This is a genomic window from Hymenobacter seoulensis (assembly GCF_054780535.1).
The window spans coordinates 1,611,837-1,667,750 of sequence record NZ_BAAGWD010000001.1 but is presented as its reverse complement, the minus strand read 5'-3'; the positions used below and the strand labels follow the sequence as shown (position 1 = coordinate 1,667,750).

Below are 55,914 nucleotides of genomic sequence, written 5' to 3'. Positions count from 1 at the left end.
GCTCATCCTGCTGGCGGGTAAGGTCGCGGACGATAATAGGATCGGCGGGCGGGGAAGCGGGGCGGTGGTAGGCCATGTACTAGGGTGGTGGTGAAGGCAAAGGGTGTACTGTGGCGTGCACCGCCGGGTTGTGCTGGCGGGCGGTAACAACCCGCGCCGGCTAGGCACGTTATTTCAGCAACACACTTTCTGCACTATGTCTACGAAGCCTGAGCAACCTGCCGATACGGGGAGCGGCGCCTTTTTTGAGCGCCGCTACTGGGTAGACGTGCAGCACCCCCGCCAGTCGGCCGATGGGCTGCTTTATCATATAAAGAGCCATCTGCCGGAGTACTCGCCCGATCTGCTTGCTGACTTTGAAAAGTCCCGGGGGCAGCCCGGCGGCCTGAACCTTGGTGATGAGTACCGCATCAAAATACTAGGCCCCTGGAACGGCGAAGTGCGCGTAACCGACCTGGGCGAAAACTTCTTTGAGCTTTCTACCTTGGAAAACCACCCCGAGGCCGGCCGAATCTGCTTTACGCTGGCTCCTCATCCCTCCCTGCCCCATACCTTGCGCTTTGAGATACACTCCCGGGCCCGCTCGCGCGACGGCCTCGTGGCACTCACCTACGACACCCTCGGGATAGGCCGGCGGGTGCAGCAAAAAACCTGGGAAACGTTTTGCCAGCGGGTGGCCGATCAAAGCGGCGGCCTCCAGCTAGGGCCCGTGCAGGTCGAAACCGTCAAGCAGGATTCTTCCGGAACTGAAATAACCCACGATGTCTGAGCGGCCTTCCTTGTCTGCGCGCGAAAAGAAACGGCTGGAGGCCTATGCCCAAGCCGGCTACAATTTCGACTTAGACCAAACGCATACCTACACCGCTGATAACGGCTGGCAGGTAGACGACTACGAAACAGAACTACCCCTGGAGGCACCTGGCCCGCCCGATGCGCGCGGCTCCTGGGCCGCTGCCCGCGAAGTACTCCGGAACTACACCTTCCCGCCGCCCAACCTGATAACAGGTATTTTCCTGGCAGAGCAGCCCCTGGAGCAGCGCGTGATGGTGTTGCGCGGCCGTTTTTTGTTTTTCACCTTCTGGTTTGGCGTCCGGATTGGGGGCGTAACGGATGAGGTGCAAACCCTACCTAGTGGCGAACAGGAACAGGTGTGGGGGTACAATTACCGCACCCTGGAAGGCCACTTTGAGCGGGGGCAGATTGACTTTTCCATCCATAAAAGCCTCAAAACGGGGCGCGTGCGGTTTCATATTCACGCCTTTTCGCAAACTGGTCGCATTGCTAATCCTTTTTATTGGATTGGGTTCAAGCTGTTCGGCCGGATGCTGCAAAAGCGGTTTGCCCATCAGTCAATGAAGCGGCTGCGGGAGCAGGTAGAGGAAATGCTGCGCAAAGGCTGGCAAACCCCCGACACCGCCAAGGCCCCGCCCATTGAAAGCGCCGCTTCAAATACCAGTGCCCAGACTCAACTGAACAAAGCCACCTAGTACCTGGGCCGTAGCGCCCTGTCTCTGCCAACGGGTTACTAGGGGCAGTTAAGCTGCAAACCGCTACCCGTCTGTGTATGCTGCTTCACACGGAACAGCATGCACAGACGGGTAGCGGTTTACTTATTATATAGTATGCTAGATTTTCCTCCATGTTGAACGGCAAGCCGAGGGGCTGCTAGTAGGCTAGCTTAGCGGCCGAAGTCGTCCTGCACGCGCACGATGTCGGCTTCGTCGGAGGGCTGGTGGGCGTCGGTGTGTTGCCAGATTTCGGCAATAGTGCCCCAGTCCTCCAGGCCCACGAGGCGGTGGCGCTCACCCTGCTGCAAGGTAATCTGGTCGCCGGGGCCATAGGTTTTTAGCTCGCCTTCTTCATCCGTTGGGCTGGTTATCACGCCTACCGTGCCGCTAACCACGCGCCAGATTTCGGCGCGGCGGTGGTGGTACTGCCAGGAGAGGCGCTGGTGCGGGGCAACCAGCAGAATTTTAGGGCTCAGTTTGCCCGAAATCCTCAGCCCCTCCACTGACAAGCCGTCGAAGTAGAGGTCGGCAAATTCCTGCGCTTGCGTTTCGTCCAGCACAAAAAAGCCACCCCAGGGGCGTGTGTCATCCTGGCTCTCGATACGGAACCCTTGCTCCTGGAGCTGCTGCTGAGTTTGCCGGAACAGCTGCTGCTTAGATAATTCAGCGCTCATAAGTAGTTGATATGAATGAAGAAAATAAGGTCAGAAGAAAAAGCTAAACCGGTTGGGGGCATGCCCACCTGGCGTGTTGCCTGCCCCAACCGGTTTGAGTCCCAGTGCTACCTAGGCGCCTACAGCTCTTGTGTTTGGTGCCTAGGCCTACGCTACGGCTGCACGGCGGCTGCCCCGCAGCCCGTACCACATAATGTAGAGGTAGCACGCAGCGGGCACCAGTAGAGCCAGGCGTAGGGTGCTGTGGTCGGCGATGACGCCGAACAGCAGCGGAATCACGGCCCCGCCCACGATGGCCGTGCACAGCAGCCCCGAGGCTTGCTCCGTATGACGACCTAGTCCGGCCACGGCCAGCGTGAAGATGGTCGGGTACATCAAAGAGTTCATCAGGCCCACGGCCAGCAGGCTCCACATGGCCACCGCGCCGGTGGTGTTAATCGAAATCAGCACCAGAACAATGGCGCCCACCGCATTAAAGGCCAGGAGTTTGCCGGGTGAAATCTTGCCCAGCAGGTACGCGCCCGCAAAGCGGCCCACCATCGCCGCAAACCAGTAGTTGGCTACCTGACTGCCGGCTTGCTCTTCGTTTAAGCCCATCACGTCGGGCAGGCCGAGGTAGTTTACAATGTGTGAGCCAATGGCCACTTCGGCCCCTACGTAGGCGAAAATGCCCACTACCCCGAACACCAGATGCCGGTAGTTCCAGGCGCTGCCCGCGCCGCTGCCCGTCGTAACGGTGTCTTCGGCTGTGTGCGCAATCTGGGGCAGGTTCACGCGGCTGAGCAGCAGGCTGATCACTAGCAACACGGTGCCAATAACCAGGTACGGAGTCTGCACGGCTGTTACATCCAGGCTGGCGGCGGTGGTCTCATTCACAACTTTAGGCAATTGACTCAGAATGAGTACGGCCCCTATTTTTGGGGCGAGGTAGGTGCCCAGCGAGTTGAAGGCCTGCGTTAGCGTCAGACGTGCGGAGGCCGACTCCGGCGGGCCCAGAATGGCCACGTAGGGGTTGGCGGCCACCTGCAGAATGGTGATGCCGGAAGCCAGTACAAAAAGTGCCCCCAAAAACAGACCATAGGCCCGTTGGGCAGCGGCCGGGTAAAACAAGTAGGCCCCGATAGCGGCCACGCCAAAGCCGATCAGCATGCCCCGCTTGTAGCCCACCTTGGCCACCAGCTTGCCGGCCGGAATGCTCACCAGAAAGTAGGCCCCGAAAAAGCAAAAGTTAATCAGGTTGGCTTGGGTATAGGAGAGCTGAAAAACAACCTTCAGATACGGAATCAGGATATCGTTGAGACAGGTGATAAAGCCCCAGAGAAAGAACAGGGTAGTGACGGCCGCCAACGCGGAGGTGTAGCGCTGCGGAGTGCCGGGGCCGGCAACTTGGGGAGTAGATAAGGTGGGAGAGGGGGACGCCATAAAAGGACTGTTGAATGAAGAATGGGCAGGACTAATGAACCAGCTCAGTTGCTGCCTGAACCCGTGGCAGAACCGGTGGTGGAAGTTGATGAGTTGGTGCCAGTATAGCGAACCCGCTTGCTCTGGTCACTAACGCGTAGCGTAAAGTAACCATCTTCCAGCCGAATTTGCCCATCCGTGTCAGGATAACTCCAATCAGCCTATGGCTTGCTGGTGAAAGTAAGCTCACGTCTTTCACCCAGGTGAAATTCTACTACTCAGAAGCCTTCAGCCGCTTTACGGGGCGCGTAATCCGAGCTAGCTCATCGTTCAGAAATCCCTACACAACTTCCGTACTAGCCTTATATGAGCCCACTAGTGCTCCGCGCCAAATGGCAGCAACGTTGCAGGGCAGGTTGCTATATTTGAACGTGGTGTAGCTCTGGCCCTGGCAAAACCTCGTGGGTATGGCCGCTTCATAGATGGTACCGCGGATAAAGGCGGGTAGAGCTTTCCGATTAGGGCTTGTCTAGTCCGAGACCTGGAGGTGCTGCATAAATGATAGGCTTCGTTAAACAGCGCCGGCCGTTTTGCTTTCAGTGGCTGGTGCCAGCGTTGCTGGGCCTGCAAAGCGCAGTAAGGTGTAGCCCAGCGCGCCAGCACACAACGACGCCACCAAGATGGCCAACTTAGCTACATCAGCCCCCACGGATTCTTCGCCCAAGGCTAGCAGCGTGATGAAAATGGACATGGTAAAGCCAATGCCGGCCAGAATGCCCGCGCCCCACAGCTGCTTCCAGCTGACGCCGGGCGGCAGCGTTATCCAGCCCAGCCGAATCACTACCCACGCCAGCCCGCCAATACCCAGCGGCTTGCCAATAAGTAAGCCTGCCAAAATTCCCAAGGCCAATGGCGAACTGAGCTGCCGGAATACGGCCGGCTCCAGCACTAAGCTGGTATTGGCAAACGCGAACAGCGGTATGATACCAAACGCTACGGCCGTGTGCAGCTGCTGCTCCAAGCGCTGGGCCGGGGAGCTGCTGCGCAGATAAAGCGCCTCCAACTCTTCACTGATAATCCGAGGATCGGCCGCATCCGTGTGTACTTCCGTGCGTATCAGGGCCAGTCGCTCATCAATCAGGTGCAGCAGCGCCTGCCGGGTGAACGGTATGCGGAACGGAATAGCCGCGGCCAGCAACACGCCGGCCAGCGTGGCATGTACCCCCGACTTCAGCATGAAAAACCACAGTACGGCACCCAGCGGTAGGTACGCCCACAAGCTCCGGACCAGAAGCATATTGAAAAGCAGCAGCACACCCCAAGTGCCCAGTGCCAACAAGAGGTAGTTTAGGTGTAGCTGCTCGGTGTAAAACCCGGCAATGACGAGCACTGCCCCTAGGTCATCTACAATGGCCAAGGCCGTTAGGAAAACCTTCAGGGCTAGCGGCACACGCGGACCTAGCAGCTGCAGCACGGCCAGCGCAAAGGCAATGTCCGTAGCCATTGGAATGCCCCAGCCTCCGGCCGTAGGTGTTCCGTGGTTGAAAAAAGTAAAGAGCAGCGCCGGCACTACCATGCCTCCTAGGGCTCCTACAATGGGCAAGGCCGCCTGCCGCACCGAGGAAAGCTCACCCTCCAGCACCTCCCGCTTAATTTCCAGGCCCACAATCAGGAAAAACACGGTCATCAGCCCGTCGTTGATCCAGTGCAGCAAGCTATGGTCAAGAACTAAGTTATGGATTGATATCCGGATGTGCTGGTTCCAGATAGCAGGGAAATGCTGAGCCGGGCCCCAGTCGGAGTTGGCCAGCACCAGGGCCAGCACGGCACTGATCAGCAGCACAATACCGGCCGCGGCCTCCCGCCGAAAGAACTCAGTAAACGGACGAATCAGGGGTTTAACAAGGGTAGGTAGCACCATAGGTTGAGAGTAGTACGAGCAACTCAAGTGGAGCGCTCCATCGTCAGGCCCACATCAGCCACCCCGCAAACGGCGGTGGCTGATGTGGGCCTGAAGGTACTAGTCTACGGAATTTGATGAGCAGCAGTAGCAAGTTTCGCCACTTGTTATTTCGCCGGACGGGCTAACAGCAGCCCTAGAGAACTTTCTGACCGTTAGGCTCTAAGTTCAGGTTGGTACGAGACCTAGGCCATGGTGGGCAGTACCAATACCGGCACGGGGCTATGGCGCAGCAGTTGCGCCGTCACGCTGCGGTGAAACAGGCTACCCAGGAAGGTGTGCGGCCGGGCCAGCACTACAAGTAGCTGGGTCTGCAGGTCAGTGGCAGCCTGCAGAATGCCTTCGGCCGGGTCGTCGTGGGGTATGTGGTGGAAGCAGGTGGCGGGCAACGGCCCGAACATGGCGGTGCGGTGTACCGCTTCCAGCCCTATGGTGTTCTGGCCGGAAGCAGGCCCATCGGGGGTAACGTGTACTACCGTTGTATCGGGCTGCAGCGCCGTCAGCAAGTCAGTCAGGGCCAGGGAAGGGGCCGTAAGCCAGAAGCTGTGGTCATCTACGGCCACGGCAATGCGGCTGGGTAATTCAGTTTCTGTCCAGCTTTCGGGCACCAGCAGCAACGGATAATGTGCCGCCTGCAAAATTGGTGCCGCCTGATGGCGAATCAGACGGTCAAGCAGTGTATCGGATTTTTCGCGGCCCAGCACCAGCAGCAGCGGATGATAGCGCTGCACTACATCGGTTACGGCATCCGGCAACATATTAGCCGTAAGCTCAACCTCGGTAGGCAGCGGCATCTGCTCGGCGCGCTGCAGTAGGTCGGCTTGTATCTGCTTACGGGTGCTCATCACCAGCGGAACGTTCATGGCCATTACCGTCGGCTCCAATACTGGGTCTTGGTACACATGCAGTAATACCAAGCGGCCTTCGGTTTTGGTGGCCAACCGAATGGTGTAGCGGATGGCCGCTTCCGCCGCAGTCGTAAAATCGGTCAGGACAACAAAGGAAGGTTGCATGGGTATAGGTGTTGTGTTGCTAAGACAAGATGCTGATTACTGATAGGTTGAAGCCGTTGATGGGGCTAGCAAACGTGGTGTTCCTATAGGGCTGCGTGGCATGGCTGTAGAGGGCACTTGGGCTCTTCCGTTACCCTAGTGCTGGCAGCAGCAGTACCGGAATGGCACTTTCGCCGATAAGCTGAGCCGTAACGCTGTGATGAAACAGGCCACCCAGCAACGTATGCTGCCGCGCCACCACCACTAGCATATCAACCCCCAGCTCAGCGGCCGCCTGCTGAATTCCGGCGGCCGGCTCAGTGCTGCGCACGATATGCACCGAGTCCGGTCCCATTTTTTCGCCTAACCCGCTGGTGCGGATGGTACGCAGAATCTGCTCGGGGGCGTGTTCCGGAACATCTGGTTTGGCTACGTAAATCACTTGGAGCGAGGCGTGTAGTGCGTGCTGCAGCTGCGGTACTATCTGCTGGCTGTCATAAAGTGAAAAGGGCTCGCCATCAACGGCCAGGGCTAGGCGGCGCGGCGGAAAGGCATCCCACCCAACCGGAGGCACTATCAGCAGCGGGTAAGGCACGTGGCGGAGCAGGTCAGTGGCGGCGCTGGCTACTACCTCTATGGGCGCGGTAGAGGAGCGGCCCAGTACCAGCAATTGCGGCTGATGATGATGTACGGAATCTTCTACTGCTTCCGGCAGAAAGCGCGCTGAGATTTCTACCTGTGTTGGAACCGGTTGATCCTCTGCCAGATGATTTAGGGCTTGGTATACCTGCTGTTCGCTGCGTTGCGCGTACTGCTGCGGAGAAAGCAGCGCATCATGCCGAACATGCAGCAGTACAAGGTGGGCGTGCAATGGCACTGCTAGGCCCGCCGCATAGGATAAGGCCCGGTTTGAAACGGCAAAAAAATCAGTAAGAACAACCAGCGCAGGAGTCATAGTAGCGAGATAAGAAGGTTAGAATGAGCCAGCGTAAGCGCCCGTGGCGTCGCCGTTCTGCGCTAGGCCCTTAGCTTCCGTCACGGTGTCATCAAGCGGTTGGTACTCCTTGGGCAGGTAGTTCGGGGCAACCGGATCCTGGCGCGGCCGGATGCGGCCGCGCAACGTGGCTTCAGATTCAGAGCCTATGGTGGATGGTACTGGATAGCGCGACCGGGCTTTATAAGCAGTTTCGTGGTTCATGATGCACGGCTTATTAGGTGTAATGCAGAGGATGCGAAGGGCAGAAACCTACCCTGCCAGGGAAATTCAGTCGGCAAGCCGCTAGGAGAGAAGGGCAGGGTAAGTAGTATGCGGCCAATAGGCGGCTCTCAGCCAAGGAGCGGGCTGCAATAGCCAAGCTGAGAGCGAAGCGTACTCAGGCGGTTGCGGTGCGGCTTTGGTGCCATCCAAGGGCAACTAACGCCAGCAGCAACAACGAAAACCAGAAAGTGGGCGTGACCATGGCAGGAAGCAGTTAAAAGTGGATGCTTCACCAAATGCAGGTGACTATATACAATAGTAAATATCAGATAAAGTCATTTGGTTCACTATGATGACCATCAGGTAGTTACCTGACTTTGGTCATCTTTTCGGCCTAGTAATCTGCCTGGTATATAAATACGCTTGCCGTCAATCTGGCGCCGCTGCCAGCCAGTAGTGGCCCTTCTGCTGATGCCCCACTAGCCCCCAACCATTCACAAACCCCAACTCTAGAGGCAAAACCGAAGGTCCGGTATGTGAAATCCCAACGCCGGCTGGCGCGACTCTGCCCACTAGCCCCTCGCAAAAACACAACCGCCAGCGCTGCCCAAGGTGCAGGTTTCCTAAACATTCCGCCTCTGAAAACGTTGTCTTGGTTCCGTTCTGAATTAATCAGTTCTATCCAACCAACCCTCTTCATGTCAGAAGCAAAAGGCTATGCAGCTCCGGCTGCGCATGCTCCCCTCGTTCCCTTCGATTTTCAACGCCGCGACGTCGGTCCGCACGATGTTCGTATCGAGATTCTTTTCTGTGGCGTGTGCCACTCCGATGTGCATCAGGTGCGCAATGAGTGGGGCGGCTCTATTTTCCCCATGGTGCCTGGCCACGAAATTGTGGGTCGCGTTACCGAAGTAGGCACCCACGTAACCGGTTTTAAGGCCGGCGACTTGGCGGGTGTTGGCTGTATGGTTGACTCTTGCCAGCACTGCCCCGACTGCAACGACGGCCTAGAGCAGTACTGCGACGAAGGGTTTGTGGGCACCTACGGCTCCAAAGACCGCGACGGTACCATCACGCACGGTGGCTATTCCAACCAGATTGTGGTAACGGAAAAGTTTGTGCTGCACGTGTCGGAAAAGCTTGATTTGGCCCGAGTAGCCCCGCTGCTGTGCGCCGGCATTACCACCTGGTCGCCGCTGCGCCAGTGGAACGCCAAGGCTGGCGACCGGGTAGCCGTAATGGGCCTGGGTGGCCTGGGCCATATGGCCGTAAAATTTGCGGCCGCTATGGGCTGCGAAGTAACCGTGCTCAGCACCTCGCCCAGCAAAGAAGCCGATGCCAAAGCCCTGGGTGCCCACAAGTTTGTGGTAACCAAGGAGAAAGAGGCCATGAAGTCGGTTTCCAACTACTTTGATCTGATTATCAACACGGTGTCGGCCCCGATGGACTTGGCGCCTTACATCAACACCCTGCGCCGCGACGGTACCATGGTACTGCTAGGCGTGCCGCCGGAAGCGCCACAACTGCACGCGTTTAATCTTATTGCCAAGCGCCGCCGCATTGCTGGCTCGCTGATTGGGGGCATCAAGGAAACGCAGGAAATGCTGGATTTCTGCGCCGAGCACAACGTCATGAGCGACATTGAGGTGATTCGGATGGACTACATCAACGAAGCCTATGAGCGCATGATGAAGTCGGATGTGAAGTACCGCTTCGTGCTGGATCTGGCCACGATATAAATAGCAGCACTATATTGAAAAAGCCCGGTCTCCTGTGTAGGAGCCGGGCTTTTTGCTTTGCAGTAGGTGACGGTTACTCCTCCAACACAGGGTAGCGAAACGAGCCCTCCAGCGTCAGGCGCTTGCCGCCGCGGCCCGATTCGCAGACCTGGCAACGGTAGGTCCCCATCAGCCAGTGCCGCGCTGCATTTACGCCCGTAATGGTCACGGAGCCCGGGTTATCGGGGCAGGACTTGGAGTAGGCGGCGGTGTTGCCGTAGCGGTAGGAGGCGTCGCGGTTGCGCCCGCTCAGTATTTCCTGGAAGCTGTAGGTGCCAGCCTGAATCGGAAACCGGTCGATGATGATGGTGAGGCCTTCGCCGTCGGGGTCATCGGCTCGCACAATGTTGAGGCGCAGGGCTCGGTCGGCCCCTAGAAAAAAGCGGGAGCTAGTGGTGTCCGTTGCTACCGCTTGCCCATTGATACGCAACGTGAGCAGCCGGGCCGATTCGGGCACGGAAGGGGTTGCCAGCGGAGCTGACCCTAGCAACGGCAGCAACAGGAGAGGTAGAAAGCGTTTCATCGGAGCGGAAAGAGGCAACAATCAGCCCAGAAGATAGAAAAAGCCCGGTTAAAAGAGAAAACCGTGTTACAGCTGCCGCCCCGGATACTCACGCAAAGCCACCTCCAGGCAGTCCATGGCTTGCGTAATAACTTCCTGGTTCACCACGTACGCTAGCCGCATCTGCTGGCGCCCTAGCTCCGCCGTGGCATAAAACCCCGCCGCCGGCGACACCATCAGTGTCTGGCCCTGGTACTGAAATTCCTCCAGCAGCCACTGGGCAAAGCGTTCGGCATCGTCTACGGGCAAATGGCACAGCACATAAAAAGCGCCGCGGGGCAGGGGGCAGCGCACGCCCGGCATGGCCCGCAAACGGCTTACCATCAGGTCGCGACGGGCCTGGTACTCGGCCTTGGTATGGTCGAAGTAGTCTTCGGGCAGGTCGGCGGCGGCTTCGGCCAATAGTTGACCTAGTCCGGGCGGGCATACGCGCAACTGAGCCAGCTTGAATATTACGTCGCGCAAGGTTTTGTTCTTGGTTACTAGCGCGCCAATGCGGGCTCCGCAGGCGCTGTAGCGCTTCGAAATGGTATCGAGCAGCACGATGTGGTCATCAGCTCCTTGCAAATGCAGGGAGCTGGTGTACGCGTCGTCATAACAGAACTCACGGTACGCCTCATCGGAAAGCAGAAACAGATTGTGCCGCAGACACAGGTCCTTCAGTTGCTCCAGCTCCTGCCGGCTGTACACGTAGCCGGTGGGGTTGTTGGGGCTGCAGATCAGGATGGCCTTGGTACGCGGGGTTATTTTCTGCTCAAACTCCGCAATAGGGGGTAAGGCAAAATCCTCTTCCAGATGCGAGGCCACGGGCACTACGTGCGTGCCAGTAGAAATGGCAAACGCTGTGTAGGGGCCATAAAACGGCTCGGGTACAATGAACTCGTCGCCGGGGTTCAGGCACGCCAGCAAAGCAAAGGAAATCGACTCGCTGCCGCCCGTTGTCACCAATATTTCCTCGGCCGTAACATCTAGGCCCAAGCGTTGGTAGTAGTCGGCTAGTTTCTGGCGGTAACTTAAGTAACCTGCCGTGGGGCCATACTCCAGTACCCGGATATCGGCCTGCTGCACAGCGGCCAGCATAGCCGGCGGCGTCTCAATATCAGGCTGCCCAATATTGAGCGGATGCACCGTAATACCGCGCTGACGAGCAGCATCGGCATACGGGGTGAGTCGACGGTAAGGAGAGGGCGGCAAGGCCACACCACGCTGCGAAGGTTGAAGCATGGGCTTAAAGTTACGTCACGAGCCTAAAATCAGCCACTATATTCTAAACTTCCGAGCGGCGGCCAGCCGTACTAGCTACGTGAGGGCATCAGAGCTAACGTGGCTTCTGCGCAAACTCCAGCACCTGATTTCAGTTTTCACTCTATGCAAACTCCTGCTTCCCACCTGCCTGAAGTATGGCTGCGCGGCCCACTTCCGAATATTTCTCCGTTGCTGCAGCCCCTCGCCTTCGCCATCCTACAGGCGCGGGAAGAAGTTACAGCAGCTCTTAAGGCTTTTCCAGACGCACTGCTTTCTGCCCGTCCGGCTGGGGTGGCTTCCGTCGGCTTTCACCTGCGCCACCTGGCCGGAGTACTAGACCGCATGCAAACCTACGCCCGCCATGAGCCCCTGAATGAAGGGCAGTTTCAGTTCCTGGCCCAGGAAAAAGACGGCCCTACTACCCCCGATACCACCGCAAACCTGGTGCAGCAGTTCTCCGATGCTGTAGAGACCATGCTTACTGCCCTGCACACTACTCCAGAGGCTACATTACCGGAGTTTCGGCCGGTTGGGCGCGCTGGGCTACCTAGTACCGTAATGGGCTTGTTGGTTCATGCCGCTGAGCATACTACGCGCCATGTGGGCCAGTTGCTGGTTACGGCAAGGGTAGTGCAGGCTGAGGCAGGCAGATAGCAGTATACAGAGTTATATAAAATAAAAAGTCCCACCGGCAGCTGCCAGTGGGACTTTTCTACAATTTAAACTTCTAGGAAGCTTAGCCTACGATAGCTACGCGCTTGAAGTCCGAAATGGTCAGGCCTTTCTGCGTCTTGTCGAGCAGCTGGGAGATGGTAACCGAGCTGTCCTTTACGAACTCCTGGTTGAGCAGGGTGTTCTCTTTGTAGAACTTGTTCAGCTTGCCCTGAGCAATTTTCTCCAGCATAGCTTCTGGCTTGCCTTCAGCGCGCGCCTGCTCTTTGCCGATTTCAATTTCACGCTCGATGGTAGCAGCGTCAACGCCGTCTTTGTCGAGAGCAACTGGGCGCATCGCTACAATTTGCATTGCTACGTCGCGGCCTACAGTGGTTACATCGGCACCGCCTACGTTCTTCATAGCCACCAGAACGCCCTTCTTGTTATCCGAGTGGATGTAAGAAGCAACTTTCTCGGCCGTTACGTTTTCGTACGCAACTACGTCCAGCTTCTCGCCAATTTTGCCCATCAGGTCCGTGATGTGCTCCTGCAGCGAGCGGCCGTCTTCCTGAGCTGAAGCCAGCAGCTCTTCTTTCGAAGAAGCGTTGCTTTTCACAGCCGTAGCCAGGATTTGCTGCGCCAGGTTTTTGAAGTCTTCTACTTTGGCAACGGGCTCAGTTTCGCAAGCCAGCGCAACCAGTTTGCCGTTGGTGCCATCTTCGCTTACAGCCGCGAGTACTACGCCTTCGGCAGTAGCATTCTCAGCACGCTTGTCGGCAATTTTCTGGCCCTGCTTACGCAGAATGTCACGAGCAGCCTCGAAGTCACCATCGGCTTCGGTCAGTGCTTTTTTGCAATCCATCATGCCCGCACCAGTCATGGTGCGCAGCTTGTTCACGTCTGCGGCGGTAATTGCTGCCATTGTTGTGAGTTATATGAGGTTGAGAGGGTTTTCTGTTTTTTTAGGTGCCAAGAATAAGAGCCGTAGCACCTTCCCGGGCAACTATAGAAAAAGGGAACACCGGAGCCGAGTGCTTCGCATGTTCCCTTTTCCTTAGAGGGCAGCTAGCCTATTCGTCGGCAGCTTGCTTCTCCTGGATGCCTTCTTCTTCGGCTTGCTTCTTGTCGGCATCTTCCTTGTCGACTTTCCGCTCCGACAGGCCGTCTTCGATAGCCTTACCCATTACGCTCACGATGAGCTGGATAGACTTCGAGGCGTCGTCGTTCGCCGGGATTGGGAACTGAACCAGCTCGGGGTTTGAGTTCGTATCGCAGATAGCAAATACCGGAATGCCCAATTTCTGAGCTTCTTTCACGGCAATGTGCTCGCGCTTTACGTCAATCACGAACAAAGCAGCGGGCAGGCGGCTCAGGTCGGCGATGCCGCCCAGAACACGCTCCAGCTTTTCACGCTCACGCGACAGCATGAGACGCTCGCGCTTGGCAAGTGCAGCGTACGCAGTGTTTTCCTTTACCATCTTGTCGATGGTGCTCATCTTCTTCAGCGACTTGCGAACGGTGGTGAAGTTGGTGAGCATGCCGCCCAACCAACGGTCCGTTACGAAAGGCATTTTCAGGCGCTTCGCTTCTTCCGTTACAATTTCCTGAGCCTGCTTCTTGGTTGCAACGAACATAACCTTGCGGCCGCTCTTTGCAATGTTGCGGATGGCCGAGGCGGCCTGCTCCAACGAAACCAGGGTTTTGTTCAGGTCGATAATGTGGATGCCGTTCTTCTCCATGAAGATGTACGGCGCCATTTTCGGGTCCCACTTGCGCGTAAGGTGACCAAAGTGGGCACCGGCATCAAGCAGCTCTTTATAAGTGGTGGACTGAGCCATGATAAATTTCCTCTGGGATTAGCGTTTCGAGAACTGGAACGAGCGACGAGCTTTACGCTTGCCGAATTTCTTGCGTTCCACCATGCGCGGGTCACGGGTCAGGAAGCCTTCTTTCTTCAGCGCTGGGCGAACCTCAGCGTTGTCGCCCACAAGGGCTTTCGAGATGGCCAGACGGATAGCCTCGGCCTGAGCCGAAATGCCACCACCGCGCACGTTAACCTTAATGTCGTACTGGCCGACTTGCTCGACAGTAGCCAAAGGCTGGTTCACGATGTTTTCCAGGAGCTCGTTAGCGAAGTACGCCTTGATGTCCCGGCCGTTGATAGTGATATTCCCTTGCCCGGCCTGCATGTAGATGCGGGCCACCGAGGTTTTTCTTCTACCAGAGGTATTGGAGATTTCCATTAAGTGAAGAAGTTAAAGAGGGGCCGAAAACGGCTTAGAGATTCGTGAGAGAAACAGCTTTCGGCTGCTGGGCTTCGTGGGGATGCGTCGTGCCGGCATACACATACAGGTTACGGAACTGCTCCGCGCCCAGTTTGTTGCCCTGCAGCATACCACGTACGGCGTGCTCAATCACGCGGGTCGAGTTCTTGGCTTTCTTGTCACGCAGGTTAATGCGCTTCTGACCGCCGGGATAACCCGAGTGCGTGATGTAGATTTTGTCGGTCATCTTTTTGCCGGTCACGCGAAGGTTGTCGGCGTTGATGACGATGACGTTGTCGCCACAATCCGAGTTGGGCGTGAAGGAGGGTTTGTGCTTGCCACGCAACATGTTGGCAATTTGGCTAGACAGACGACCCAGGGTAGCGTCGGCGGCGTCAACCACAACCCAGCCCTTGTTGGCGTTGGCTTTGTTGACGGATACCGTCTTGAAGCTCAGATGATCCATTGGGTAGGAGGATAAGCGTTTGAAAATGAAGAAGAAGCCGAACAGGGTTCGGGGAAAACGGACACAAAGTTACCGTCTTTCCCCGAATATTCAAACCAGCGGCTACTAATTGTTCCTGAAACACTTACTGCGGCCGCCTCCGGGGCATACGGGAATAGCTACCTTTAAGGCCAAATACTGGCTTTCCCGCCAGCAGCCCCGGTTATGCCAGCCCAGGGGCCTAGTCGAAATAAGATATACACAAGTAGCCATAATAGCAGCACCGGGTTGCCGGCCGGGTAGGGGCTAGCCGCTGCCGCCGCAGTAGTGCACCACCTAGCCCCTGAGGCCTGAATGCTGCTGCGGTTTGCGGCCTCCCCTGACCTAGTGCTTGCTGACTTCTGCGAATTCTTACACGTAGTATGCCTTTCTATACATCTTCTTCAGCCACTTCTCTGCCTGCTGACCGGCGGGCGTATGGGTTGCTGCTCGGGTTGCTGCTCGTCTCGTTAGTTACCGCGTTTGTTACTCAGAGCACCTTCGATTCCAGTGACAGCATTCTGCACTATGTGTTTGCGCGCTATGCGTTTGCCCACCCAATCAACTTTCTGGAGTCGTGGTCGAAGCCGCTGGTAGTAGAGCTGATGGCGGTGCCGGCGCTATTCGGTCTGCGGGGCGTAATGGTGTACCAGTGCCTGGTAGTAGCGGCGGCCGCGGGCCTGGCGTATGAGGCAGCGCGGTACCTGCGGCTGCCGTGGCCGTGGCTGGCAATTCTGTTCTGCTACGCCTCTCCGGAGTACTTCCGAATTCAGTTCTCGGGCCTGACAGAGCCTACATTTAGCTTGGTGCTGATGGCGGGGGTAGCGCTGGCGCTCCGCGGAAAGACAAGTTGGGGCGCTGTGGTCTTGTCGTTTCTGCCTTTTGCGCGCTCCGAGGGCTATTTGATCCTGGGAGTGTACGGCTTTTACTTGCTGGTTACCCGGCAATGGCGCGTTTTGCCCTGGCTCGGGCTGGGCTTTGTGGTGTACGGCATGGCGGGCCTTTTCGTGTACGATGATTTTCTATGGGCCTTCAGTCGCAATGCGTACCCAACACGCAACCTCAACTATGGCCACGGCGACGCGTGGCACTTTATCCGCAGCCTGCCCAACACCATGGGCTGGGTATTGTACGGGCTGTTTTGGTTGGGCGGGTTGCGGATGCTAGTAGAGTGGGCGCGACCAGCCCTGCGTCGACAACCGCCGCTTTTCACAGCTGAGCTACTGCTGGTATATGGCAGCGTAGTGGTGTTTGTGGTGGCCCACACCATTTTCTGGGTGTATGGCATTTTTGGCTCCTTCGGGATGGCGCGGGTGCTGTGTGGCATTGCTCCGTTGCTGAGCCTTATTGCCCTGCGGGGGGTAGTGGCTCTAAGTGAGCTGGCCCAAACTCCGCTGGCACAGCGCCGCATTCAAACGGTGCTGGCCGTGGCCGTAGTCGGGTTTCTGTTCTGCGGGTCTCGGGCTTCTTTCCGCTGGCAACGGGATTTTGGCCGCGCCGCCGACCAGATTTTGATAGAGGAAGCCGCTGTGTGGGCATTAGAGCGCGGCAACCCACCGCACGTAGCCTACACGCACCCGTACTTTGGGCTGGCGCTGCACACTGATCCGTTCGGCCCGCACCGCAGCGAAATAGCGGCGGTGCGCGATACCAGCTGGCCGTTGCCCAAAGGCACCCTCGTGTTCTGGGATGATTGGCATTCTATCATGGAAGGCCAAGTGCCTTTTGCGTTGCTGCAGCAAGACCCAAACTACCGGCTACTGTGGAAGAAGGTGATGGCTCGCAACCAGCGCAAGCCCATCCCAGATTCCGTGCGGATTGCCATCTTCGAGAAAATCAACTGATAACACTAGGCCCCTAAACAACACAAAGCCGGCCCCATACTGGAGCCGGCTTTGTGTTGTTTAGGGGCCTAGCTGTATTGCCGGAGCGTATCAACCAACACCCGGAAGTCTTTGGGGTAGGGAGCTTCTACTGTTACCTGCTCGCCGTCCATTTTGGCAAAGGTGATCTGTGCCGCATGCAAGGCAAAGCGCTTGATGAACGGCTGCTCTTCTTCGCCCTGCTTTACATTGAACTTGCGCTTCAGAGAGGAAAGAAAGAAGTCGTCGCCGCCGTACATGGCGTCGCCGACGATGGGAGCCTGCAGGTAGGCTAGGTGCAGCCTGATCTGGTGCATACGGCCCGTAATGGGTTGGCATTCCAGCAATGTGTGCCGCGCATACGGCTCCAGCGTGCGTACCAGCGTTACGGCAGGTTTGCCTTTATACGCCAAGCGTGCCTTGCCTTTGGTAGTGGTTTCTATGCTGCGGTCTACGCGCAAGCCGTCGTAATCGTGCACACCCCAGGCCACAGCGTGGTACACCTTTTTTACCTGGCGATCCTCGAACTGCATGGCCAAATGGCGGTAAGCAGCCGGGTTTTTGGCCAGGGCCAGGGCACCACTGGTTTCTTTATCGAGGCGGTGGCAAGCCTGGATATCGTCGTATTGTTCGCGCGCCAAACGTAGGATGTTGGGCGCCCCACCAAATCGCTCATCGAGGGTAGCGAGAAACGGTGGCTTGTTGATGACGACGAAATCTTCGTCCTCAAACAGAATCAGGTCGTTGAAATGGGGTAGCTTCATAAAGAGCGGCAAAGGTACTCACTTCTTACGTCGCATTAGCTGCCAGTACCGCAGCGGCTTTCCGTGGCTTCGGTAGCTTAAACTCCAGCGTGGTACCTTGCCCCGACTCGCTACGCACCCGAATGGTGGATTTGTGCGCCTCTACAATGTGCTTGCTGATGGCCAACCCCAGTCCAGAGCCGCCCGCATCCCTAGATTCGCGGGTACGGCTTTTATCAATCCGGTAAAATCGCTCAAAAATGCGGTTCTGATGCTGCTTCGGGATTCCTTCTCCGTCATCCTGCACACTAATACGCACACCTTTGCCGCTCTCCTGTAGCGCAACCAACACATGCCCATTTTCGCGGCCATACTTTATGGCATTGTCAATCAGATTGATCAGCACTTGCCGGATGCGGTTGCGGTCGGCTAGCACGCGCAAACCTTCAGAAGCAGGCGCCAGCTCCAAACTCACGTTGCGGCGAGCGGCTTTCAGCTCCAGCTGTTCGAAAATGTCGCGTACCAGTTGCACAATATCAAAGTTCTGGCGGCGCATGCGCACTACCCCCTTTTCCAGCTGCGAAATGGTAACCAGGTCCTGTACTAGGGCATCCAGCGCATCAAGGCTGGTGGCGGCTTTTTGCAGGAATTTCTTGCGCGTAAACTCGTCCACGTCATCGTCGTCGAGAATGGTGTGCACGAAGCCCTGAGCAGCAAAAATTGGGGTTTTCAGCTCATGCGATACATCGGCCAGAAACTCGCGGCGCAATACCTGCAGGCGTTTTAGCTCATCAATTTCCTGCTGCTTGCGCTGGGCCATGTCCAGAATCTCGTCGCGCATGCGCTTGAGTGGCTCCGGCCGAAACAGGAATTTGCTGGACATGCGCCGAAATTCCTTACGCTTAATGTGCTCCAGGCCTTCGTAGATGTTGTTGATTTCCCGAAAAATGAGGGCCTCAAACATCAGATACAGCAGCAGAAAACAGGCTGCTAGGCTACCTCCCGCCACCAGCACCCCTTCGCGCAGCGGCAGACTAGGCGCCCAGATAGCCACCGCCGTCAGGACGCAAGCCACCAACAACGACAGAATGATGGCAATGATGCGAGAGGAAATAGTGAGCTGCATACACGCAGTTGTAAGAGAGTGCGCCAAGGCACCAAATGGGTATACGTGTTACTAGGCCTAATCAGACCTCAAACCCTCTGGTGCCCTAGTTCACGGGTTTGCTAGTTATCCGTGTTGAACTTATAGCCGACTCCCTTGATGGTTTGGATGTGATGGTCGCCAACTTTCTCGCGAACCTTGCGCACGTGTACATCCACGGTGCGGGCCAGCACAAATACATCGTTGCCCCAGATATTCTGCAGCAACTCATCGCGCCCAAACACTTTGTGCGGGGAGGCCGCCAGGAAAGCCAGCAGCTCAAACTCTTTCTTCGGCAAGGAAATCTTACGTCCATCCTGGTACACGGCAAAGCCCGTGCGGTCAATCTTGAGGCCGTTAATTTCAATGCTTTCGGTTTGGGCCTGCGGGTCTTTATCGCGACGCACAAAGGCGGCCAAGCGGCTCATGAGGGCCCGGGGCTTAATGGGCTTGGCAATGAAGTCGTCGGCGCCAGCATCAAAGGCCGCTACTTCCGAGAATTCCTCGGCGCGGGCCGTCAGGAAAATAATGTACGTGTCCTTGAAGCGGGGCAGCTCCCGAAGCTGGCGGCAGGCGGCAATGCCATCTAAGTTAGGCATCATCACATCCAGCAGGATGATGTCGGGGCCAAACTGCGGTGCTACCTCCAGGGCCTTGCGGCCGTCGGGGGCGCTGGCTACCTCGTAGCCTTCCTTGCGCAGGTTGTACTCCAGCAGCTCCACGATGTCAGGGTCATCGTCGACTACCAGGATTTTGTACGCGTTGGGGTTGGCGGCTAGTTGCACGGGGCGAGGTGGTTTGGGGTAGAAGAGTATTCTCGAAGACAAAAGTACCGCAGGGCGGCGGGCCTGGCGTGTTACGTTTTCGTTACGCGCCGCTGCGGCACTGCTAAGTAGCAAGGCTTCCGGGACCTTGCCACGCTCGGTGGAGGGCGCTGGCCACTCGTAGTCCGCCGCATGCCTCGTGATTTTGACAGGCTTCCGGGCCGGGCGCGGCAGCTGCAAGGTAGGTCGGTGGCGGGTAGTGCTGGTTGTGTGCATGTAGGGGAGAAGGGCGTACGGAGGGGAAAGCACTAAAAAAGAAAAGCGGCCCCCAGACGGAAGCCGCTTTACAACAGTATCAATTTTGAGCCACCAGGTTCAGCCGGTTTCGAAGCCCTTTGTATTTGTACATGTCCACCTTCACGGCGCCCACGAACATTTCAGCCTGAATCAGAACCGGAATTTTATTTCGGTCGTCGGAGAGGTATACGGAAATAGCGTTTTCTCCTTTAAACAACTTATTGCTGGGCATTTTCGGGACCAGTCGAATGGCGCGAATAACTCCGGCCTTCGTTTCCACGTTTTCGCGGCCCTTGAACACGACGTCCATTTCAAAGACATCTTCATCGAAAAACCCCTGCACCTTGATTACCTCACCAATGCGCCGCTGGTCGTAGTTGAGCGTGCGCAGAAAGTAAAAGCCGCTTACTATGTCCTGCACGTTATTGGGCACTTTAAACGTGCCTTTCTTAACGTTGTTCTTGTCTTTTTTATGGCTTTCTACGTCCGCTACGTCGCGGAAATGGTCGAAGTCGACAGTTTCGCGCTTGCGGTAGTTGTTCTCCTCAATATTGCGATAGAAGCGCTGCGGCAGAATGCTGGTCGTGTCGATGTAGGAGCGCCACGTGTCCCGAATGCGCAGAAAGAAATCGAAGGAGCCTGTAGTGCGGCCCGTTACGGTAGCCCTGTAGCAGGCCCGCTGGTTCACGTGCTGAATGGCGTTGTCAATCTCAATGGTGGCGTCAGCGGCGTTAATAAGGCCGTAGTGCACCTTGTATTGCAGCACTTCGCCCCGCTCAAAGCTGGAGTTCGGAATGGTGCGCAACGGCTCTGACCCCGGAGCAAAAGCCATGAGCGCCGCAGCCATGGGCAGCGCAAGTACAGGAAAAAGAAACCAGCGGCGAATCATGTAAGAGCGGCGAATGGTAGAGTAAAGCCGGTGTCTTCTCAAATGCAGTGCCAGCAAATATACTCGGATTAGGGCACGTCGGAAAGCAGGATTTACGAAAAGAAATGGCCTAGTGGTTTGGTTGAGCTTGAGCCGGTTTTTACCCTAGTAATTCCAAAACAGAAAAGCCCCGCTACAGGGTAGCGGGGCTTTCAAAATTATAGGCCTGACGTGAGCTTACAGCTCCATTGTGTCGTCGTCCTCGTCAATGGAGCGGTCCTCCGGAATAGCAGCCAGGGCTGCTTCCGGCTCACCTTTCACCTTGGCGCGGATTTGCGCTTCGATTTTTTCGGCTAGCTCGGGGTTGTCCTGCAGAATGGTTTTCACACCCTCACGACCTTGACCCAGGCGGTTGCCGTCGTAGGAGAACCAAGAGCCCGACTTGGCAATAATGCCCATGTCAACACCCAGGTCGAGAATCTCGCCTACTTTCGAAATGCCTTCGTTGTAGATGATGTCGAACTCAATCACCTTGAAGGGTGGCGCTACCTTGTTTTTTACCACCTTCACCTTGGTGCGGTTACCGGTTACGTTGTCCTTGTCTTCCTTGATCTGGCCAATCCGACGGATGTCGAGACGAACCGAAGCGTAGAATTTCAGGGCGTTACCACCGGTGGTCGTTTCAGGCGAGCCGAACATAACCCCGATTTTTTCGCGCAGCTGGTTGATGAAAATGCAGCAGCAGTTAGTCTTATTGATGGTACCCGTCAGCTTACGCAGTGCCTGCGACATCAGACGCGCGTGCAGACCCATTTTCGAGTCGCCCATATCACCTTCCAGTTCCGCTTTGGGCACCAGGGCCGCCACGGAGTCGATAACGATGATATCAATGGCGCCGGAAGAAATCAGCTGGTCGGCTATTTCCAGGGCTTGCTCGCCGTTGTCGGGCTGCGCAATCAGCAGGTTCTCAGTGTCGATGCCCAGCTTTTTAGCATACAACGGATCGAATGCGTGCTCGGCGTCAATGAAAGCAGCCATGCCGCCTTTCTTTTGCGCTTCGGCAATGCAGTGCATCGTGAGGGTAGTTTTACCCGACGATTCTGGACCGTAGATTTCGATGATGCGACCTTTGGGCACGCCACCTACACCTAGGGCAATATCAAGGCCTAGCGAACCGGTGCTGATGACTTCTACGTCCATCACCTTGTTGTCGCTGAGCTTCATTACGGTGCCTTTGCCGTAGCTTTTGTCCAGCTTGTCCAGCGTAAGCTGGAGGGCTTTCATTTTCTCGGCGTTGGCGTTGACGGCCTTGTCAGTGGTTGCAGCCATACTCTATAGGAGGGGTTATTTGGAAATGCTTACGTTTGGTGAATGTAGGCTTTTTGGGGTGCCCATACAATCGGGCCGCACACCAGTTGCGCTACACTGCCGGCCCCCGTTTGGGTCGGCTAGTGGTAACGCCGCCGGGCTATATTTTGTGCCCACAATGCTAAAAAAATTCGTTGATTTTAGTAAAGTTTTCTGGTGCTAAAATTTTTAGAACAAAGGACGGTTTCTACCTCTCTGATACTGACGCTGGTAGCTTGGTTAAGTACTATCCTGTCCGCTACGGCGCAGCTTGATAATCGGGCGTTTACGCACCCTTTGCCCCTGGGGCCAGCTTACGAGCGCCAGCTCCGATTGGATGTACAGGGCTTCCTGTTCAATAAAGACAACGAGTATTTTAATAAAATTGATCCGGGTCTCACGTACTTCGGGGCGCAGCTGGCGCCGCGGCTGGTGTACTTCCCGGCCGCTAACCTGCGCCTGGAGGCCGGGGTGTACCTCTGGAAAGATTATGGTACGCCCCGCTTGCGGCAAGTACGCCCGTTGTTCACGCTTAAGTACCAGGAGGGCCAGCACAGCTTGGTTTTCGGCAATATTGAAGGCCACTTGCACCACGGCTACATTGAGCCGATGTTTGATTTTGAGCGCGTCATTACCAATCGGCTCGAAGAAGGCATTCAGTATCTGCTCCAAACGCCGCGCACTAGGCTCGATGCGTGGGTAAACTGGCAACGGCAGCAATACCGCTACAGCAATTTTCAGGAAGAAGTAGCCGGCGGCCTCAGCACGGAGCACCACGTACTCGGGGACTCTACGCGGTGGCTGGTGCGGCTGCCCTTCCAATTTACGGCAACCCACCGCGGCGGCCAGCTCGATACCATTGATGTGCCGCTGCAAACGCTGTTCAATGTGGCTACCGGCGTGCGCGTGCGCAAGGCACTAGCCTCTCATTTCGTGCAAGCCGCCAGCTTCGATGGGTACGTCACGTACTTCCACGACTATTCCTTCAGCTATGTGCTGCCGTACAAATCCGGGACGGGCCTGTATCTAAATGCCGGCCTCGATACGCGCCTTTCCAACCTACAGGTGGCCTACTGGCACGGCAACAGCTACATTTCGCCGCTGGGTGGCCGCCTGTACCGTTCTATTTCCTCGTCGGCTGTTGACCCCAACTATATTGAGCGACAGCGGCAGCTCCTGATACTGCGGGTGCTGCGCGACTACAAGCTGCCGGGCAATCTGGTGCTTACTACCCGCTTCGAGCCGCTCTACGACCTAAATAACGGGCTGTTCGACTTTTCCTTCGCCCTGTACCTGAACTTCAATCAAAGCTTTCTGCTCACTACCCTCCGCCGAGGCGCCGACTAGCGGTTGCCGCCAGAAGTAACCCTAGTAAAACAGAGCTGCTGAACTACTCCACTGGTTGTTCTGGCTTACGGATGTAGTACAGAATGGCTTGGCTGGTGAAAACCCGCACCAGCTTTGGGCGCGGCGGCAGAGGGTGAAAGCCGGCGGCCTCGGCCACGGCGCAACTGCGAGGATTGTCGGCGCGGCACCGGATAAGCAGGCGCGCCACCCGCAGCTGCTCAAACCCAAACGTGGCAATTGCGGCCAGGGCTTCGCGGGCGTAGCCTTGGCCTTCGGCCTCGGCAGCAAGGTAGTAGCCGATTTCGGCCGTAACTGGGGTGGTCCAGGTGGGTTTCAGGCTGATGTCGCCGAGGTACTGCTGGGTTTCCTGGTTCCAGATGCCAAACACGTACAGCCGGCCTGAAGTCCAATCTTGCCGAAACTGGCGTAGCACCAGAGTGGCATCGGCGGGCGTCCGGACGCTAGCCTCACGGGCCGGAAAGGCAGGCTGCAGTCGCGCCCGGTTGTTGTGAATCAGCTGATAAAACTCGGCTTCGTCGGCAGGCAGGTAGGGGCGAAGCATGAGTCGGGCCGTAACCAGCGGTGCAGTCGGAAGAGCAGGTTGAGGCGGCACGGCGTACATAATTTGGAGCAGTAGAGGGGGCAACAAAGCAGAACAGGGGCAACAGCCCAGGAAAGCACCAAGGCTTACGTAGGCAAACAGAAACCCACCAGCCGGCTCATCGTTCAAAATAGAAGCTAGCCGGCGCTTTCAATGCAAGCCCTGGCTGCTTTCCTTTTCTACCAACTTTAGTTACACGTATCATGCTAGGCAGACTCACGAATAAAGTGGCCATTGTTACGGGCGGAGGCTCGGGCATTGGTGAAGCCATCAGTAAAAAATTTGCGCGAGAGGGCGCTTCCGTAGTGGTAGTAGGCCTCGATAACGACCCGGTGCGCGAAGTAGTAGACGAAATTCTGGCCGAAGGAGGCCGGGCCATCGGCTACCTCGGCGACATCTCCCTGCAGGCGGCCGCCGAAGCCTGCGTGAAGGCCACGGTAAAGGAGTTCGGCAAACTCGACATCCTAGTAAATAATGCCGGGGTGTTTCCGGCCACCGCTGAGCTGGATAAGTATCCGGTAGACGCATTCGAGTATATGATCAAAAACAACATCTACTCGGTGTTTATGATGACGCGCGCCGCCCTGCCGGAGCTGCAAAAAACGAAAGGCAACATTGTGTCGGCGGGCTCTGAAGCCGGGCAGATGGGTTCTCCCATGATTACGCCCTACGGCGGTACCAAAGCCTGGGTGATGACCTTCAGCAAAGGCCTAGCCGTGGAGCAAGCCAAACACGGCGTGCGCGTAAACTGCGTCGGCCCGGGCCCCATCGATACGGCCTGGACGCACAAAGAAACTGGCCCCATGAACTCCAAAATGGAGAAAAATACGGTAAACGGGGTACCGCTGGGCCGCCGCGGCACGCCCGAAGAAGTAGCCAACGTGTACTTGTTCCTAGCCTCCGATGAAGCCAGCTACGTGACCGGGGCTACCTATTTCGTAGATGGCGGCGTTACGGCTTCTAAGAGCCTGCCGGGCGAGGAAGTACCTGCGCACCTAAAACAGCAGCCCACCGGCGACCTGCACCTGCAGCACGCTAAGGAAGGCAACACGAAAGTGCGCAAAGACGCCCTAGCTACGATGAGCTAGATCACGGATTTAGCCGGCTTTTTCGGATGACACGGATTTCGTGCCTAATCTGAGAAGTCTTATGGAAGCCGACAATACAAAAGGCCGCCCCGGTTGGGACGGCCTTTTGTATTGGTTTCAGTTCACAGGATCGGAAAAGATGAATGCACAGCACGAAATCCGTGTCATCCGGAAAAGCCGGTTGAATCCGTGGTTTACTTTTGAAGCTCGGCCCCAATGCCGGAGCGTGCCTGTGGTGGGCTACCCAGCGCGTGCTGATTGCGCATCACGTTAATCTGGCGGGCAGCCTCATTGAAGTACTCCAACCGGCGAATCAGCATTTCCTTGGTCAGCACGCGGCCCTCGGGGGTACGCATCATGGCTTTCTTGTCTTCCAGAATGCGCTGCAACAAAGCTACATTGCTGGCTTCCTGCTCGCGGAACTGCGCATAAAACTCGCGTAGACGATTTAGGGGGCCTTCCGTGGTCAAGCGAAACTGGCCGCCGCCTTGGTTCAGCACCTCGCTCAGTACGTACACTTCCAGTGGCAACGAGGTGCCCAAGGCGGTGGTCCGAATATCCAGCCCAGCCTCCAGGCCGCTGATGATGATGGCGAGGTTGCGCTCAAATTGCTGGTAGTAACCGGCTGCTTCCATTACGTAAGGGGTATTTATTTCCTAGGGCTTGTAGTGGGTTGAAGGTACACGAAGAGCTAGTAAAAGCGCTGCCTCCGGTGTGCCTCTTCCTACAATAGCTCTTTTACAATCTGCTCCACCGTGATGCCTTCGGCTTCGGCTTTAAAGTTACGAACAAGGCGATGACGCAGAATGGGCAGCGCTACCGCTTTTACATCTTCAATATCGGGCGAGTACTTACCGTGCAGCAACGCGTGGCACTTGGCGCCCACAATCAGGTGCTGCGAGGCGCGTGGGCCGGCGCCCCATTCCAGCAGCTGCGTAGCGCGGGCGGCCGCGCGGCCAGTGTTGGGTCGGGTCTTGTGCACGAGGCCCACGGCATATTCCACCACGTTATCGGCCACGGGCACACGGCGCACTAGGTGCTGAAACGCCTGAATCTCATCGGCGTGCAATATCTTGTTTACCGTAGGCTTGGAGTCAGAAGTGGTGTTCTTCACGATTTGCAGCTCAGCCTCGTAGCTGGGGTAGCCTAGCTCGATATTGAACATAAACCGGTCCAGCTGCGCTTCCGGCAACGGATACGTGCCTTCCTGCTCAATGGGGTTCTGGGTAGCCAGCACGAAAAACGGCCGCTGCAAGGGGTAGCGTTTCCCCGCCACCGTTACAGCATATTCCTGCATGCTTTCTAGCAGGGCCGCCTGGGTTTTAGGCGGGGTTCGGTTGATTTCGTCGGCTAGTACAATGTTGGCGAAAATGGGGCCGGGCACAAAGTGGAAGTCGCGCTGCTGGTTTAGGGTTTCCGAGCCTACAATATCGGAGGGCATCAGGTCCGGCGTGAACTGCACCCGGTTGAACGACAGGTCTAGCGAGTCCGCAATAGTCTGGATGAGCAGCGTTTTGGCTAGCCCTGGTACCCCCACCAGCAGGCAGTGGCCCTGCGAGAAAACCGCTGTGAGTACCAGCTCAACCACCTCATCTTGTCCGATAATCACCTTGCCGATTTCGCGGCGCAACGTCTGGTAGGAACGGGCCAGCGCGTCGGCGGCTTCTTTATCAGAGGCAAATTGCATAGACTAGGAATGAGGATGGGTATAACGCAAAGACAGGAGAAGAAAGACAATGTTGCGCCCGGCCGGGCCGGTTCAACATCTTCCTTCTCCTATCTGGTTGGGTTGTTACAGAGAAGAGTTGAGCAGCTTGCAGCCTGAGTACTCGGGGTCTACCTCCAAGTACACGGTGCCCCGGTTCTGGGCAAACCAGGTATCCAGGGCTTTGTTCTTTTTCTCGTTGAGGGCCGCGGCAGCAATTTTCTGGTAGTCGTCGTTCAGGTTAGCCTGGTGAGGCGCCGTGTTCGACTTCAGCCAGAGAATCCGTACGGCGTCTTTGCCGTCGTCGGTACGGTAAGGCAGGGGCGGAGTTACACTACCCACCTTCATGGTATCAATGGTGAAGAAGATAGCCGGATCAAGCTGGTCGAGGGGCAGGTAGGTGCTGCCGTCGCGACGATTCTGCATCAGACCGCCGTTGCCGCCCGTGAGCTTGTCGTCGGAGTTGTCTTTGGCCGCTTTCGCGAAGGAAACGCTGTCGGCCAGAATGCGGCGACGCAGCTTGTTTAGCTCCTGCGTTGCCTCGTTGGTATCAGAAGAACCGGTTTCAGGCTTCAAGAGAATGTGGCGGGTGCTGTACGAATCGCCTTTGCGCTCAATCAACTGGATCAGGTGGAAGCCAAACTGCGACTCCACAATTGGCGACAGTCCGCCGGGCTCTAGGCGCAGAGCTGCGGCTTCGTACTCCGGCACCAACTCACGGCGCTTAAAGAAACCTAGGTAGCCGCCCTCCACCGCCGAGCCGGGGTCTTGAGAGAACTGCTTGGCCAGCGTGGCGAAGTCTTCGCCGGCCAGGATGCGGGCGCGCAAATCGTTGAGCTTGGTTTGCGCTTCCTGTTTGGCCTTCGTGTTGGTTTTGGCTAGCTTAATAATCTGGCCAACCTCTACCTCAGTAGAGTAGTACGGCAGGCTGTCCTTAGGCATGCGGGAGAAAAATTGGCGCACCTCGCGAGGCGTTACCGATACTTTGCCCGCAATTTCATCCTGCATCTTCTGCTGAATGAGCTGCTCTTTCACCTGTATGCGCAGCTCTTCTTTGAGCTGCTTTACGGGCTTGTTGTAGTACTCCTCCAGCTTCTTTTCAGAGCCAATCTGCTGGATAAAGTAGGCCATCCGGCGGTCTAGCTCGCTACGTACCTGCGTATCCTCTACTACCACCGAGTCGGTTTCGGCTTTGGCCAAGAGCAGCTTGTTTAGGGCTAGGCTTTGCAGAATGCGGCATTTGATATCCGGAGGCAACGGCTTGCCTTCCGCCCTAGCTAGTTCCTGGGCGTAAGCCCCCTCTAGGTCGGAGCGGAGCACAATCTGATTATCGACTTTGGCAATAATGCCATCTACCACCTTCAGGCCGACCGGGCGCCCCACGCCCAACTGGGCGAAGCTAGCCGTGGCGGAAGCTGCCATCAGAACCGCACTTAACAGCACCCGACGGGCCGGTACTCGCAAACATTGAATCATGGAATCTTTCCGTAATGCCCCTTCGTCAACAACCTGACACGGGACCAGACAGCAGGCAAAACGCCAAAAGCTGCCCGTAAATTTCATCATAAATCCTTTCACTGGCAAAAACAGCCGAGCAAGGCCATTAGTGCCGTTTCAAGAGCCTAGAGCCGAGTTTGTCTTCGGACGTTGCACGTGACTACGGGCCTAGTAAAAAGAAACCGGGAGCGGAAGGCGCCGGACAAAGGAAAAAACATCCTTCATGCCTGGCAGCTTCCCGCTCCCGGTTTGCTTGGAGTGAGCGTGCTTACTTCGTAACCAGCTTGTCTACCTCAGCTTGGTTGATGGTTACCGGGTACTTCTGCTTCAGCTGGCCAATCCATTCTTTCTCCAGGTAATTCTGGTAGTCGGAAGTGGCTTGGCCGCGGGCTTCGGCCAGGGTTTTGGGGCCGGCGGGCAACTGCTTCTCTACCGTTACGGCGTAGTAGCGGCCATCCTGCTGCGTGGTGTAGGTGCCGGGTGCGCTGCTCAAAAACTGATCGACGGCCTTGTTGTCGCCTTTCTGGAAGCTGCGCTGCTGCACCTGTACGGCCAACGGATTTTGCGTATTCAGCATCCCTTCCATAGCGGTTGGGTTCGTGGTGGTCAGTTCGAAGGCAACCTGAGGGGTAGCAGCGGCTTTGGTCTCAGTGGTTGCTTTCAGGCGGTTTGCTTCTACGCCTTTGCTGCGCAGATAGGCTACTACCCGGTCAGCTCGCCGGCGAGCCAGCGCGGCTGCTTCGCCTTTCTTTACGCGCCCTACCACAGTCACACTTACGGTTGCATCGGCACCTAGGCGAGATGCTAGGTCATCAAGGGCCGGAGAGCCCGCTGGCAGCTCAGCTGAGTTGGTGCGGAAAGCTACCGGAGCTGGTACGCCGGTTTTTACTTGGTAACGGCCTGTTTTCTGGAGTTGCTGGGCCTTTGCCAGCAGCTCGGGGGTAGCAGCACTGATTACTGTGGCCTGTACGCGAGGTTCCCACTGGTACTTGGCTTGGTTAGCGGCGAAGAACTGCTGGAGCCCAACGGTATCCTCAATGGCCTTGCTCCACACTTTCTCATCCATGAGCTGGAACAGCAGAATACCGTCGCGGTACTCCTTCACGAGCATGCGGTAGTCTTCATATTTGGTTTCCAGGTTGGCCTTTTCGTAGTCCGTCAGGCTCTGATCTACATACTGATCATAAAGCTGCTGCATGGCAAAACGTGGTTCAGCCCCGGCCCGAGGCTTTTGGTTTTGCTGCGCGTACGTCAGGAAGTCCTTCACCAAATACGGCTTGCCCCCGATAGTGAATAGGGTAGAATTATCAGTTGGAGTTTTACTGGCCTTGCTGCCTTTAGTGGGGGTAGCAGGAGCCGTGTACTGAAAGCGGCCCGAAACCAACGCCGTGTCGGCTTTGGTAAACACGTAGTCTTTTACAGGCTGGTTTTCTTCAAACTTGTTTTCGGTGCGCACGCGCTTCAGGAAGGCCGTCCGGTTCAGCTCCGAGCGGGAATCCTTGGCGACTTTGCTTTTCAGCGTGGGCTCCATGGCTTCAAATGAAGGCACTGGCTGTTTTTCGAGCAGCTTAATGATGTGCCAGCCATAAGGTGTTTGCACCGGCTGCGAAATGTCGCCGGGCTTCTGAAGCTTAAAGGCGGCTTCTTCAAACGACGGAATCATACGGCCGGTCCCGAAGGGGGGCAGCTCGCCGCTGTTGGCCGCCGAGCCAGCATCTTCCGAAAATTGCGCTACCAGCTTCTCCCAGTTTTCATTACGGCGGGTCAGCCGGTTGTACAGCTCATCTACCTTCTTTTTGGCCGTTACGGAGTCGGCGGCGGGCATGCCGGGCGTGGCCCGAATCATGAGGTGCGCCACTTTAATTTCGCCTTGGGCTTTGCGCACATCGTTCACCTTAATCAGGTGGTAGCCAAAGCGCGTACGGACCGGCTGCGACACCTGCCCTACAGGCGTTACGTACGCCGTCGACTCAAACGGATACACCATCTGCATGGCCGTGAAATAGCCGAGCGTGCCGCCGTTTTCGCGGGCCGATGGGTCTTCCGAGGCCTCGCGGGCTACTTTGCCAAAGTCCTCGCCGCCGGTTACGCGCTGGCGCAGGGCTAGTGCCTTTTGGTAAGCTGCCAGTGTGTCTTTCGGGGCGGCGTCGGGCATTACGCGCACCAAAATATGCGAGGCGTTTACCTCCTTGCTCAGGCGGTCGTAGGCTTCGCGCACCAGCTTGTCGGTTACGCTTTTCTCCGTGAGGTAGGGTTGTGCCAATTGCTGGCGGTAGCCATCCAGCTCGCGCTTAAACGCCTGGGTAGTATCAAGGCCGCGCTGCTCGGCTTCCAGCACCTTCAGCTTGAAGTTGGTATACAGATCAAGGTATTCCTGAACGCTGGCCTTGGTGCCAAATTCCGGCGCCGAGCTGTTGTTCTTCCGATAGATATAAGCAAACTCTGAAGCCGGAACCTGGGTAGTGCCCAGGGTTTCAACTACCGGAGATGTAGCGGAGGAGGTAGGTTTGGTAGCTTGGCACCCAGCCAGAAGAGCGGCCGCGGCAGTGCCGGCAAACAAAATGCGTTTGTGCATACAGAAATAAAGGAATCGGCAAAGCGGGTAATCCGGCCGGGCAATAGCACGGGTGCGGAAAGCGGACTGTTGCAATTTTACGGATTTTTTTCCGGGCGCAAGCGGGCAAAGCGCCCCGGGGGTCGGCTAAGAAAAAAGCACCCCAAAAGCGGGGTGCTCGTTCTGCCGACAGCTCTGATAACGAGTCGTTAGCCTATTTTCTTATACAGGCGGCATAAGTTACGCTCGCCCTTGGTACTAAACTCCACCCGGTCCATAATACGGTTGACCAGCATCATGCCTACCCCGCCTTTTTTGCCGATGCGAACATACTCCTGCAAATCTGGCTCGTGGTAGGTATTAGGAGAATAAGATGTAAGGTTGGAGTCTTCGATTTCAATTCCGAATTCCTGATTCACCACCGCTACCCGCACATCCAGAAACTGCGACTCGTTTTCGCCGTTGCCGTGAATAATTAGGTTAGCTACTACCTCATCAACGGCCAACACAATCTGGTTAACCAGCAGATCAGAGAGCTGATAGCTAAGTAAAAATTCGCTCACGAAGTCGCGCACCACCTTGAGGTTGCGGCGTGTGCAGCTGATTCGGATTGCGTGTCTCATGCTCCCTTGGGTTCCGTACGGAGCTCCTAAATGGCCGTAGCCTCCGCCTCTGACGGTACAATCGTCATCAGCGAGTCGAGCCCCAGAATCTCAAACACGTTGTGGACTTTATCCTGCATGTTGAAGAAAACCAGCTTCACGCCAGCGTCCTGAAAACTCTGCAAGTGAGAAATGAAAACGCCCAAGCCGGCTGAGGAAATATAGTTCAGGTTCTGGCAGTTAATCAGTACTTTCTGATTGCCCAGAATTTCGGGTTTGCTTAGCTCGGTATCCAGTACCACAGAGGAGCTGGCATCTAGCTCACCGTCGAGGCTGAGGGTGAGGGTATTTTCGGTTGACTGTTGCGTTATTTTCATACCTCTTTGTAACGTTAAAGGCTGCCGTCTGGTTGAGCCGCTCGGAACTTGATGACCAGTAACGTCTGGTCGTCGTGCATGGGTTGTCCACGGCTGAAATCGTTCAGATCAGTCAGGATCTGCTCCTTAATCTGCTCTGCTTCTAGGTAGTAGGTGCGCTCCAGCATCTGCTTGAGCCGCTCTTCTCCGTATTCTTCCTGGTTGGCCCCGCGGGCTTCTACGATGCCATCGGTATAAATGACCATGACATCACCCGGATTATAGTCGTAAAACTGATTTTTGATGTATTTCTCGTAGCCTTCGTTCCGGATAATACCCAGGCCCAGGCCCGCCGTCCGGAAGTACGACACTTCCTCCTTAATAGAGTGGTAGTAGAGCGTATGGCAGTGGCCGGCACGAGCGAAAACAAAGCCCCCGTGCTCATAATCAATGATGTAGAGTGAAGCCGTAATGAAAGCCGACTTCTCAAGGCAGCGGGCCAAGGCGTGGTTGGCCTGGGCCATAAACTTGCTCGGCACCGGAAACTTCTCCCGCTCATTACGGGCCAGGGGGTTCTCCTGCATCAGGGCATGAAAAATCCCTTTCATTTGGGCCACGTGGAAAGCCGCTGTTACGCCTTTGCCCGATACGTCGCCGATAAGCACGGCCAGTCGCCGGCCGGGCAGGTGCAGGAAGTCATAGAAGTCGCCGCCTACTTCTGTGGCCGCCAGCGCATGCGAGCTGATTTCAAACCAGTTATCGATAGGCAGGTTTTTTGGGATGAGGCTATCCTGCACCGCCGAGGCAATTTTGAGCTCATCCTGCACGCGCTGGGTATCCAAGGAGGCCTGTACCAGTTGCAGGTTTTCGATGCTGAGCACCGTTTGGCTGGCAAAGGTTTGCAGGATGCTCAGGTTTTCCCGGTCGAAGCCCTGCGACGACGCTTTCAGCATGTACAGTGCCCCGTACTGGCGCTTGCTGGAGCGCAGCGGCATCACAATGAGCGACCCGAACTCCATATTCAGGTTCCGGAAGCCACTGCTGTTAAGCAGGTCATTGTTCAGGTACTCAATGTGGCCTAGGTTATAATCGGCCAGCAGCTCCCGAATGGCACGGGCCTGCGCAGGTTCGAGGTGGTAGTACTGTCCGGTATACTCTTCGTCGCTGGTAGTTTCTATTTCCAGCCAAGCGGCATCGGCCTCCACGGTTTGAATGGCGGAGTCAAAAAACATGCGGTACACTTCCTCGGCGTTTTGGCCGCGCTGAATAAGCTGAGTGAGGCGCTGCAGGCTTAAAATTTCTTCCCGCTTCTGCTCAAATACGCTAGCTGTAGGCAGATTGAAGGCTGTGACCAGTAGCCCCATGAGGGCGTAAAACACGGCGAAAAACGCATTAAGCACCAGAAACGCTTGCTGGGTAGGCGGGGCCACCAGCTGCGGGTCTTGCTGTACGTGCAGGAAATAGGCTACAAACACCAGCATGGCCAGAATTACGGCCAGCTGTAGCACCAGTGCTTCTAGCTTCTGACGGCGGCTCAGGTAGGCCACCCACTTCTGATGAGAGCTCAGATACGCGCCAAAAGCCGCTAGGGCTCCGAGCAGCGCAGTGGCTAAGCTATACGGAGGGGTCCAGGTGAAAAGGCGCAGCAGTAGCGTAAGGGCCAGCAGCCCCTCAAACCAAGCCCATTGCGTCCGCAGCTTCGCGGAGCTACGAAACAGCACTAACGACCGCCAGGCGTAGTTGGTGCGGGCCAGCAGAACCACAAACAACCCAACGTTGAGGGTATATATAGCCGTGAAGGCTACCGAGCTGCGGGCCGATAGTTCCGGCTGCACTAGCTGCTGCAACAGGTGCAAGCCTACGCAAACGGTTGCCAGCAACCCGGGGCCTAGTACTAGGCGGCGCAGTAGTGCCACAAAATCGAGGCCGCGCAACCGCTCAGCCGCCGACCGCTCCTGTAGAAACACGGCCGCCACAAAAACGGCCTGCACCAGCAGCAGCAACCAGCCCGGTAGGCTTACAGCACTGCCGAGCAGAGTTGGGTGAGCATACAGCAACGTACACGCCACCAGCCCCAGCCAGCTTATTACAGAAAAGGGTAGCAGAAGTGCGTTCAGCTTCCGGAGAAACGACATGAAGTGTGGGGTACTAGGAAGTCAGGCTGCCGAAGTGGAAGGCAAATGAATGGGCAAGATACATGGTGCACTCGAAAAGGCACAACTACCCGTCGGATTCCGGACAACCGGCTTCCTAGCTTCCCACAAAAAAGCCGATGACCTGTACGGACATCGGCTTTTTTGGGTTGAGAAGGAGCAGGGCCCTAGCGGCTGCTGTAGTTGGGCGCCTCGCGGGTAATCTGCACGTCGTGGGGATGCGACTCGCGCAGACCGGCGCCGGTAATGCGCACAAATCGGGCCGTTTGCAGTGCTTCAATAGTAGCGGCACCGCAGTAGCCCATGCCAGCGCGCAGGCCGCCGGCCAGCTGGTACAGCACTTCGGCGGCTAGGCCTTTGTAGGGCACGCGGCCTACAATGCCCTCGGGTACTAGTTTTTTTACATCGTCTTCGGCGTCCTGGAAGTAGCGGTCTTTCGAGCCTTCTTCCATGGCCTCCACGGAGCCCATGCCGCGGTAGCTCTTGTATTTACGGCCTTCGAACAGGGTTACCTCGCCGGGGGCTTCTTCAGTACCGGCCAACAACGAGCCAATCATGATGGTGCCGGCGCCGGCGGCCAGGGCTTTCACAGCGTCGCCGGAGTATTTAATGCCACCATCGGCAATCAGCGGAACGCCGGTGCCTTCCAGGCCGCGGGCGGCTTCCAGCACGGCCGAAAGCTGCGGAACCCCGATACCGGCAATAATGCGAGTGGTGCAGATAGAGCCAGGGCCTACGCCCACTTTCACGCCATCGGCGCCAGCATCAGCGAGGGCACGGGCTCCTTCGGCGGTGGCCACGTTGCCGGCAATAACTTCTAGGTTCGGAAACTTCGACTTGATGTTGCGAACTGCGTCGAGCACGCCTTTGCTGTGGCCATGCGCCGTATCCACGCTTACTACGTCCACACCTGCTTCTACTAGGGCAGCAATGCGGTCAAGTAGGTCGGGCGTAACACCCACGGCTGCTCCTACGCGCAGACGGCCGAACTCGTCTTTGCAGGCGTTGGGCGTGCGGCGGCGCTTCCGAATGTCTTTATACGTGATAAGGCCCACGAGGCGACCTTCGGTATCAACCACAGGCAGCTTCTCAACTTTCGATTCCTGCAGGATATCCTCTGCCAGCGCTTGGTCCGTGCCGGCATCGGCGGTAACCAGGTTTTCGCTGGTCATCACCTCCGTAACGGAGCGCGTCATGTCTTTCTCGAAGCGCAGGTCGCGGTTGGTCAGAATGCCTTTGAGGCGTCGCTCGCCATCCACAATCGGGATGCCCCCGATGTTGTTGTTGCGCATCAGCTTTTTGGCATCGGCGAGGGTAGCGGTTTCTTCCAGCGTGAACGGGTCCAGGATCATGCCGCTCTCTGAGCGCTTTACCCGGCGCACCAACTCGGCCTGAGCCTTAATGCTCATGTTCTTATGGATAAAGCCGATGCCGCCTTCCTGGGCCATGGCAATAGCCATTTCCGCTTCGGTTACGGTGTCCATGGCGGCTGAAACGAAGGGAAGCTTGAGCCGGATGTTGCGGGTAAGCTGGGAGCTGGGGTCGGCGTCGCGGGGCAATACTTCCGAATAACCGGGCAGTAGCAGGACGTCGTCGTAGGTAAGCGCCTCGAAGGCAATTTTGGCAGCGTGGTCGGCCATGGCAACAAGTAGGTTAGGTTCCGCTTATTGCCGGGTAAATTTACGGCGAATATTTGGGTTTGCAGTTTTCACCTGTTGATTTCCCCTCCTCAGGGTATTATTTCTTTGTGAAGAGCGCAGCAAGTAGCCAAGGGAAACAGCCGCAGACACTTGCGAGACGTTGCCTGCCTAGTGAACCTGCTAGCCAGGTGGTTGACTCCCAAGGTTGACCTAGTAAAAACCCTGCTCTGCTTTTCGCGGTTATAGCTTTCTGCCGACTGCCTGAGCAGCGGCCACGTTCCACTATTCCCCTCCGCTATCTATGGCAACCACCAAAAATTGGTTTATTACCGGCGTTAGTACCGGTTTCGGCGCCGCTCTAGCCGAGCTACTCTTAGAGAAAGGCGATAAAGTAGCCGCCACGTTCCGCAAGCAGGAGCAAGCCGACGCATTTACGCAGAAAGCCGGCCAAAACGGCCGCGGCTTTGTGGTTGAAGTAACCGATGAAGCGCAGGTAAAACAAGGCATTGCCGATGCCATTCAGCATTTCGGCCATCTTGATGTGATTGTAAATAACGCGGGCTACGGCTCGTTGGGCAGCATTGAGGAAATTGATGCGGCTGAGGTGCAGCGCCAGTTTGATGTAAATGTATTCGGGCCGCTACACGTGCTGCGGGCCGTGCTGCCCCACCTGCGCGAGCGGAAAAGCGGCCACGTACTAAATATCACCAGCATAGGCGGGCTCAAGACGTTCCCTGGGGTAGGCGTGTACAATGCCAGCAAGTTTGCCCTCGAAGCTATTGGTGAAAGCCTAGCCCAGCAGGTAGCGCCACTTGGCATCAAGGTCACGAACATCGAGCCCAGCGGCTTCCGCACTGATTGGGCTGGCCGCTCCGCATCTTTTGTGGACACAGCCATTGACGATTACCGCGCTACCGTTGGCGAAAACCTAAAGGGCATCCAGAGCTACAGCGGCCGCCAGCCCGGCGACCCGCAGCGGGCCGCCCAAATCATGTACGACTTGGTGCGCCAGGAAAACCCGCCGCTGCACTTGCCCCTGGGCAAAGCTGCCGTGAAAGGTGCCCGCGAGAAATTTACGGCCCTGGTAAAAGACTTGGAGCAAGTTGCCGACCTAGGCGACTCCGCCGATTACCCGGCCGGCGAATAAATAGGCCCGGTTCAAACGAAAAGCCTACCTAGTAAATACTAGGTAGGCTTTTCGTTTGAACCGGGTAGTTGTACCATCTACAAGCCATTCTGCTTTTTGGTGCCCCTGATGGCTTGGGCTTCCAATGGGTTTTCGGGCCAATAGTGCTTGGGGTAGCGGCCGCGCAGTTCTTTGCGCACCTTAAAGTAGCTGCTGGTCCAGAAGCTGCGCAGGTCACGGGTAACCTGGGCGGGGCGATAGCCGGGAGACAGCAGATGCAGTGTGAGCGGCACGCGGCCGCCAGCTACGGTAGGCGTATCAAGCAAACCAAACACTTCCTGCAGACGCACAGCCAGCACGGGCGCGGCGGGGTCAGCATAATCAAGCCGAATGCTGGAGCCTGTAGGTACTTCCAGATGCGAAGGCGCTAGCCGCTCGAGGTCTTGGCGCTGGCTCCAGCCGCCCGGAAGTAACCCTAGCAACGCCTCCGTGAAGTTAATTCGGGCCAGCTCCGCTAAGGATTTTACGCCCGTGAGGTAAGGCCCCAGCCATTCTTCTAACTCAGTCAGCAAAGCTGCATCCGAGACATTGGGCCACTCAGCGGGAAATTGCTGGTGCAGAAACGCCAGCCGCTCGCGCAGGTGGGTGGCAGCCTCACTCCAAGGTAGGCGACCAATACCAGCGGCACGGAGGGCATCCAGCAACGCTGAGGTTATGGCCGCCGGATCAGGGTTGGGTAGGTTGGCATCCGAAAGCACTAGGGCACCCAGCCGCCGCAACCGCCGGGCTGTCACGCGGCCGGCAGCTTCATCCCAGCGCACCTCATCCTTGGTTTCAATTTGCTCCGCGAAAAACTCTTCCAGCTCGGTCCGGCTAAGGGGCGCGGCTAAGCTAGCCCGCGGTTGCGCGGCAATACCATCGAGGGCGGCCACGGCAAAAAACACCTCTTGCTGACTGAAATACTCTGCCGGCAGTGTGGCGCGCTGACCGCTCAAGAGGCGTACTCGCTCAGTCGTTTCGCGTTGGGCCAGGCGGTCGGGGTAGGCAAACGCAGCAAGCAGGCCGGCTATATCTGGTTCTATATTGCCTTTGGCGCCTGAGCGGTTGCGGAGCACAGCAGCGGCTTCTCGCACGCGCCGGACCGCAGCAGCATCGGGCATGAGGCCGGGGAGGGGAGCCCGGCCAGTGGCCAGCGCTTCCAGGCGCAACCGCAAATCAGGGGGGCCAAACGAGCCGTCGGCGGGCCGCAGGATATCACGCTCCGTAAGCAGCGCCGCCAGTGCACACGCCGTAGCGCCCTGCCCAATTTCCTGCCCTCGCACCACCAAATGAGCCAGGCGAGGAGCAAGGCCTAGTCCAGCCAAGGCGCGGCCGTGAGCGGTTGGGTGCCCCTCGGGGGCTAGGGCTTGCAGGCGCACCAGCAGCTCGCGGGCCTGGGCCAGGGCTGGTGCCGGCGGGGCATCAAGCCACCGAAGCGCAGTAGCATCTCGGGTGCCCCACAGGGCCAGCTCCAGGGCTAGCGGGCTGAGGTCGGCGGTGAGGATTTCCGGGGCTAGGTGGTGGGGCAGTTCGCGGTATTCGGCTTCGGTCCAGAGGCGGTAGCAGGTGCCCGGGCCCAGGCGACCGGCGCGGCCCCGGCGCTGATCGGCGGCGGCTTGGCTCACGGGCTCAGTGCCGAGAGTAGTGAGGCCGGTGCGCGGCTCAAAGCGCGGAACCCGGGCGTAGCCCCCGTCCACCACAATGGTCACGCCTTCAATGGTCAGGCTGGTTTCGGCGATACTGGTAGCTAGTACAACTTTGCGTCGGCCGGCCGGAGCGGGGCGCAACGCGGCATCTTGCTGCTCAGCGGGTAGCTCGCCGTGCAGCGTGTGCACCTCAATGTGGGCCGGCAGGCTAGCAAGCTTGTCGGCTACCCGGCGCTGGTCGGCGAGGCCCGGCAGAAATACCAGTACGTCGCCGGTAGGGTGGTGCTGCAAGGCTTCGCGAATGATAATAGGCGTCAGGTCCTGAAGCTTTTCGTGCGGGCGGCGCGACACGGTGGCGGCCCGTTGGGGCGTGAGGTAGTGGGTCTCGACGGGGAACATGCGGCCCTGGCTGCTCACTACGGGGGCGCTCAACCAGGCACCCAGCCGCTCGGCATCTAGCGTAGCCGACATCACCAGAATGCGCAAATCTGGCCGCAGTACACTCTGCGCATCTAGAGCTAACGCTAGGCCCAAATCGGCCTGCAGGCTTCGCTCATGAAACTCATCAAACAGCACAGCCGCTACTCCTTCCAGCGCGGGGTCATCCTGAAGTTGGCGCGTCAGGATAACTTCGGTTACTACCTCAATGCGGGTTTTGGCCGAGACCTTGCTTTCCAGGCGCATGCGGTAGCCTACGGTTTGGCCTACGGGCTCACCTAGTAATTGGGCCATGCGCGTAGCAGCGGCCCTGGCGGCTAATCGTCGCGGCTCTAGCACTAGAATGCGGCCACCCTCTCGCCAGGCAGCATCCAGCAACGCCAACGGAACGATGGTGGTTTTGCCGGCTCCGGGAGGCGCTTGCAGCACTGCCACGCTGGAAGTAGCAAGCGTTTGAAGCAACTCAGGCAGGGCATCAAGGATAGGAAGCGCAGGAAATTGCAAGGCAGCAGAGGCAGTTTGAGTGAGAAAGCAGGCTAGTAACTGGTGCCCGCCGGAAGCAGAATACTGGATTAATACACGGCCACCGACGGATCGACGCGCATGCTCCAGGCGTGAATACCGCCGCGCAGGTTGAGCAGGTTAGTGAGCTCGTGGCGGTGCTGCAAATACGCCAGCGCCTGCATGGAGCGCACGCCGTGGTGGCAGATGAGCACCGTGGGGCGGTCGGGGTCAATTTCCTCGGCGCGGCTGGCTAGCTCGCCCAGCGGAATCAGCACGCTGCCCTCAATGCGACAATACGCAAACTCCTCCGGCTGGCGCACATCAATCAGCTGCAGGTCGTCGCCGCGTTGTAGGCGGGCGTGCAAATCTTCGGGCGTGAGTTCGGGAAGCATATAGGAACTAGGAAAGAAATAGAAAGTGCCGAGGTAAACTGCAAAATTACCCTAATGCTCGTTAGCTTTGACCAACGAATGGGCCTGCTGTGCGAGCAGGTGCTGGGCGGTGCGTTTTTCAGTTGTATTCTGTGTTGCAGTCGTTGTACGAGTTCTGGACTGCCGCTGCCGGCGGTAGCCCGCTGGAGTGGGTGGCCGTGTTAACCGGTTTTGCGTGTGTGTGGCTGGCGGCCCGTGAGTCGTTGTGGAATTTCCCGGTGGCTATTGTGAGCTGCGGCTTGTACGTGCTGGTATATTACCGCGCTCAACTGTTCTCCGACAGCTTTCTGCAGACCATGTTCATTGCCCTAAGCCTGTATGGCTGGTATGAATGGCTGTATGGCGGCCGCAGCCGCACCCCGCTGCAGGTTTCGCGCACCAGCCGCCTGGAGTGGCTTGGCTGCACCGGGTTTGTGCTCGCATACACCCTAGGCGTGGGCTACTACCTGCAGCATCATACCAAAGCCGCCCTCCCGCACTGGGATAGTTTTACCACGGCCATGAGTCTGGCTGCGCAGTACCTGCTCATGCGCAAACGCCTGGAAAACTGGTGGCTGTGGGTGCTGGTAGATATTATTTATGTGCCCATTCTGTGGTACAAGCAGCTGTACCCAACCAGCGCCTTGTATGCCCTGTACCTGGGGCTGGCCGTGTATGGCTACATCGAATGGCGGCGTACCCTGCGTCGGCAGCAGCAGGCATCCACTTCTGAGTTTCAAGCTGCCTAGTCATGCTCCGAGTAGCACTAACCGGACCCGAATCGACGGGCAAAACCACCCTGAGCCGCTTACTGGCTGAGCACTATCACACCACGTGGGCTCCTGAATTTGCCCGCCATTATCTAGAAGAGCGCGGCCCTAACTACACGCTCAGCGACCTGGAAGAAATAGCCCACGGGCAGTTGCAGGCCGAGGAAGAGGCCGCCGAGCGGGCCGCGCAGCAGCAGCGCCCCGTCATGTTCTGCGACACGGACCTGCTGGTTATCAAAATATGGTCGGAGCACGCGTTTGGGCACTGCCCCGAGTGGATCAGAAGGCGCATTGAGCTGCAGCGCTATAACCTAGTACTGCTCCTGAACGTGGATTTGCCTTGGTACCCCGATCCGCTGCGTGAGCATCCCAATCATCGGCAGTATTTCTATGAGCTGTACCAGCGTGAACTTCGCGACCAGTTCTCGAACTTTGCCGAAATAAGTGGCAGCCCAGAGCGGCGGCTAGAGCAAGCCTGCTTTCACGTAGATCTGTTGCTTGAGCGTACCTGAGGTAACGGAGCCACCTGCTAGCCCTGGTAGGGCCGGCAACCATGAAGAATTATCTTTTCGGTGATTTTTTCGTTTGGCTACTCACGCTACCTATACGCCCACTGCTTTTTGTATCTATTAGATGACCTACTACCTCGAAAATGAGCACTGCCGCGTGGGTATCAACTCGCACGGTGCTGAGCTCAGCAGCTTTATTCGCAAAGACCTCGATAACCTGGAGTACATCTGGCCGGCTGATGCAGCATTCTGGAACCGCCACGCGCCGGTGTTGTTCCCCATTGTAGGGCGCTTGCCGCACGATCAGTACACCCACTTGGGCCAGACGTACACCCTAGGCCAGCACGGTTTCGCCCGCGACCAAGAGTTTCAGGTACAAGACCACTCCGGCACGGCCGTGGCGTTTGAGCTGCGCGCTACCCCCGCAACTCAGGCCAAGTACCCCTTCGAGTTTACCTTGCGCATTACCTACCGCCTGGCCGGGCCTACGCTTACTATTGGGTGGGAAGTGCTAAACCCCGGCAGCGGCGAACTACTGTTCAGCATTGGGGCGCACCCGGCCTTCCGCTGCCCGCTTGTGGAGGGGGAGACGTTCGAGGACTACGAGTTTGTATTCGACCACCCCGTTACGGCCGAGCGTTACTTGCTGGAGGGCGGCCTGCTCACGGGCCAGACGGAGCCACTGCTCAATAACCAAGATACCTTACCGCTCAGCTACGCACTATTTGCGCAGGATGCGCTAGTACTAAAGCATTTCGATTTTACCCATCTCACGCTGCGCAGCCGCCGTTCCGGCCGGGCCGTGCGGCTGCGGTTTGATGGCTTTCCCTACCTAGGCCTCTGGACCAAAGCCGAGGGGGCTCCGTTTGTGTGTATCGAGCCCTGGCAGGGTATTGCCAGCTCCACTACCGGCTCCCCGGAGCTGGCCGAAAAAGAAGGCATTCTGAGCTTGCAGCCCGGCCAGCAGTTTCTTACTTCCTACAGCATTACCGTTGAGTAACACGTTCATGACTTCCGAGATTATCATCCGCCCGATCAATTCGGTCGATACCTACCCACTTCGCCACCAAGTGCTCTGGCCCCAGGAGTCAGTGGACTATGTAAAGCTAAACCAAGACGAGCAGGGCCACCACTTCGGGGCTTTCCGCAACGGTAAGCTGGTTTCCGTTATTTCCCTGTTCATCGACGGCAATGTGGCCCGGTTCCGCAAATTCGCCACTCGCCCCGATTGCCAAGGGCAGGGCATTGGCTCCCAGCTATTGCGCCGCGTGTTGGACGAAGCCCGCGAAAAAGGTGCCCAGCGCATCTGGTGCGATGCCCGGGCCGTAAATGAGGCCTTCTACCGCGCCTTTGGCCTGGAGCCCGAAGGCAATCGTTTTTACCGCGGTACCATTCCGTATATGCGCATGGCCAAGGACTTGTAAGGAGCCAGAGGCGCTTTGCTACTACCAGAAGAGCCGCGAGCCAGACCACAGGAGGTCAGCTCGCGGCTCTTCTGGTTTATATTTCCAGCGGTACCTTGGGCCGGCGGTTATAGTCCGGCTCCCAGTCGTTTATGGGCCTCGATATTCCCGGTGGCAGGTCGAAATCCGGCAGCCCATCATCTAGTGGCTCGCCTCCGTCATCATCGTTATCGGAAGCGGGCGGGTGATGAAAGCGCCGGCGGGGAAGCACAAGCAAAAGCCCAGTGAACACTAGTACCACGAGCAGATAGAGAAGGCTGGTGATGGTCATGGCGGGGAGAGCTGAAGGAGCAATGACGGGATGACAATAAAGCAGCAGGCTACAGAACAGAAACGCACATGCCCGGCGGGTGGTTTTCTCCGAGAGGCTTTTTATTCGCTTCAGCCAGGTGTAAGTGTAATTTACTTGATTATCAGCAAACAAAGCACCCTCGGAGGCGGGTTTTATTAAGAATCTGACCTAGGCTAGTGCTAAACTGAAAACTTCCCGCTTACCTTTGCCTCAGAAGTTTTAGGGGTGCCACGCCGCAAGCGCGAGGCTGAGATCATACCCATTGAACCTGCCCGGGTAATGCCGGCGAAGGGAACAAACGATCCGCGAGCGAAAAACCGAAGGTGCCGACCCCTGGCATCCGGTCCGTTCCACCTTTTCCATTTTTCATCCTTGAAAAATTTATTGACAACCGGAGTAGCCTTGCTGGCATTCTCCGGTACGGCATGGGCGCAAGGCCCCGTGTCCGGACAGGTTACCGATGCGCGCACCGGAACCCCACTGCCTGGTGCCACCATTTTGCTTGACGGTGCCGCTAGCGCCGCAACTGACGCCGCTGGTACCTTTTTGCTACCAACCGTGCCAGCTGGCTCCCATGAGTTGCGCATTACCTTTCTGGGGTATGAGGCCCTAGTGCAGCGCCTAGAGGGACAGAATGCAGCACAGCGCCTGACCCCATCTCTGCAGGCTGGTGGCGTGCTCACCAGCGAGGCACTTGTACTGGCCTCTCGGGCCAATGAGCGCACGGCCACGGCTTACACCAACGTAAGCAAAGAGGAACTGGCCAAGCGCAATTTCGGGCAGGACTTGCCGTATCTGCTCGACCAGACGCCTTCCGTGGTCGTGAATTCCGATGCCGGCGCTGGAGTAGGCTACACCGATATCCGCATTCGGGGCATCAGCAACACGGGCATCAACATGACCATTAACGGCGTGCCCCTAAACGATGCGGAGTCGCACGGCTCGTTTCTGGTGAACCTGCCGGATCTGTCGTCGTCCATCAGCAGCTTGCAGGTGCAGCGGGGGGTAGGAACCAGCCAGAACGGTGGGGCCGCTTTCGGGGCCAGCCTTAATATTTCCACCCTCGAAAGCCGCCAGCAAGCTTACGCCCAAACCCAGAACACGTTTGGCTCTTTCAACACTTGGAAAAACAACGTGTCGTTTGGTACGGGGCTGCTTGGCAAGCACTTCACCGTCGATGGTCGCCTTTCGCGCATTGCCACCGATGGGTACGTGAAGCGGGGCGCCTCAGACCTGAAATCGTACTACCTCGCCGCAGGCTACCAAGGCAAGAACACGCTGCTCAAGTTCATTACTTTCTCAGGCCGCGAGAAAACCTATCAGGCCTGGAACGGCGTGCCCGAGCCTGCCATTACCGGCGACCGAACGTTGCTGCAGCAGTACATTGATAACGGAGAGCTTTCGGAGGCGGATGCCGCCCGAGCTTTGCAGGAAGGCCGCCGCTACAGCTACTACACCTACGACAACCAGACCGATAACTATAAGCAAAACCACTACCAGCTTCACCTCTCGCAGGGGTTGGGCCAAGATTGGAACCTAGGCGTCGCCCTGCACCTTACCCGCGGCTTTGGCTACTACGAAAGCTACCGCGCCAACCGCAAGCTGGTGGAGTACGGTCTGGAGAACGTAGTGCTGGGTGATACCACTATCAAGCGCTCTAACCTGATTGACCGCAAGTGGCTCGATAACTATTTCTACGGCGGCACCTTTGCGCTGAACTACCAGCCCAAGGAAAACGATAAGTTACAGGCCACGCTGGGTGGCGCCTGGAACCGCTTCACCAACGACCACTACGGCGAGGTAATCTGGGCGCAGTATGCTTCCAACAGCAATATCCGGCAGCGCTACTACTTCAACGACGCCCTCAAAACCGACTTCAATGCCTACGCCCGCGCTACCTGGCAGGTGCTGCCCAAGCTGGGGGTGTACGGCGATGTTCAGCTTCGCCGCATTGCGTACAATATTGATGGGGTAGAGGATGACCAGAACGACGTGACCACCCGCGCCCGCTACACCTTCTTCAATCCCAAAGCCGGCGCTACTTTCTCGCTCAGCGAGCATCAGCAGCTGTACGCCAGCTACGCCGTGGGCCAGCGCGAGCCCGTTCGCTCCGACTTTACGGACCGCCCTGCCGGCGATAGAAGCGCCAAAGCCGAGCGCCTGCAGGATGTTGAAGCGGGCTACCGCCTCTCATTGCCGAACACTACTTTGCTGGGAACCGGCACCGCAGTTCGGTTTGAGGCCAACTACTTCTACATGAAGTACCGCAATCAACTGGTAGCTACCGGCCAGCTGAACGACGTGGGCACGGCCCTGCGCACCAATGCGCCGCGCAGCTACCGTACCGGCGTGGAACTGACGGGCTTTGCGTCGGCTAACGACAAGCTCAGCCTCAGCAGCACGCTTACGCTCAGCCGCAACCGCATCCTGGACTTTCAGCAGGTGATATATGATGCCGACTACAACCCGATAACTGCGTCGGAGGGGCGCACCACCACCATTTCCTATTCGCCCTCGGTGGTATCGGCGCATACCTTGGAGGGGCAGCCGCTGCGGGGGCTGCGTCTGGCGCTGCTCTACAAAACTGTCAGCCGCCAGTACCTCGATAATTCGGCTAGCTACGAGCGGCGCATAAAGCCCTATCAGGTACTGGATTTCCGGGCGCGCTATGCCTTCCAGCCCAAGTTCGTGAAGGAAATAGAGCTAGGGCTGCTAGTAAATAACGTGCTCAACCGCAAGTATGTAGCCAATGGCTATACCTATGGCTACCCCGGCGCCGATGGGCAGCAGCAAACCTTTAACTGGTATTTCCCGCAAGCTACCCGCAACATATTGGCCTCCGTGGGGGTTACCTTCTAGAGGATAAAAAAGCAGGATTTATTTTAAATAAAGTAGCATAAACCTATCTTTCGGCATAAGCTTTGTAGATGAGCTTACCACTGATATTTCCCGGCCGGGAATCTGCCTTCTGGCCGTTTGTCGGTGTCTGAGTCGCCGGTGGGTCTTCGGCATTCCCGACCCGGCTCTGTGGCACCCCGAAACCCTGACCAGCCCCCTTCCTGGTCAGGGTTTTTCGTTGGCAGAGAGGTAGCACCTCTAGTCGGAGGTCCGTAGCGAAATTCCTATCTTTGAGAAGTAAACCCACCCAATTTCTCGTTATGTCTTCCCAAGCTGACGTTCTTTCAACCAAGGCCCAGGTGCAGCGCAACAAAGGCTCCCTGAATGCCGCGGGCTTCACTGACTACTATGATATCGACGGCCTGCTGACCGAAGAGCACAAGCTCATCCGGCAAAGCATCCGCGACTTCGTGAAAAAAGAAATATCGCCCAATGTAGAGAAGTGGGCTCAGGACGCGCATTTCCCCTCGGAGATTGTGCGCAAGTTTGGCGAAGTAGGTGCCTTTGGCCCCACCATTCCGACGGAATATGGCGGCGGCGGCCTCGACTACATCAGCTACGGCCTGATTATGCAGGAAATTGAGCGCGGCGACTCCGGCATGCGCTCTACGGCCTCGGTGCAGGGCTCTCTAGTAATGTACCCCATCTACCAGTACGGCTCCGAAGAGCAGCGCCGCAAGTTCCTGCCCAAGCTGGCCTCCGGCGAGTGGCTTGGCTGCTTCGGCCTCACGGAGCCCGACCACGGCTCAAACCCTGGTGGCATGACCACCAACATCAAGGACATGGGGGATTACTACCTCCTGAACGGCGCCAAACTCTGGATCAGCAACTCGCCTGAGTCCCATGTGGCCGTGGTGTGGGCCAAAGACGACAACGGCCGCATCCGGGGCGTTATCGTGGAGCGGGGCATGGAAGGCTTTACTACCCCCGAAATTCATAACAAGTGGAGCCTGCGCGCCAGCATTACCGGCGAGCTGGTGTTCGAGGATGTGAAAATCCCGAAAGAAAACATTCTGCCCAACATCGACGGCCTCAAAGGCCCATTGAGCTGCCTCGACTCGGCCCGCTACGGCATTGCCTGGGGTGCGCTGGGTGCCGCTATTGATTGCTACGAGTCGGCCCTGAAGTATTCCTTGCAGCGCGAGCAGTTCGGCAAGCCCATTGCTTCGTTCCAGCTCCAGCAGAAGAAGCTGGCCGAAATGATTACTGAAATCACGAAGGCCCAATTGATGGTGTGGCGCCTGGGTATGCTCAAAAACGAAGGCAAGGCTACCTCCGCCCAGATTTCGATGGCCAAGCGTAACTCGGTAGAAATTGCCCTGGAAATTGCCCGTGAAGCCCGCCAGATTCATGGCGGCATGGGCATTACTGGCGAGTACCCCATCATGCGCCACATGATGAACCTAGAATCAGTGGTGACTTACGAGGGCACCCACGACATCCACCTGCTCATTACCGGCGCCGATATCACCGGGATTCAGGCGTTTAAGTAAGCTAGTGAGCTAGTAGATACTAAAACGGCCGCTCTGGAAACAGGGCGGTCGTTTTTTATTGTGTGTATTTTCTTCCATAAAAAGCAGGCTTGCTCTGGTTGCTACCTGCTAGCACACTAGCCCTCTACGAGGGGGTAAGTACTAGGTCCTTTTTGGGAGTGAGCAGGCGCTTGGCTAGGCGCCAGGCCGTCGGTAGTTTGGAGGCCAAAGACAGCAAGCGTTGCGGGTTCAGCAAGCTGTGCGGTACTCCGAGGTAGCGGCCGAGGTAGTGGGCTAGCTCCGGCTGCGGCACCCGCCAGAAGGAGGAGCCAGGGGTGACTACCAGCTTATCGAGTACGGGAATTCCCTGTAGCTTTTCGCTGGGCATGTGCCAGATGGGCAAGTTCAGGTCGGAGTCGCGGACGTCAGAATAGCGGTAGGCGGTCCACATGCGCCGGATAAACGGTTGGGCGTCTAGCTTGGGGCGCTGCAGCGAGTTATAGGCTGGTATGGTGATGTATTCGTCGTTATCGAAGATGCTTTCTTGGTTGCAGAAGCGGGGCGGTTGATGCTTATACGTGCTTATTATGTGGTTCCATTGCTGAGCTATGGTGGCTATGAGCTCCCTAAAGCAGCCCCGAGTGCCACCTACCAATTCGCCGCCGTAGTAGTAGGGCGCCGCTTCCGGGAACTCAGGGAACAGCTGCCGGTACAGGTCGCCCATATCGCGGCGGCTAAGCCCAAAAATCTTATCGTCGGGACCGGAACTCATATCATACAGCAGCAAAGAGCCGGAGCCTACGGCCGCTTCCAGTTCAGCAGAATTCCGGGTCCAGACGCAGTCCGAGTCCAGCAATAAGCTGCAGTCGGCGGCCTGCGGCCCAGACAGGGCACTCATAACCTCGAGCTTATAGAACCCGTTGCGAAATTTGCCCGAGAAGTTTGCCGGAGGCTGGTACTGCTCAAACTCCATCTCCTGAATCCGGACGCCCAATCCACGCAGAAACTCGCGGTAATCGGTGCCATGCCACACGGTGGGGCTCTTGTCGTTGGTGTAGAGTACATGGCCCGCCGTAGGATTGCAGCGGGTTGACGTAGCAAAAAACACCATCGCACATTGCCAATATACCCGGCGACGCTGGTTGGCGGTTACATCCTGAAGCTGGTCATAATAGGAGGCCGGATGGCGCGCATCATCAACACAAAGGCTCGTCACAATATCCATCATATAAATGCCTTAAAGTGAGAAAGATAAGATAGGTAAAATAGTAGTGGATATGAAAATTACTTTTTAGAATATGGTAATATCGTTCCTATATAGTGTAGCGTACTCCTTTGGATACAAGCAAGCCGAACCTGCCGTAAGGTGTGGTGAGTGTGCTGAGCGGTGATTCAGCACTCGTTTAGTGTAAGCAGACGGAAGTCGAAGTCGATTAAAACGACATTCGGCTATACCGACAAGAAAAGTTGTGGCGAGTCGGTGTATTTTACGGCCTCAATCTTTCTTGCACGCTATGTCCACGTCTACGCCCGAGTCTTTGGTTTTACTTGAATGCTTGGTAGCTGGTACCACCCACCGCCAGGGCCTGCGCGAGTACGAGCCACGTTTGCAACCTACTCAGGAACTGGCCCTGCAACGCGAGGCCGACAGCACCTACGACGACTGGGCCGTGCGCGTGCTTACCACTGGCCCCGACGCGTTCTGGCTGGGCTACCTGCCCGAAGGCCGCAACGAAACCGTGGCTCGTTTGCTGGATGCGGGTTACCCGCTAACGGCCCGCCTTACCCATAAAGCCTGGGAAGACGAGTGGTTGCACCTGGAAATTGAGGTTTTACTAGGGCAATAATAGCCGCAAACTGCTAGAGTGAGTCGGCTAGGCGCAGCACTTCTTCGCGGGCGGCCAGAATTTCTGGCGCATCGGGGAAAGTATGCTGCACCCATTGCGTGAAGCCGCTTACCATTTCGCCTACGGCCTGGCGGTTGCTGGCGGGGGCAGCCTCCGTGGCGGCTGTTTCAGCCTCCGTAAGCACCGGAAAGGCTTCCTCCAGCCCAATCTGACTCATTACATCCGATACGAACACCATGCCGCACACCTGCATACCTTGGTAGAGCTGCACCAGCTCCGGCATGGTAAGCGTGAGCTGCTCCTGGGCACGTACCCGGCTCAGGTGCTCAATAAGCGGCTCCAGCGCTTGGGGCTGCAGGTTGGGGAGTTGGCTTACTGCCTGCAGAAACGGATGTCCTTCGTTGGAAGGCAGGCTATGTACTAGCAGCAGGGCCAACCGTAGCATTTGCAGCTGCGGCTCTGAAAGGCGCAGGTTGGCGGCCGGTACTGGAGACGGCTTGGCCGCTAGTAGCGCCGCAAAAGCCTCCTCGATTTGGAGGCGGTGCAGGCCTAGTGAAGCGGTGCCAATCGGCGCCGGAACGTGCTCTTCCAGTGTAGTTAAAAAAGCACCGCTCAGCTCCAGGCAATAAGTTTTCAGGTGTTCTAGCTGCGCAGTCGTAATCTGCATTTGCTGCCGCACATAGCCTAGCACGGGAGCCGCCAAAGAGGTTTCCAAGGTAAGCCGGCCTAGTAGCAGCAGGTGATAAACGCCCAGCGGTTCGGCGCGCAAGGAGGCCAGTAGGTCAGCGTGCGTCTGAATTAGGTTTAGCTTCTGAACATCAGCGGTGGTAAGCTGTGCCAGTTGGCTGAGAGGGGCCGCTTCGGGGTGGCTAAGCAGCTCGGCCGCGGCCATGCCGTGCAGGCTCAGGCAGTGGGCTAGCTGGTCGTAAAAGTCAGAAGGAAGGGCATCAAGCCAAGAAGCAGCAGACATAGAGGCAGAGCAGATGAAGCCGCAAGTTAGGCCGGATTTTAAACCTAGGTAAGTTGGGCGCAGATGAGAAGCTAGTGTTTTGCTAATGGCATTAGTTAAATAGGTATTGGGTAATATTTTTTGCTAAAAAAGGCACCAACCCAGCCCCCGAACTGTTACCTTTCGACACGCTGAATTACTTGTACGCTTATGCGCGAATCGTATATGACTGGTGGCAAAGACCACATGGACGCCACCGAAAAGGACATCGATAAGGCCTTGCGGCCCCTTTCCTTCGATGACTTTACCGGCCAGGGCAAGGTAGTAGAAAACCTGAAAGTGTTTGTGGCCGCCGCCAAGCACCGTGGCGAGGCCCTCGACCACGTATTGCTGCACGGGCCTCCCGGCCTAGGTAAAACCACGCTCTCGCACATTATTGCCAACGAGTTGGAGTCAGGCATCAAAATGACCAGCGGTCCTGTGCTCGATAAGCCTTCGGACCTGGCGGGCCTGCTCACGAACCTGGAACCGAACGATGTGCTGTTCATCGATGAAATTCACCGCCTGAACCCGGTAGTGGAAGAGTACCTGTACTCGGCCATGGAGGATTACCGCATCGATATTATGCTCGATTCGGGTCCGAACGCGCGGTCAGTTCAGATTTCGTTGTCGCCGTTTACGCTTATTGGGGCTACCACGCGCTCTGGTATGCTTACCTCGCCGCTGCGGGCCCGTTTTGGTATCAGCTCCCGCCTCGAGTATTATGATTCCAAGTTGCTGACTTCGATTGTGCTGCGCTCGGCCGAAATCCTGGGCACGCCCATTTATGAGGATGCTGCCTTCGAAATTGCCCGTCGTTCGCGCGGTACGCCGCGTATTGCCAACAACCTGCTGCGCCGCACCCGCGACTTCGCCCAGATTAAAGGTACCGGCACCATCACGCAGGAAATTGCGCAGTTTGCCCTCAACGCCCTCGACGTAGACCAGAACGGCCTCGACGAAATGGACATCCGCATTCTGAGCACCATTATCGATAAGTTCAAGGGCGGCCCCGTTGGCCTCAGCACTATTGCCACGGCCTGCGGCGACGAAGCCGAAACCATCGAGGAAGTGTACGAGCCTTTTCTGATTCAGGAAGGCTTCATCAAGCGTACCTCTCGTGGCCGCGAAGCCACGGAGCTAGCCTATCAGCACCTCGGCCGCACAATGCCCCAACATTTGCGCGGTAATACCGGTACACCGGGCGAGCTGTTTAGTTAACACTTTTGCATCACACTATTGAAGCGGCGAAGAGCATGAAAGTGCTTTTCGCCGCTATTTTTTGCAGTCTGTATAATTTAGAAAACACAGAAAATGGGCGCGCCATTGTATGATATAACGATATACCATCAAGGGAAAATTATTCAGGACGCTCCGATTGATTGGAAATTTAGAGCTAAGGCAAACTTAATTGCTGATTTCTATCATGATCGATTAAGCGGATATAAGCCAAAAAATACAGGAAGGATATGCGTTATTTTTGTAGAAAGAAATAACTGTCGCAATCCTTGTTATTTTGGTTCAATATGCAATTATGAGATTACTGTGGATGGTGATATGTATTTAGGATTATGCGAGACACAGCAGAATAAATATATACTTGGTTTACTCCATAGTGCTATCATGGATTTGGCTTCTATATATGGTTGGGAGAAGGAGTGCTTCCAGAAGGCTTATGATTATATTGTTCAGTCTGACTTTAGATTCGAAAAAACATATCCTAGTAAATATTCTCCCGATAAAAAGTACAGTGGCTGCGTGGTCATTGAGAAAACTGAAACCCGTACAAGATTGCGTGTTATTATATCAGGTGGCAAGGAAATAAATAAAGTGATTTTAGAAAAAAGGAATTGGTACTGGTATGATAGTGCTTATAAAATTGCTAAAAAGTGTAAATGGATAGATAAGCATTCGTTTGGATATGATAATGGTGATGCCAAATTTTTGTTGGACATCTCAAGGGAAAAAGTTGTTGCCAATTTTGTATTCGGTGAGCGGGATTTTTGATGTTATTTTTACAGATTATTAAGCAGGCTTTATCATGCTCCCAACCGCTCACTATACTGCTTTCATCAAACGCCGGGCGGCGGAGCTGGGCTTTATGTACTGCGGTATCTCCAAGGCTGAGTTTCTGGAGGAGGAAGCGCCTAGGCTCGAAAACTGGCTAAACCGCCAGATGAACGGCAAAATGGCCTACATGGCCAACCACTTCGATAAGCGCCTTGACCCACGCCTGCTCGTAGATGGCGCCAAATCGGTGATTTCGCTGCTGCTGAATTACTACCCTCCCGAAGAGCAGCAACTGCCCGACGACACCCTTAAAGTAAGCAAGTACGCCTACGGCCGCGACTACCACTTCGTCATTAAAGACAAGCTCAAAACCCTGCTGCACGATATGCAGGAGGAGATAGGGGAGGTAGGCGGCCGCTGCTTCGTTGACTCGGCTCCCGTGATGGACAAGACATGGGCGAAAAAGAGTGGCTTGGGCTGGGTGGGCAAAAACTCCAACCTCATCACGCCCGGTATTGGCTCGTTCTATTTCATTGCCGAGCTGATTGTAGACGTGGAGCTAGAGTACGACGGCCCGATTAAGGACTACTGCGGTACTTGCCGCAAGTGCCTCGATGCCTGCCCCACGCAAGCCATTACGGAGCCCTACGTGGTGGATGGCAGCAAATGCATTAGCTACTTTACCATTGAGCTCAAGGACCAGATTCCGCGGGAAGTAGAAGGGCAATTTGGAAACTGGATTTTTGGCTGCGACATATGCCAAGATGTGTGCCCCTGGAACCGCTTTGCCAAACCCCACCAAGAGCCGCAGTTCAATGCGCACCCCGGCCTGAAAGACCTCACGACCAACGATTGGCAGGAAATTACTCATGAGCTGTTTTCAGAGCTCTTTAAGCAGTCAGCAGTGAAGCGCACAGGCTATGCGGGCTTGCAGCGCAACATTCGGTTTGTACTAGGGCAGGAACCACTGCCAACCCCACCCGCCCCGGAAAGCAAGCCCGATACACCCAGTATGTAACAGCCGAAAAACACCGAAGCCGTAAGCAGGCTTGCTGGGTAGCAAGTGGCTTACGGCTTCGGTGGTGCAAAGCGGAAAGGAAAGAATAGTTTAAGCGACCGTCGGTTGGGTAAACACGCGGTTCAGAATCCGACGGTACAGAGCGGAAAATTGCTGGTAGCACCAAGCTTTCAACTCTGAAAGCTCTGCCGGAACAAGCGTCCGGAGGGCTTTACGAAGCTCCTTCTCAAAGAGAATTTTGTCGAAGCTTACTTTGAGGAGAATGGTTTTTGCGTACTCAAGCATGGGTGGAGTTGGTTTTCACAGGGTGGTTAAAAGAGCGGAAGTTGATGAACACGCAGCTTGTACGTGCACAGTTAAAAAAAGCTTAGCTCAGCACTATTTGTTTTGGCAGGTGTCTTGAAAGATACAAAAAAATGCTCTGTAAATACAAGTGCCAGACGTGAAAGGCTACCCATTCAGTTCCGGTGGCGCATAAAAAAAGGAACGTGAGATACGTTCCTTTCTTACAAAGCTCGGGTTAGCAGGTTTCCTGCGTGTGTTGCGTTGGTTACTAATACATGAAGAGTTGCGCGAGGCTAGTAGCAGTAGCCGCATCAAGTGGCTCATCAAACGCCTCAGCCACTTTGGCCAGAATCTCAGCATCCGGCAAGGGCGGGGTAGCTACGTTAATGGGCAAGGTAGAGGCGAAAGGAACCAGCCGTGGGCCTGACAGATACTGCGCCCGATTTTCCTCCCCGGCATATGCCAGGTTTTGGGTAGTGCCAGCCGCTGTGATAGGAGCATCCGAAGGGCTTACCCAGCTTTTAACGGTAGCGCCGCGCTTGCGCCGCATCGTCCGAATTTGGGCGGCATGGCGGGCTTCCGTTGAGTGAATCCGGACAGCGCTTTCTAGTAAGGCATTGTCGGTCTGCACATATTCAACCTGTCCTTTGTAGGCGCGTACTCCCGCATCTTCCAGCAGCTGTGCTACCTTCAAAAAGGTGTCGAAGTTGCTGAATACATCAGGATACAGCGCGGCACGCGAGCCGTTTTTGCTACCCGTAAAATCGAAGTTAGGCTTAGCCGGCACACTGCTGCCAGCATCTGTAATCAGGCGGGTGAACAGTGCTACGTGACTTGCTTCGTGGGTCTGTATGGCTTGTATGGCAGACTTATTCTGGGCTGAGCCAAAGAATGCATCTACGTTAGCGGGGCCTTTGCCCGAAACTAGACCTAGTGCTTGGGCATAAAACTCGCTTTCAAGGTACTCCAGCGTAAGGGCCAGCGTGAGCACGTCCAGCCGCGTACGCGTGTCGAGAGTGCCTGCCGTAGCCTGTTGGGGCAGTGCTGTGATTAGAGCTGGAAGCAAAGCAACGCCCGCCTGGCCCAAGCGGGTTAGCGCAGCCCGGCGCGGGGCCGCTCCTTGGAGCGTTTCGGGTTGTAGTTCGGCAAGCCGAGCCAGTAAATTCAGAAAGTTCATAGTCGAAAAACGGGCGCGGCCTACGTGGTGGGAAGGGAATCGGTGTTGATCATGACCGTCACGAACGGAGCAATCAGCTTCGCAACTTCGGCGGGCGTTTTGGCTACATCAAGGCCAGCGGTATCGCCGCTAATTGGCACTACGTCAGCGCCAGCAAAGGAGCCCGGCTGCACCTGCTCGCGTACGAATGCCGCATGCCGCGCCTCTACCGATGAGATTTTGCTGAACAACTGCAAATATGTAACGTCAGTAAGCAGCTTGGCAGCGCCGTTATAGGCGGCTACTCCCACGTCTTCCAGCGTTTGAGCTGCAGCATACACGCCTGCGCGAGTAGTGAGTGTAAGTGAAGTGAAGTTGAAAACGAGGGGAAGCTTATTCGTATCATAAGCGCTTTCGCCCAACGCAAACTTCATAAACTCCCGATGAATTACTTCATGGTCGCGCAGGTCAACGAAGGCCGCTTTGTCTTCGGCCGTGAAATCACTCGGAAATGCTTCTACTACTTTCTGGTAGAAAGCGGCCTCCAGTTGCTCAAGAAGGTAAGCGTAGTTAAGGATGCCAGTATCACCGCTGCCAAAGCTTAGGGTGCCAACCGGCTCTACAGTAGGATTAGGGTCTCCCGTATCATCGGAGCCGCAGCCAGCCAGCACGAGCATGGAGGTAGCTGCCGTAGCGCCCGCTACCCGGAAAAAAGAGCGGCGGCGCAGGGCTCGACCGAAAAATGAAGCGACAGAGTCAGACATGCGTAAGTAACTCAGCGGGGAACAGCCCAACGCAGGCCGTAACATCCCGATTAACAAAGGTACTCCGATAAACCGGGATGCACCAACCAGAAGAGTAACGCTGCAGCGTAAAGGTTGCGTACTCACGTTCAGCCATAAAAAAAGGACGACCTATTAGGCCGTCCTTTTTTGAAATAGGCAGTTATTCCTTTAGAAAGTATTGCCTACTACGAAGTTCAGAGCAATAGCCGTAACCGATGGAACGTCCAGAGGCTCGTCGAAGGCCTCAGAGAAAGCATTGGCCGGGAAGTTGAACGAGGCTAAGGCCGTCTGCAGATTTACGCCACCTTGGGTAACGTTCTCTTCGCCAGCATAAATAGGAGCAGTGGCTGAAGGAGCAGGGCCTCCACCATCATTGCCCGTAATCCAACTCTTAGGAGAAGCACCGGTGCCAGCACCAGCTACCATTGGACCACCACGGCGCATAGTGCGCAGGTGCGAGGCGTGGCGAGCTTCTACTGAGTGAATGTTCAGCGCAGCTTCAAGAACCGTCTTGTTAGCTTTCAGAAGTGGAGCGCCGCCTTTGTAAGCCCGAACGCCCGTATCCTCGAAGGCCTGAGCTACAGCGAGGAACGTCTGGTAGTCAGTAAATACTGTAGGGAAAAGTGGAGCGCGGGCACCACCCTTAGAGCCAGTATAATCGATGTTACCAGGCAGTATTCCCTCTGCTAGCGGAGCAATGGCCTGAGAGCCCAACACGCCGCGCAGGAACGTTACGTGTTTGCTTTCGTCGTCCCGGATAGTGGTTAGAGCAGTCAGACCTGCGCCGGCAGGGATTAGGCCGGGAGTGCTAACACCACGGTTATAGAACAATGACTCCAAGTATTCAAGCTTTAGCGCAAAGTTCAGAACGCCGGCGATGTCGGCGGGAAGAGTGCTAGACTGACCATAGGCCTTGCTGAACACAGCGCTCAAAAAACCAGGTACGGCAGCAGCAGCCAGCGTTTTGCCC

At 56.5% G+C, this 55,914-nt stretch carries 54 protein-coding genes and 1 riboswitch (2 of these 55 running past the window's edge); of the genes, 18 read left to right on the top strand and 36 right to left on the bottom strand.

Going from position 1 to position 55,914, the window contains the following annotated elements:
• Positions 1-76: the beginning of an endonuclease V gene (gene nfi, locus ACYVHC_RS07200; protein ID WP_460612990.1), read on the bottom strand. Its footprint begins 611 nt before the window's first position; only the first 76 of its 687 coding nucleotides appear in the window; it begins with the start codon at positions 74-76; the stop codon falls past the left edge of the window.
• A 120-nt stretch (positions 77-196) separates the two neighbouring features.
• Here nfi and ACYVHC_RS07195 point away from each other — a divergent pair, with 120 nt between their 5' ends.
• Positions 197-769 (top strand): DUF1990 family protein, encoded by a 573-nt coding sequence (locus ACYVHC_RS07195; RefSeq protein ID WP_460612989.1) that lies wholly within the window; start codon positions 197-199, stop codon positions 767-769.
• The gene (locus ACYVHC_RS07190; protein ID WP_460612988.1) at positions 762-1,487 is read left to right on the top strand and encodes a DUF1990 domain-containing protein; all 726 of its coding nucleotides are present in this window, start codon (positions 762-764) and stop codon (positions 1,485-1,487) included. Before ACYVHC_RS07195 ends, ACYVHC_RS07190 begins: the two co-directional genes overlap by 8 nt.
• 191 nt (positions 1,488-1,678) lie before the next feature.
• Here ACYVHC_RS07190 and ACYVHC_RS07185 read toward each other — a convergent pair whose 3' ends face one another.
• From ACYVHC_RS07185 to ACYVHC_RS07160, 6 genes are all read right to left on the bottom strand, one after another.
• Positions 1,679-2,182 carry a cupin domain-containing protein gene (locus ACYVHC_RS07185; protein WP_460612987.1) on the bottom strand — a complete coding sequence of 168 codons (504 nt, stop codon included), beginning with the start codon at positions 2,180-2,182 and terminating at the stop codon, positions 1,679-1,681.
• Positions 2,183-2,329: 147 nt separating this feature from the next.
• Positions 2,330-3,604, bottom strand: a complete 1,275-nt coding sequence (locus ACYVHC_RS07180) for a sugar MFS transporter (RefSeq protein WP_460612986.1) — start codon at positions 3,602-3,604, stop codon at positions 2,330-2,332.
• A gap of 550 nt (positions 3,605-4,154) precedes the next feature.
• On the bottom strand, positions 4,155-5,504 hold the full coding sequence (gene nhaA, locus ACYVHC_RS07175) for a Na+/H+ antiporter NhaA (protein WP_460612985.1): 1,350 nt from the start codon (positions 5,502-5,504) through the stop codon (positions 4,155-4,157).
• Positions 5,505-5,728: 224 nt separating this feature from the next.
• Positions 5,729-6,556, bottom strand: a complete 828-nt coding sequence (locus ACYVHC_RS07170; protein WP_460612984.1) for a universal stress protein — start codon at positions 6,554-6,556, stop codon at positions 5,729-5,731.
• Positions 6,557-6,686: 130 nt separating this feature from the next.
• Positions 6,687-7,490 carry a universal stress protein gene (locus tag ACYVHC_RS07165; protein WP_460612983.1) on the bottom strand — a complete coding sequence of 268 codons (804 nt, stop codon included), beginning with the start codon at positions 7,488-7,490 and terminating at the stop codon, positions 6,687-6,689.
• 18 nt (positions 7,491-7,508) lie between these two features.
• Entirely contained in the window at positions 7,509-7,733 is a 225-nt protein-coding gene (locus ACYVHC_RS07160) for a hypothetical protein (RefSeq protein WP_460612982.1), read from the bottom strand.
• Between the two features lie 698 nt (positions 7,734-8,431).
• On the opposite strand from ACYVHC_RS07160, the gene ACYVHC_RS07155 reads away from it, so the two are divergent.
• The gene (locus ACYVHC_RS07155; RefSeq protein ID WP_460612981.1) at positions 8,432-9,472 is read left to right on the top strand and encodes an NAD(P)-dependent alcohol dehydrogenase; all 1,041 of its coding nucleotides are present in this window, start codon (positions 8,432-8,434) and stop codon (positions 9,470-9,472) included.
• Between the two features lie 73 nt (positions 9,473-9,545).
• Here the strand turns inward: ACYVHC_RS07155 and ACYVHC_RS07150 are convergent, their stop codons facing one another.
• A complete protein-coding gene (locus ACYVHC_RS07150; protein ID WP_460612980.1) occupies positions 9,546-10,034 on the bottom strand; it encodes a hypothetical protein in 489 nt (162 codons plus the stop codon).
• Between the two features lie 66 nt (positions 10,035-10,100).
• Entirely contained in the window at positions 10,101-11,297 is a 1,197-nt protein-coding gene (locus ACYVHC_RS07145) for a pyridoxal phosphate-dependent aminotransferase (RefSeq protein WP_460612979.1), read from the bottom strand.
• Between the two features lie 144 nt (positions 11,298-11,441).
• On the opposite strand from ACYVHC_RS07145, the gene ACYVHC_RS07140 reads away from it, so the two are divergent.
• Positions 11,442-11,972, top strand: coding sequence for a DinB family protein (locus ACYVHC_RS07140; RefSeq protein WP_460612978.1), 531 nt, complete (start codon positions 11,442-11,444; stop codon positions 11,970-11,972).
• A gap of 82 nt (positions 11,973-12,054) precedes the next feature.
• On the opposite strand, the gene tsf is transcribed toward ACYVHC_RS07140, so the two are convergent.
• The 4 genes from tsf to rplM all read right to left on the bottom strand — a co-directional run bounded on the left by tsf (position 12,055) and on the right by rplM (position 14,702).
• Positions 12,055-12,894, bottom strand: coding sequence for a translation elongation factor Ts (gene tsf, locus ACYVHC_RS07135; RefSeq protein WP_460612977.1), 840 nt, complete (start codon positions 12,892-12,894; stop codon positions 12,055-12,057).
• Positions 12,895-13,042: 148 nt separating this feature from the next.
• Complete coding sequence (gene rpsB / locus ACYVHC_RS07130) at positions 13,043-13,810, bottom strand: small ribosomal subunit protein uS2 (protein WP_460612976.1); 768 nt, start codon at positions 13,808-13,810, stop codon at positions 13,043-13,045.
• 18 nt (positions 13,811-13,828) lie between these two features.
• Complete coding sequence (rpsI, locus tag ACYVHC_RS07125) at positions 13,829-14,215, bottom strand: 30S ribosomal protein S9 (RefSeq protein WP_188556112.1); 387 nt, start codon at positions 14,213-14,215, stop codon at positions 13,829-13,831.
• Positions 14,216-14,249: 34 nt separating this feature from the next.
• On the bottom strand, positions 14,250-14,702 hold the full coding sequence (gene rplM / locus ACYVHC_RS07120) for a large ribosomal subunit protein uL13 (RefSeq protein WP_460612975.1): 453 nt from the start codon (positions 14,700-14,702) through the stop codon (positions 14,250-14,252).
• A 401-nt stretch (positions 14,703-15,103) separates the two neighbouring features.
• On the opposite strand from rplM, the gene ACYVHC_RS07115 reads away from it, so the two are divergent.
• Positions 15,104-16,564 carry a hypothetical protein gene (locus ACYVHC_RS07115; RefSeq protein ID WP_460612974.1) on the top strand — a complete coding sequence of 487 codons (1,461 nt, stop codon included), beginning with the start codon at positions 15,104-15,106 and terminating at the stop codon, positions 16,562-16,564.
• A 68-nt stretch (positions 16,565-16,632) separates the two neighbouring features.
• Here ACYVHC_RS07115 and ACYVHC_RS07110 read toward each other — a convergent pair whose 3' ends face one another.
• The 5 genes from ACYVHC_RS07110 to recA all read right to left on the bottom strand — a co-directional run bounded on the left by ACYVHC_RS07110 (position 16,633) and on the right by recA (position 21,727).
• Entirely contained in the window at positions 16,633-17,346 is a 714-nt protein-coding gene (locus ACYVHC_RS07110; protein ID WP_460612973.1) for an RluA family pseudouridine synthase, read from the bottom strand.
• Between the two features lie 25 nt (positions 17,347-17,371).
• The gene (locus tag ACYVHC_RS07105; RefSeq protein WP_460612972.1) at positions 17,372-18,451 is read right to left on the bottom strand and encodes a sensor histidine kinase; all 1,080 of its coding nucleotides are present in this window, start codon (positions 18,449-18,451) and stop codon (positions 17,372-17,374) included.
• A gap of 101 nt (positions 18,452-18,552) precedes the next feature.
• Positions 18,553-19,254 carry a response regulator transcription factor gene (locus ACYVHC_RS07100; RefSeq protein ID WP_460613136.1) on the bottom strand — a complete coding sequence of 234 codons (702 nt, stop codon included), beginning with the start codon at positions 19,252-19,254 and terminating at the stop codon, positions 18,553-18,555.
• Positions 19,255-19,588: 334 nt separating this feature from the next.
• A complete protein-coding gene (locus tag ACYVHC_RS07095; protein WP_460612971.1) occupies positions 19,589-20,377 on the bottom strand; it encodes a DUF3108 domain-containing protein in 789 nt (262 codons plus the stop codon).
• A 258-nt stretch (positions 20,378-20,635) separates the two neighbouring features.
• The gene (gene recA / locus ACYVHC_RS07090; protein WP_460612970.1) at positions 20,636-21,727 is read right to left on the bottom strand and encodes a recombinase RecA; all 1,092 of its coding nucleotides are present in this window, start codon (positions 21,725-21,727) and stop codon (positions 20,636-20,638) included.
• 195 nt (positions 21,728-21,922) lie between these two features.
• On the opposite strand from recA, the gene ACYVHC_RS07085 reads away from it, so the two are divergent.
• Complete coding sequence (locus ACYVHC_RS07085) at positions 21,923-23,092, top strand: hypothetical protein (protein WP_460612969.1); 1,170 nt, start codon at positions 21,923-21,925, stop codon at positions 23,090-23,092.
• A gap of 43 nt (positions 23,093-23,135) precedes the next feature.
• Here ACYVHC_RS07085 and ACYVHC_RS07080 read toward each other — a convergent pair whose 3' ends face one another.
• Positions 23,136-23,654 (bottom strand): GNAT family N-acetyltransferase, encoded by a 519-nt coding sequence (locus tag ACYVHC_RS07080; protein WP_460612968.1) that lies wholly within the window; start codon positions 23,652-23,654, stop codon positions 23,136-23,138.
• A gap of 242 nt (positions 23,655-23,896) precedes the next feature.
• Between ACYVHC_RS07080 and ACYVHC_RS07075 the strand changes: the two genes are divergently transcribed.
• A complete protein-coding gene (locus ACYVHC_RS07075; protein ID WP_460612967.1) occupies positions 23,897-24,781 on the top strand; it encodes an SDR family NAD(P)-dependent oxidoreductase in 885 nt (294 codons plus the stop codon).
• A gap of 194 nt (positions 24,782-24,975) precedes the next feature.
• On the opposite strand, the gene ACYVHC_RS07070 is transcribed toward ACYVHC_RS07075, so the two are convergent.
• The 8 genes from ACYVHC_RS07070 to guaB form a co-directional block, all read right to left on the bottom strand.
• Positions 24,976-25,416, bottom strand: a complete 441-nt coding sequence (locus tag ACYVHC_RS07070; protein ID WP_460612966.1) for a hypothetical protein — start codon at positions 25,414-25,416, stop codon at positions 24,976-24,978.
• Positions 25,417-25,505: 89 nt separating this feature from the next.
• Entirely contained in the window at positions 25,506-26,468 is a 963-nt protein-coding gene (locus ACYVHC_RS07065; protein WP_460612965.1) for an AAA family ATPase, read from the bottom strand.
• Between the two features lie 105 nt (positions 26,469-26,573).
• The gene (locus tag ACYVHC_RS07060) at positions 26,574-27,962 is read right to left on the bottom strand and encodes a peptidylprolyl isomerase (protein ID WP_460612964.1); all 1,389 of its coding nucleotides are present in this window, start codon (positions 27,960-27,962) and stop codon (positions 26,574-26,576) included.
• A gap of 289 nt (positions 27,963-28,251) precedes the next feature.
• Positions 28,252-30,558 (bottom strand): peptidylprolyl isomerase, encoded by a 2,307-nt coding sequence (locus ACYVHC_RS07055; RefSeq protein ID WP_460612963.1) that lies wholly within the window; start codon positions 30,556-30,558, stop codon positions 28,252-28,254.
• Between the two features lie 188 nt (positions 30,559-30,746).
• Positions 30,747-31,160, bottom strand: coding sequence for an ATP-binding protein (locus tag ACYVHC_RS07050; RefSeq protein WP_460612962.1), 414 nt, complete (start codon positions 31,158-31,160; stop codon positions 30,747-30,749).
• Between the two features lie 26 nt (positions 31,161-31,186).
• A complete protein-coding gene (locus tag ACYVHC_RS07045; RefSeq protein WP_460612961.1) occupies positions 31,187-31,516 on the bottom strand; it encodes an STAS domain-containing protein in 330 nt (109 codons plus the stop codon).
• 14 nt (positions 31,517-31,530) lie between these two features.
• Entirely contained in the window at positions 31,531-33,630 is a 2,100-nt protein-coding gene (locus ACYVHC_RS07040; protein ID WP_460612960.1) for a PP2C family protein-serine/threonine phosphatase, read from the bottom strand.
• A gap of 185 nt (positions 33,631-33,815) precedes the next feature.
• Positions 33,816-35,288: an IMP dehydrogenase gene (guaB, locus tag ACYVHC_RS07035; RefSeq protein WP_460612959.1), complete on the bottom strand. Its 1,473-nt coding sequence runs from the start codon at positions 35,286-35,288 to the stop codon at positions 33,816-33,818.
• Positions 35,289-35,589: 301 nt separating this feature from the next.
• On the opposite strand from guaB, the gene ACYVHC_RS07030 reads away from it, so the two are divergent.
• Entirely contained in the window at positions 35,590-36,435 is an 846-nt protein-coding gene (locus tag ACYVHC_RS07030; protein WP_460612958.1) for a Rossmann-fold NAD(P)-binding domain-containing protein, read from the top strand.
• Between the two features lie 77 nt (positions 36,436-36,512).
• On the opposite strand, the gene hrpB is transcribed toward ACYVHC_RS07030, so the two are convergent.
• Entirely contained in the window at positions 36,513-39,041 is a 2,529-nt protein-coding gene (gene hrpB / locus ACYVHC_RS07025; protein ID WP_460612957.1) for an ATP-dependent RNA helicase, read from the bottom strand.
• A 68-nt stretch (positions 39,042-39,109) separates the two neighbouring features.
• Complete coding sequence (locus tag ACYVHC_RS07020) at positions 39,110-39,433, bottom strand: rhodanese-like domain-containing protein (protein ID WP_460612956.1); 324 nt, start codon at positions 39,431-39,433, stop codon at positions 39,110-39,112.
• A gap of 131 nt (positions 39,434-39,564) precedes the next feature.
• Between ACYVHC_RS07020 and pnuC the strand changes: the two genes are divergently transcribed.
• The 4 genes from pnuC to ACYVHC_RS07000 all read left to right on the top strand — a co-directional run bounded on the left by pnuC (position 39,565) and on the right by ACYVHC_RS07000 (position 42,154).
• Positions 39,565-40,200, top strand: a complete 636-nt coding sequence (gene pnuC, locus ACYVHC_RS07015) for a nicotinamide riboside transporter PnuC (protein ID WP_460612955.1) — start codon at positions 39,565-39,567, stop codon at positions 40,198-40,200.
• Between the two features lie 2 nt (positions 40,201-40,202).
• Entirely contained in the window at positions 40,203-40,733 is a 531-nt protein-coding gene (locus ACYVHC_RS07010; protein ID WP_460612954.1) for an AAA family ATPase, read from the top strand.
• Between the two features lie 121 nt (positions 40,734-40,854).
• Positions 40,855-41,730, top strand: coding sequence for an aldose 1-epimerase family protein (locus tag ACYVHC_RS07005; protein ID WP_460612953.1), 876 nt, complete (start codon positions 40,855-40,857; stop codon positions 41,728-41,730).
• A gap of 7 nt (positions 41,731-41,737) precedes the next feature.
• The gene (locus ACYVHC_RS07000; protein WP_460612952.1) at positions 41,738-42,154 is read left to right on the top strand and encodes a GNAT family N-acetyltransferase; all 417 of its coding nucleotides are present in this window, start codon (positions 41,738-41,740) and stop codon (positions 42,152-42,154) included.
• Between the two features lie 76 nt (positions 42,155-42,230).
• Here the strand turns inward: ACYVHC_RS07000 and ACYVHC_RS06995 are convergent, their stop codons facing one another.
• On the bottom strand, positions 42,231-42,464 hold the full coding sequence (locus ACYVHC_RS06995; RefSeq protein ID WP_460612951.1) for a hypothetical protein: 234 nt from the start codon (positions 42,462-42,464) through the stop codon (positions 42,231-42,233).
• A gap of 232 nt (positions 42,465-42,696) precedes the next feature.
• Positions 42,697-42,797, top strand: a riboswitch (TPP riboswitch).
• 60 nt (positions 42,798-42,857) lie between these two features.
• On the opposite strand from ACYVHC_RS06995, the gene ACYVHC_RS06990 reads away from it, so the two are divergent.
• Complete coding sequence (locus ACYVHC_RS06990; protein ID WP_460612950.1) at positions 42,858-45,344, top strand: TonB-dependent receptor; 2,487 nt, start codon at positions 42,858-42,860, stop codon at positions 45,342-45,344.
• 299 nt (positions 45,345-45,643) lie between these two features.
• Complete coding sequence (locus tag ACYVHC_RS06985) at positions 45,644-46,876, top strand: acyl-CoA dehydrogenase family protein (protein ID WP_460612949.1); 1,233 nt, start codon at positions 45,644-45,646, stop codon at positions 46,874-46,876.
• 124 nt (positions 46,877-47,000) lie between these two features.
• Here the strand turns inward: ACYVHC_RS06985 and ACYVHC_RS06980 are convergent, their stop codons facing one another.
• Positions 47,001-48,083 carry a hypothetical protein gene (locus ACYVHC_RS06980; protein WP_460612948.1) on the bottom strand — a complete coding sequence of 361 codons (1,083 nt, stop codon included), beginning with the start codon at positions 48,081-48,083 and terminating at the stop codon, positions 47,001-47,003.
• Positions 48,084-48,369: 286 nt separating this feature from the next.
• On the opposite strand from ACYVHC_RS06980, the gene ACYVHC_RS06975 reads away from it, so the two are divergent.
• On the top strand, positions 48,370-48,702 hold the full coding sequence (locus tag ACYVHC_RS06975; RefSeq protein WP_460612947.1) for an HIRAN domain-containing protein: 333 nt from the start codon (positions 48,370-48,372) through the stop codon (positions 48,700-48,702).
• 13 nt (positions 48,703-48,715) lie between these two features.
• On the opposite strand, the gene ACYVHC_RS06970 is transcribed toward ACYVHC_RS06975, so the two are convergent.
• Positions 48,716-49,672, bottom strand: a complete 957-nt coding sequence (locus ACYVHC_RS06970; RefSeq protein ID WP_460612946.1) for a hypothetical protein — start codon at positions 49,670-49,672, stop codon at positions 48,716-48,718.
• 189 nt (positions 49,673-49,861) lie between these two features.
• Here ACYVHC_RS06970 and ruvB point away from each other — a divergent pair, with 189 nt between their 5' ends.
• From ruvB to queG, 3 genes are all read left to right on the top strand, one after another.
• Complete coding sequence (gene ruvB / locus ACYVHC_RS06965) at positions 49,862-50,911, top strand: Holliday junction branch migration DNA helicase RuvB (RefSeq protein WP_460612945.1); 1,050 nt, start codon at positions 49,862-49,864, stop codon at positions 50,909-50,911.
• 93 nt (positions 50,912-51,004) lie between these two features.
• A complete protein-coding gene (locus ACYVHC_RS06960) occupies positions 51,005-51,697 on the top strand; it encodes a hypothetical protein (protein WP_460612944.1) in 693 nt (230 codons plus the stop codon).
• A 34-nt stretch (positions 51,698-51,731) separates the two neighbouring features.
• Positions 51,732-52,718: an epoxyqueuosine reductase gene (gene queG / locus ACYVHC_RS06955; RefSeq protein ID WP_460612943.1), complete on the top strand. Its 987-nt coding sequence runs from the start codon at positions 51,732-51,734 to the stop codon at positions 52,716-52,718.
• A 90-nt stretch (positions 52,719-52,808) separates the two neighbouring features.
• Here the strand turns inward: queG and ACYVHC_RS06950 are convergent, their stop codons facing one another.
• The 4 genes from ACYVHC_RS06950 to ACYVHC_RS06935 all read right to left on the bottom strand — a co-directional run.
• Positions 52,809-53,003: a hypothetical protein gene (locus ACYVHC_RS06950; RefSeq protein ID WP_460612942.1), complete on the bottom strand. Its 195-nt coding sequence runs from the start codon at positions 53,001-53,003 to the stop codon at positions 52,809-52,811.
• Between the two features lie 268 nt (positions 53,004-53,271).
• Positions 53,272-54,180, bottom strand: a complete 909-nt coding sequence (locus ACYVHC_RS06945) for a ferritin-like domain-containing protein (RefSeq protein ID WP_460612941.1) — start codon at positions 54,178-54,180, stop codon at positions 53,272-53,274.
• A 20-nt stretch (positions 54,181-54,200) separates the two neighbouring features.
• The gene (locus tag ACYVHC_RS06940) at positions 54,201-54,923 is read right to left on the bottom strand and encodes a ferritin-like domain-containing protein (protein ID WP_460612940.1); all 723 of its coding nucleotides are present in this window, start codon (positions 54,921-54,923) and stop codon (positions 54,201-54,203) included.
• Between the two features lie 189 nt (positions 54,924-55,112).
• Positions 55,113-55,914: the 3' portion of a ferritin-like domain-containing protein gene (locus tag ACYVHC_RS06935; protein ID WP_460612939.1), read on the bottom strand. 101 nt of this gene lie beyond the right edge of the window; only the last 802 of its 903 coding nucleotides appear in the window; its start codon lies beyond the right edge, outside the window; it ends in the stop codon at positions 55,113-55,115.

Coding starts and splice junctions, on each gene's coding strand:
- nhaA (WP_460612985.1), bottom strand. CDS start 5,504: ATGGTGCTACCTACCCTTGTTAAACCCCTGATTCGTCCGTTTACTGAG.
- ACYVHC_RS07020 (WP_460612956.1), bottom strand. CDS start 39,433: ATGCTTCCCGAACTCACGCCCGAAGATTTGCACGCCCGCCTACAACGC.
- ACYVHC_RS07145 (WP_460612979.1), bottom strand. CDS start 11,297: ATGCTTCAACCTTCGCAGCGTGGTGTGGCCTTGCCGCCCTCTCCTTAC.
- ACYVHC_RS07010 (WP_460612954.1), top strand. CDS start 40,203: ATGCTCCGAGTAGCACTAACCGGACCCGAATCGACGGGCAAAACCACC.
- ACYVHC_RS07180 (WP_460612986.1), bottom strand. CDS start 3,604: ATGGCGTCCCCCTCTCCCACCTTATCTACTCCCCAAGTTGCCGGCCCC.
- ACYVHC_RS07030 (WP_460612958.1), top strand. CDS start 35,590: ATGGCAACCACCAAAAATTGGTTTATTACCGGCGTTAGTACCGGTTTC.
- queG (WP_460612943.1), top strand. CDS start 51,732: ATGCTCCCAACCGCTCACTATACTGCTTTCATCAAACGCCGGGCGGCG.
- ACYVHC_RS07070 (WP_460612966.1), bottom strand. CDS start 25,416: ATGGAAGCAGCCGGTTACTACCAGCAATTTGAGCGCAACCTCGCCATC.
- rplM (WP_460612975.1), bottom strand. CDS start 14,702: ATGGATCATCTGAGCTTCAAGACGGTATCCGTCAACAAAGCCAACGCC.
- ACYVHC_RS07080 (WP_460612968.1), bottom strand. CDS start 23,654: ATGCTTCGCCCCTACCTGCCTGCCGACGAAGCCGAGTTTTATCAGCTG.
- ACYVHC_RS07190 (WP_460612988.1), top strand. CDS start 762: ATGTCTGAGCGGCCTTCCTTGTCTGCGCGCGAAAAGAAACGGCTGGAG.
- ACYVHC_RS06950 (WP_460612942.1), bottom strand. CDS start 53,003: ATGCTTGAGTACGCAAAAACCATTCTCCTCAAAGTAAGCTTCGACAAA.
- ACYVHC_RS06975 (WP_460612947.1), top strand. CDS start 48,370: ATGTCCACGTCTACGCCCGAGTCTTTGGTTTTACTTGAATGCTTGGTA.
- ACYVHC_RS07160 (WP_460612982.1), bottom strand. CDS start 7,733: ATGAACCACGAAACTGCTTATAAAGCCCGGTCGCGCTATCCAGTACCA.
- ACYVHC_RS07195 (WP_460612989.1), top strand. CDS start 197: ATGTCTACGAAGCCTGAGCAACCTGCCGATACGGGGAGCGGCGCCTTT.
- ACYVHC_RS07055 (WP_460612963.1), bottom strand. CDS start 30,558: ATGCACAAACGCATTTTGTTTGCCGGCACTGCCGCGGCCGCTCTTCTG.
- guaB (WP_460612959.1), bottom strand. CDS start 35,288: ATGGCCGACCACGCTGCCAAAATTGCCTTCGAGGCGCTTACCTACGAC.
- ACYVHC_RS07115 (WP_460612974.1), top strand. CDS start 15,104: ATGCCTTTCTATACATCTTCTTCAGCCACTTCTCTGCCTGCTGACCGG.
- ACYVHC_RS07045 (WP_460612961.1), bottom strand. CDS start 31,516: ATGAAAATAACGCAACAGTCAACCGAAAATACCCTCACCCTCAGCCTC.
- ACYVHC_RS07095 (WP_460612971.1), bottom strand. CDS start 20,377: ATGGCTGCGGCGCTCATGGCTTTTGCTCCGGGGTCAGAGCCGTTGCGC.
- ACYVHC_RS06940 (WP_460612940.1), bottom strand. CDS start 54,923: ATGTCTGACTCTGTCGCTTCATTTTTCGGTCGAGCCCTGCGCCGCCGC.
- ACYVHC_RS07065 (WP_460612965.1), bottom strand. CDS start 26,468: ATGCAATTTGCCTCTGATAAAGAAGCCGCCGACGCGCTGGCCCGTTCC.
- rpsB (WP_460612976.1), bottom strand. CDS start 13,810: ATGGCTCAGTCCACCACTTATAAAGAGCTGCTTGATGCCGGTGCCCAC.
- ACYVHC_RS06970 (WP_460612946.1), bottom strand. CDS start 49,672: ATGTCTGCTGCTTCTTGGCTTGATGCCCTTCCTTCTGACTTTTACGAC.
- ACYVHC_RS07060 (WP_460612964.1), bottom strand. CDS start 27,962: ATGATTCAATGTTTGCGAGTACCGGCCCGTCGGGTGCTGTTAAGTGCG.
- ACYVHC_RS07050 (WP_460612962.1), bottom strand. CDS start 31,160: ATGAGACACGCAATCCGAATCAGCTGCACACGCCGCAACCTCAAGGTG.
- ACYVHC_RS07165 (WP_460612983.1), bottom strand. CDS start 7,490: ATGACTCCTGCGCTGGTTGTTCTTACTGATTTTTTTGCCGTTTCAAAC.
- ACYVHC_RS07150 (WP_460612980.1), bottom strand. CDS start 10,034: ATGAAACGCTTTCTACCTCTCCTGTTGCTGCCGTTGCTAGGGTCAGCT.
- ACYVHC_RS06980 (WP_460612948.1), bottom strand. CDS start 48,083: ATGATGGATATTGTGACGAGCCTTTGTGTTGATGATGCGCGCCATCCG.
- ACYVHC_RS07005 (WP_460612953.1), top strand. CDS start 40,855: ATGACCTACTACCTCGAAAATGAGCACTGCCGCGTGGGTATCAACTCG.
- ACYVHC_RS07040 (WP_460612960.1), bottom strand. CDS start 33,630: ATGTCGTTTCTCCGGAAGCTGAACGCACTTCTGCTACCCTTTTCTGTA.
- ACYVHC_RS07000 (WP_460612952.1), top strand. CDS start 41,738: ATGACTTCCGAGATTATCATCCGCCCGATCAATTCGGTCGATACCTAC.
- ACYVHC_RS07105 (WP_460612972.1), bottom strand. CDS start 18,451: ATGCAGCTCACTATTTCCTCTCGCATCATTGCCATCATTCTGTCGTTG.
- ruvB (WP_460612945.1), top strand. CDS start 49,862: ATGCGCGAATCGTATATGACTGGTGGCAAAGACCACATGGACGCCACC.
- ACYVHC_RS07110 (WP_460612973.1), bottom strand. CDS start 17,346: ATGAAGCTACCCCATTTCAACGACCTGATTCTGTTTGAGGACGAAGAT.
- ACYVHC_RS07185 (WP_460612987.1), bottom strand. CDS start 2,182: ATGAGCGCTGAATTATCTAAGCAGCAGCTGTTCCGGCAAACTCAGCAG.
- ACYVHC_RS06960 (WP_460612944.1), top strand. CDS start 51,005: ATGGGCGCGCCATTGTATGATATAACGATATACCATCAAGGGAAAATT.
- recA (WP_460612970.1), bottom strand. CDS start 21,727: ATGGCTGCAACCACTGACAAGGCCGTCAACGCCAACGCCGAGAAAATG.
- ACYVHC_RS07170 (WP_460612984.1), bottom strand. CDS start 6,556: ATGCAACCTTCCTTTGTTGTCCTGACCGATTTTACGACTGCGGCGGAA.
- ACYVHC_RS06945 (WP_460612941.1), bottom strand. CDS start 54,180: ATGAACTTTCTGAATTTACTGGCTCGGCTTGCCGAACTACAACCCGAA.
- ACYVHC_RS07140 (WP_460612978.1), top strand. CDS start 11,442: ATGCAAACTCCTGCTTCCCACCTGCCTGAAGTATGGCTGCGCGGCCCA.
- rpsI (WP_188556112.1), bottom strand. CDS start 14,215: ATGGAAATCTCCAATACCTCTGGTAGAAGAAAAACCTCGGTGGCCCGC.
- ACYVHC_RS06985 (WP_460612949.1), top strand. CDS start 45,644: ATGTCTTCCCAAGCTGACGTTCTTTCAACCAAGGCCCAGGTGCAGCGC.
- ACYVHC_RS07155 (WP_460612981.1), top strand. CDS start 8,432: ATGTCAGAAGCAAAAGGCTATGCAGCTCCGGCTGCGCATGCTCCCCTC.
- ACYVHC_RS06995 (WP_460612951.1), bottom strand. CDS start 42,464: ATGACCATCACCAGCCTTCTCTATCTGCTCGTGGTACTAGTGTTCACT.
- tsf (WP_460612977.1), bottom strand. CDS start 12,894: ATGGCAGCAATTACCGCCGCAGACGTGAACAAGCTGCGCACCATGACT.
- ACYVHC_RS07075 (WP_460612967.1), top strand. CDS start 23,897: ATGCTAGGCAGACTCACGAATAAAGTGGCCATTGTTACGGGCGGAGGC.